Source organism: Pseudomonas siliginis (assembly GCF_019145195.1).
Taxonomy (GTDB): domain Bacteria; phylum Pseudomonadota; class Gammaproteobacteria; order Pseudomonadales; family Pseudomonadaceae; genus Aquipseudomonas; species Aquipseudomonas siliginis.
Genome location: NZ_JAHSTW010000003.1, coordinates 57,518 through 112,683, shown reverse-complemented (window position 1 = coordinate 112,683; position 55,166 = coordinate 57,518). Strand labels below are relative to the sequence as shown.

General features: G+C 60.4%; 56 protein-coding genes (1 of these 56 cut by a window edge). 29 read left to right on the top strand and 27 right to left on the bottom strand.

Going from position 1 to position 55,166, the window contains the following annotated elements; genetic code table 11:
• Window positions 1–713: the 3' portion of an MFS transporter gene (locus tag KVG87_RS07905; protein ID WP_217850065.1), read on the top strand. 511 nt of this gene lie to the left of the window's left edge; the window shows 713 of its 1,224 coding nt (coding positions 512–1,224); its start codon lies beyond the left edge, outside the window; it ends in the stop codon at window positions 711–713.
• 112 nt (window positions 714–825) lie between these two features.
• On the opposite strand, the gene KVG87_RS07900 is transcribed toward KVG87_RS07905, so the two are convergent.
• The 5 genes from KVG87_RS07900 to KVG87_RS07880 all read right to left on the bottom strand — a co-directional run bounded on the left by KVG87_RS07900 (window position 826) and on the right by KVG87_RS07880 (window position 2,881).
• Window positions 826–972 (bottom strand): hypothetical protein, encoded by a 147-nt coding sequence (locus KVG87_RS07900; protein WP_016774259.1) that lies wholly within the window; start codon window positions 970–972, stop codon window positions 826–828.
• A 108-nt stretch (window positions 973–1,080) separates the two neighbouring features.
• A complete protein-coding gene (locus tag KVG87_RS07895) occupies window positions 1,081–1,308 on the bottom strand; it encodes a PLD nuclease N-terminal domain-containing protein (protein ID WP_024012535.1) in 228 nt (75 codons plus the stop codon).
• Between the two features lie 86 nt (window positions 1,309–1,394).
• Window positions 1,395–1,850, bottom strand: a complete 456-nt coding sequence (locus tag KVG87_RS07890) for a DUF421 domain-containing protein (protein ID WP_024012534.1) — start codon at window positions 1,848–1,850, stop codon at window positions 1,395–1,397.
• Window positions 1,851–1,949: 99 nt separating this feature from the next.
• The gene (locus KVG87_RS07885) at window positions 1,950–2,375 is read right to left on the bottom strand and encodes a hypothetical protein (protein ID WP_225930804.1); all 426 of its coding nucleotides are present in this window, start codon (window positions 2,373–2,375) and stop codon (window positions 1,950–1,952) included.
• On the bottom strand, window positions 2,372–2,881 hold the full coding sequence (locus KVG87_RS07880; protein WP_217850063.1) for a CinA family protein: 510 nt from the start codon (window positions 2,879–2,881) through the stop codon (window positions 2,372–2,374). Before KVG87_RS07880 ends, KVG87_RS07885 begins: the two co-directional genes overlap by 4 nt.
• Before the next feature lie 165 nt (window positions 2,882–3,046).
• Here KVG87_RS07880 and KVG87_RS07875 point away from each other — a divergent pair, with 165 nt between their 5' ends.
• A complete protein-coding gene (locus tag KVG87_RS07875) occupies window positions 3,047–5,428 on the top strand; it encodes a DUF3772 domain-containing protein (RefSeq protein WP_217850061.1) in 2,382 nt (793 codons plus the stop codon).
• 5 nt (window positions 5,429–5,433) lie between these two features.
• On the opposite strand, the gene KVG87_RS07870 is transcribed toward KVG87_RS07875, so the two are convergent.
• Complete coding sequence (locus KVG87_RS07870) at window positions 5,434–6,447, bottom strand: LacI family DNA-binding transcriptional regulator (protein WP_217850059.1); 1,014 nt, start codon at window positions 6,445–6,447, stop codon at window positions 5,434–5,436.
• Between the two features lie 203 nt (window positions 6,448–6,650).
• On the opposite strand from KVG87_RS07870, the gene KVG87_RS07865 reads away from it, so the two are divergent.
• From KVG87_RS07865 to KVG87_RS07855, 3 genes are read left to right on the top strand one after another with little or no spacing between them, the layout of a single operon-like run.
• Complete coding sequence (locus KVG87_RS07865) at window positions 6,651–7,814, top strand: Gfo/Idh/MocA family protein (RefSeq protein ID WP_217850058.1); 1,164 nt, start codon at window positions 6,651–6,653, stop codon at window positions 7,812–7,814.
• Entirely contained in the window at window positions 7,804–8,886 is a 1,083-nt protein-coding gene (locus KVG87_RS07860) for a sugar phosphate isomerase/epimerase family protein (RefSeq protein WP_217850057.1), read from the top strand. The genes KVG87_RS07865 and KVG87_RS07860 overlap by 11 nt, the downstream gene beginning before the upstream one ends.
• Window positions 8,887–8,928: 42 nt before the next feature.
• Window positions 8,929–10,167 (top strand): nucleoside permease, encoded by a 1,239-nt coding sequence (locus tag KVG87_RS07855; protein ID WP_217850056.1) that lies wholly within the window; start codon window positions 8,929–8,931, stop codon window positions 10,165–10,167.
• Between the two features lie 79 nt (window positions 10,168–10,246).
• Here KVG87_RS07855 and KVG87_RS07850 read toward each other — a convergent pair whose 3' ends face one another.
• Window positions 10,247–10,546, bottom strand: a complete 300-nt coding sequence (locus tag KVG87_RS07850) for a hypothetical protein (protein WP_217850055.1) — start codon at window positions 10,544–10,546, stop codon at window positions 10,247–10,249.
• A gap of 1,031 nt (window positions 10,547–11,577) precedes the next feature.
• Between KVG87_RS07850 and KVG87_RS07845 the strand changes: the two genes are divergently transcribed.
• Both KVG87_RS07845 and KVG87_RS07840 read left to right on the top strand, forming a co-directional pair.
• Window positions 11,578–12,414: an AraC family transcriptional regulator gene (locus KVG87_RS07845; RefSeq protein ID WP_016774246.1), complete on the top strand. Its 837-nt coding sequence runs from the start codon at window positions 11,578–11,580 to the stop codon at window positions 12,412–12,414.
• 54 nt (window positions 12,415–12,468) lie between these two features.
• Window positions 12,469–13,062, top strand: coding sequence for a LysE family translocator (locus KVG87_RS07840; RefSeq protein WP_217850054.1), 594 nt, complete (start codon window positions 12,469–12,471; stop codon window positions 13,060–13,062).
• Here KVG87_RS07840 and KVG87_RS07835 read toward each other — a convergent pair.
• Window positions 13,059–13,829, bottom strand: a complete 771-nt coding sequence (locus KVG87_RS07835) for an AraC family transcriptional regulator (protein ID WP_217850052.1) — start codon at window positions 13,827–13,829, stop codon at window positions 13,059–13,061. The genes KVG87_RS07840 and KVG87_RS07835 overlap by 4 nt on opposite strands.
• Window positions 13,830–14,049: 220 nt before the next feature.
• On the opposite strand from KVG87_RS07835, the gene KVG87_RS07830 reads away from it, so the two are divergent.
• The 5 genes from KVG87_RS07830 to KVG87_RS07810 are packed head-to-tail and all read left to right on the top strand — an operon-like array spanning window position 14,050 to window position 20,522.
• The gene (locus tag KVG87_RS07830; RefSeq protein WP_217850050.1) at window positions 14,050–15,675 is read left to right on the top strand and encodes an APC family permease; all 1,626 of its coding nucleotides are present in this window, start codon (window positions 14,050–14,052) and stop codon (window positions 15,673–15,675) included.
• A 22-nt stretch (window positions 15,676–15,697) separates the two neighbouring features.
• Entirely contained in the window at window positions 15,698–16,624 is a 927-nt protein-coding gene (locus tag KVG87_RS07825) for a 4-hydroxyproline epimerase (protein WP_217850048.1), read from the top strand.
• 54 nt (window positions 16,625–16,678) lie between these two features.
• A complete protein-coding gene (locus KVG87_RS07820; RefSeq protein WP_217850046.1) occupies window positions 16,679–17,626 on the top strand; it encodes a dihydrodipicolinate synthase family protein in 948 nt (315 codons plus the stop codon).
• Between the two features lie 60 nt (window positions 17,627–17,686).
• Window positions 17,687–19,279: an aldehyde dehydrogenase (NADP(+)) gene (locus KVG87_RS07815; RefSeq protein WP_217850044.1), complete on the top strand. Its 1,593-nt coding sequence runs from the start codon at window positions 17,687–17,689 to the stop codon at window positions 19,277–19,279.
• Window positions 19,269–20,522 carry an NAD(P)/FAD-dependent oxidoreductase gene (locus KVG87_RS07810; protein WP_217850041.1) on the top strand — a complete coding sequence of 418 codons (1,254 nt, stop codon included), beginning with the start codon at window positions 19,269–19,271 and terminating at the stop codon, window positions 20,520–20,522. The genes KVG87_RS07815 and KVG87_RS07810 overlap by 11 nt, the downstream gene beginning before the upstream one ends.
• Here the strand turns inward: KVG87_RS07810 and KVG87_RS07805 are convergent.
• Window positions 20,519–20,728, bottom strand: a complete 210-nt coding sequence (locus tag KVG87_RS07805) for a hypervirulence associated TUDOR domain-containing protein (protein ID WP_076563378.1) — start codon at window positions 20,726–20,728, stop codon at window positions 20,519–20,521. The genes KVG87_RS07810 and KVG87_RS07805 overlap by 4 nt on opposite strands.
• Window positions 20,729–20,892: 164 nt before the next feature.
• Between KVG87_RS07805 and KVG87_RS07800 the strand changes: the two genes are divergently transcribed.
• The 3 genes from KVG87_RS07800 to KVG87_RS07790 all read left to right on the top strand — a co-directional run bounded on the left by KVG87_RS07800 (window position 20,893) and on the right by KVG87_RS07790 (window position 23,138).
• Complete coding sequence (locus KVG87_RS07800; protein WP_076563379.1) at window positions 20,893–21,120, top strand: hypothetical protein; 228 nt, start codon at window positions 20,893–20,895, stop codon at window positions 21,118–21,120.
• A 142-nt stretch (window positions 21,121–21,262) separates the two neighbouring features.
• The gene (locus KVG87_RS07795; protein ID WP_122708254.1) at window positions 21,263–22,312 is read left to right on the top strand and encodes an NAD(P)-dependent alcohol dehydrogenase; all 1,050 of its coding nucleotides are present in this window, start codon (window positions 21,263–21,265) and stop codon (window positions 22,310–22,312) included.
• A 127-nt stretch (window positions 22,313–22,439) separates the two neighbouring features.
• A complete protein-coding gene (locus KVG87_RS07790; RefSeq protein ID WP_257221805.1) occupies window positions 22,440–23,138 on the top strand; it encodes a tRNA (adenine(22)-N(1))-methyltransferase in 699 nt (232 codons plus the stop codon).
• 193 nt (window positions 23,139–23,331) lie between these two features.
• Here the strand turns inward: KVG87_RS07790 and ycaC (KVG87_RS07785) are convergent, their stop codons facing one another.
• Window positions 23,332–23,961: an isochorismate family cysteine hydrolase YcaC gene (gene ycaC, locus KVG87_RS07785; protein WP_016774235.1), complete on the bottom strand. Its 630-nt coding sequence runs from the start codon at window positions 23,959–23,961 to the stop codon at window positions 23,332–23,334.
• A 265-nt stretch (window positions 23,962–24,226) separates the two neighbouring features.
• On the opposite strand from ycaC (KVG87_RS07785), the gene KVG87_RS07780 reads away from it, so the two are divergent.
• Both KVG87_RS07780 and KVG87_RS07775 read left to right on the top strand, forming a co-directional pair.
• Window positions 24,227–24,937, top strand: coding sequence for an SDR family NAD(P)-dependent oxidoreductase (locus tag KVG87_RS07780; RefSeq protein ID WP_016774234.1), 711 nt, complete (start codon window positions 24,227–24,229; stop codon window positions 24,935–24,937).
• Between the two features lie 94 nt (window positions 24,938–25,031).
• Window positions 25,032–25,961, top strand: a complete 930-nt coding sequence (locus KVG87_RS07775) for a LysR family transcriptional regulator (RefSeq protein ID WP_217850039.1) — start codon at window positions 25,032–25,034, stop codon at window positions 25,959–25,961.
• Here KVG87_RS07775 and KVG87_RS07770 read toward each other — a convergent pair whose 3' ends face one another.
• Window positions 25,962–26,879 carry an AraC family transcriptional regulator gene (locus KVG87_RS07770; protein WP_217850036.1) on the bottom strand — a complete coding sequence of 306 codons (918 nt, stop codon included), beginning with the start codon at window positions 26,877–26,879 and terminating at the stop codon, window positions 25,962–25,964. It abuts the gene before it with no gap.
• 174 nt (window positions 26,880–27,053) lie between these two features.
• On the bottom strand, window positions 27,054–27,818 hold the full coding sequence (locus tag KVG87_RS07765) for an SDR family NAD(P)-dependent oxidoreductase (protein WP_217850034.1): 765 nt from the start codon (window positions 27,816–27,818) through the stop codon (window positions 27,054–27,056).
• Between the two features lie 257 nt (window positions 27,819–28,075).
• Here KVG87_RS07765 and KVG87_RS07760 point away from each other — a divergent pair, with 257 nt between their 5' ends.
• Window positions 28,076–28,957 carry a helix-turn-helix domain-containing protein gene (locus KVG87_RS07760; RefSeq protein WP_217850454.1) on the top strand — a complete coding sequence of 294 codons (882 nt, stop codon included), beginning with the start codon at window positions 28,076–28,078 and terminating at the stop codon, window positions 28,955–28,957.
• 127 nt (window positions 28,958–29,084) lie between these two features.
• Window positions 29,085–29,822 (top strand): SDR family oxidoreductase, encoded by a 738-nt coding sequence (locus KVG87_RS07755; protein ID WP_217850032.1) that lies wholly within the window; start codon window positions 29,085–29,087, stop codon window positions 29,820–29,822.
• Window positions 29,823–30,502: 680 nt separating this feature from the next.
• Here KVG87_RS07755 and KVG87_RS07750 read toward each other — a convergent pair.
• A complete protein-coding gene (locus KVG87_RS07750) occupies window positions 30,503–31,198 on the bottom strand; it encodes a B3/B4 domain-containing protein (RefSeq protein WP_217850029.1) in 696 nt (231 codons plus the stop codon).
• Window positions 31,199–31,244: 46 nt separating this feature from the next.
• On the opposite strand from KVG87_RS07750, the gene KVG87_RS07745 reads away from it, so the two are divergent.
• Window positions 31,245–31,871 (top strand): helix-turn-helix domain-containing protein, encoded by a 627-nt coding sequence (locus KVG87_RS07745; protein ID WP_217850027.1) that lies wholly within the window; start codon window positions 31,245–31,247, stop codon window positions 31,869–31,871.
• 34 nt (window positions 31,872–31,905) lie between these two features.
• Here KVG87_RS07745 and KVG87_RS07740 read toward each other — a convergent pair whose 3' ends face one another.
• Both KVG87_RS07740 and ycaC (KVG87_RS07735) read right to left on the bottom strand, forming a co-directional pair.
• Window positions 31,906–32,106: a hypothetical protein gene (locus KVG87_RS07740; RefSeq protein ID WP_016774226.1), complete on the bottom strand. Its 201-nt coding sequence runs from the start codon at window positions 32,104–32,106 to the stop codon at window positions 31,906–31,908.
• A gap of 143 nt (window positions 32,107–32,249) precedes the next feature.
• Window positions 32,250–32,879 carry an isochorismate family cysteine hydrolase YcaC gene (ycaC, locus tag KVG87_RS07735; protein ID WP_016774235.1) on the bottom strand — a complete coding sequence of 210 codons (630 nt, stop codon included), beginning with the start codon at window positions 32,877–32,879 and terminating at the stop codon, window positions 32,250–32,252.
• 205 nt (window positions 32,880–33,084) lie between these two features.
• Here ycaC (KVG87_RS07735) and KVG87_RS07730 point away from each other — a divergent pair, with 205 nt between their 5' ends.
• Entirely contained in the window at window positions 33,085–33,348 is a 264-nt protein-coding gene (locus KVG87_RS07730) for a hypothetical protein (protein ID WP_217850025.1), read from the top strand.
• Complete coding sequence (locus KVG87_RS07725; RefSeq protein WP_217850023.1) at window positions 33,345–34,082, top strand: Fic/DOC family protein; 738 nt, start codon at window positions 33,345–33,347, stop codon at window positions 34,080–34,082. Before KVG87_RS07730 ends, KVG87_RS07725 begins: the two co-directional genes overlap by 4 nt.
• 124 nt (window positions 34,083–34,206) lie before the next feature.
• Here KVG87_RS07725 and KVG87_RS07720 read toward each other — a convergent pair whose 3' ends face one another.
• Window positions 34,207–35,133 carry a Gfo/Idh/MocA family protein gene (locus KVG87_RS07720; protein WP_217850022.1) on the bottom strand — a complete coding sequence of 309 codons (927 nt, stop codon included), beginning with the start codon at window positions 35,131–35,133 and terminating at the stop codon, window positions 34,207–34,209.
• Window positions 35,134–35,406: 273 nt separating this feature from the next.
• On the opposite strand from KVG87_RS07720, the gene KVG87_RS07715 reads away from it, so the two are divergent.
• Window positions 35,407–36,012 carry an SCO family protein gene (locus KVG87_RS07715; RefSeq protein WP_016774221.1) on the top strand — a complete coding sequence of 202 codons (606 nt, stop codon included), beginning with the start codon at window positions 35,407–35,409 and terminating at the stop codon, window positions 36,010–36,012.
• On the top strand, window positions 36,012–36,491 hold the full coding sequence (locus KVG87_RS07710; RefSeq protein ID WP_217850021.1) for a copper chaperone PCu(A)C: 480 nt from the start codon (window positions 36,012–36,014) through the stop codon (window positions 36,489–36,491). Before KVG87_RS07715 ends, KVG87_RS07710 begins: the two co-directional genes overlap by 1 nt.
• A 218-nt stretch (window positions 36,492–36,709) precedes the next feature.
• Here KVG87_RS07710 and KVG87_RS07705 read toward each other — a convergent pair whose 3' ends face one another.
• Complete coding sequence (locus tag KVG87_RS07705) at window positions 36,710–37,726, bottom strand: ABC transporter substrate-binding protein (protein WP_217850020.1); 1,017 nt, start codon at window positions 37,724–37,726, stop codon at window positions 36,710–36,712.
• 328 nt (window positions 37,727–38,054) lie between these two features.
• On the opposite strand from KVG87_RS07705, the gene KVG87_RS07700 reads away from it, so the two are divergent.
• Window positions 38,055–40,265, top strand: coding sequence for an LTA synthase family protein (locus tag KVG87_RS07700; RefSeq protein ID WP_217850019.1), 2,211 nt, complete (start codon window positions 38,055–38,057; stop codon window positions 40,263–40,265).
• Between the two features lie 9 nt (window positions 40,266–40,274).
• Here KVG87_RS07700 and KVG87_RS07695 read toward each other — a convergent pair whose 3' ends face one another.
• Window positions 40,275–40,703 carry a hypothetical protein gene (locus KVG87_RS07695; RefSeq protein WP_076567570.1) on the bottom strand — a complete coding sequence of 143 codons (429 nt, stop codon included), beginning with the start codon at window positions 40,701–40,703 and terminating at the stop codon, window positions 40,275–40,277.
• A 260-nt stretch (window positions 40,704–40,963) separates the two neighbouring features.
• Here KVG87_RS07695 and katG point away from each other — a divergent pair, with 260 nt between their 5' ends.
• Entirely contained in the window at window positions 40,964–43,240 is a 2,277-nt protein-coding gene (katG, locus tag KVG87_RS07690) for a catalase/peroxidase HPI (RefSeq protein ID WP_217850017.1), read from the top strand.
• 109 nt (window positions 43,241–43,349) lie between these two features.
• Here the strand turns inward: katG and pepN are convergent, their stop codons facing one another.
• From pepN to KVG87_RS07660, 6 genes are read right to left on the bottom strand one after another with little or no spacing between them, the layout of a single operon-like run.
• Entirely contained in the window at window positions 43,350–46,007 is a 2,658-nt protein-coding gene (gene pepN, locus KVG87_RS07685; RefSeq protein WP_095179582.1) for an aminopeptidase N, read from the bottom strand.
• Between the two features lie 10 nt (window positions 46,008–46,017).
• Complete coding sequence (locus KVG87_RS07680; RefSeq protein WP_186569239.1) at window positions 46,018–46,848, bottom strand: DUF2797 domain-containing protein; 831 nt, start codon at window positions 46,846–46,848, stop codon at window positions 46,018–46,020.
• On the bottom strand, window positions 46,845–47,105 hold the full coding sequence (locus KVG87_RS07675) for a YeaC family protein (protein WP_042609561.1): 261 nt from the start codon (window positions 47,103–47,105) through the stop codon (window positions 46,845–46,847). The genes KVG87_RS07680 and KVG87_RS07675 overlap by 4 nt, the downstream gene beginning before the upstream one ends.
• Window positions 47,106–47,140: 35 nt before the next feature.
• Window positions 47,141–48,010 carry a rhomboid family intramembrane serine protease gene (locus tag KVG87_RS07670; protein ID WP_217850015.1) on the bottom strand — a complete coding sequence of 290 codons (870 nt, stop codon included), beginning with the start codon at window positions 48,008–48,010 and terminating at the stop codon, window positions 47,141–47,143.
• Window positions 48,007–48,978, bottom strand: a complete 972-nt coding sequence (locus tag KVG87_RS07665; protein WP_217850014.1) for a metallophosphoesterase — start codon at window positions 48,976–48,978, stop codon at window positions 48,007–48,009. The genes KVG87_RS07670 and KVG87_RS07665 overlap by 4 nt, the downstream gene beginning before the upstream one ends.
• Entirely contained in the window at window positions 48,978–49,868 is an 891-nt protein-coding gene (locus KVG87_RS07660) for an NAD(+) kinase (RefSeq protein ID WP_041480619.1), read from the bottom strand. The genes KVG87_RS07665 and KVG87_RS07660 overlap by 1 nt, the downstream gene beginning before the upstream one ends.
• Before the next feature lie 114 nt (window positions 49,869–49,982).
• Between KVG87_RS07660 and KVG87_RS07655 the strand changes: the two genes are divergently transcribed.
• Window positions 49,983–50,933 carry a DUF1853 family protein gene (locus tag KVG87_RS07655; RefSeq protein WP_217850013.1) on the top strand — a complete coding sequence of 317 codons (951 nt, stop codon included), beginning with the start codon at window positions 49,983–49,985 and terminating at the stop codon, window positions 50,931–50,933.
• Between the two features lie 55 nt (window positions 50,934–50,988).
• Here the strand turns inward: KVG87_RS07655 and KVG87_RS07650 are convergent, their stop codons facing one another.
• Together KVG87_RS07650 and KVG87_RS07645 are read right to left on the bottom strand one after the other, a co-directional pair.
• Window positions 50,989–52,272: an arsenic transporter gene (locus tag KVG87_RS07650; RefSeq protein WP_217850012.1), complete on the bottom strand. Its 1,284-nt coding sequence runs from the start codon at window positions 52,270–52,272 to the stop codon at window positions 50,989–50,991.
• Between the two features lie 149 nt (window positions 52,273–52,421).
• Complete coding sequence (locus KVG87_RS07645) at window positions 52,422–52,979, bottom strand: NADPH-dependent FMN reductase (protein WP_039763234.1); 558 nt, start codon at window positions 52,977–52,979, stop codon at window positions 52,422–52,424.
• A gap of 183 nt (window positions 52,980–53,162) precedes the next feature.
• Between KVG87_RS07645 and KVG87_RS07640 the strand changes: the two genes are divergently transcribed.
• Entirely contained in the window at window positions 53,163–53,393 is a 231-nt protein-coding gene (locus tag KVG87_RS07640; protein WP_076567548.1) for a hypothetical protein, read from the top strand.
• An 85-nt stretch (window positions 53,394–53,478) separates the two neighbouring features.
• Complete coding sequence (locus KVG87_RS07635; RefSeq protein ID WP_217850011.1) at window positions 53,479–54,372, top strand: LysR family transcriptional regulator; 894 nt, start codon at window positions 53,479–53,481, stop codon at window positions 54,370–54,372.
• On the opposite strand, the gene KVG87_RS07630 is transcribed toward KVG87_RS07635, so the two are convergent.
• Window positions 54,338–54,952 carry a GNAT family N-acetyltransferase gene (locus KVG87_RS07630; protein WP_016774208.1) on the bottom strand — a complete coding sequence of 205 codons (615 nt, stop codon included), beginning with the start codon at window positions 54,950–54,952 and terminating at the stop codon, window positions 54,338–54,340. The two genes, KVG87_RS07635 and KVG87_RS07630, sit on opposite strands and share 35 nt — an antisense overlap.
• Window positions 54,953–55,166 lie beyond the last annotated feature (214 nt).

Sequence of the window (55,166 nt, the reverse complement as noted above, 5' to 3'; positions counted from 1 at the left end):
TGGCTGATCTGGCCGGTTGGCGCGGCGTGTATTTTGTCTCCGCCGTACTGATGGTCGGCTTGGCCCTGCTGTTATGGCGCACCCTGCCCGCCTCGGCGAAACCGCCTGCACAGGGCAGTTACTGGCGACTGCTGCGCTCGGTATTGGAATTGTTTTTGACTGAGCGGGTACTGCGCGTCCGCGGCATCTTCGCCCTGCTGATTTTCGCCGCCTTCAGTGTGTTGTGGACGTCGATGGTACTGCCGCTCAGCGCGCCGCCATTGTCGCTGTCGCATACGCAGATCGGCCTGTTTGGTCTGGCCGGAGTGGCGGGCGCGCTCGCCGCCGCTCGGGCTGGGCGCCTGGCCGACTTAGGGTTGGGCAATCGCACCACCGGCATCGCCCTGGCGCTGCTGACGCTGTCCTGGCTGCCCATCGCATTTGTCGACAGTTCGCTGCTGGCGATGGCCGTCGGGGTGATCCTGCTCGACTTCGCCGTGCAAGCAGTGCACGTGACCAATCAAAGCCTGATCTTCGCCGCACGACCCGATGCGCAGAGCCGACTGGTCGGCGCGTATATGTGTTTTTACTCGGTGGGCAGTGGTCTGGGCGCCATCGCGGCGACGTATACCTATGCGCACTCTGGCTGGGTGGCGGTGTGTTTTCTCGGAGGCGGGATCAGTGCTGTGGCTTTACTGTATTGGGCATGGCTGGAATACCGCTACTCGAACTGAACCAGTGCGGGAGTGAGCCTGCTCGCCAAGACGGAGCATCAGTCAGCACAGAGTTGTCTGACCTGACGCCTTCGCGAGCAGGCTCGCTCCCACAGGTTGTTGCCAAGTGGAGTTACTTGCCCTCCTCAGGCTTCTCGGTCTGCATCTGCACCGACGGTTTGCTTTTGTCACCGTCCTTGTTGGGTGCATCGTTGGAATCGAAGCAGCCGCTCAACAGAAACATTGAGCAGAACCCCAGACATACGCAGATTTTTTTCATGACGATCTCCTGTCAGCAGTGGTATCGCTACCCGGTTCAAGCTTGACCTAGCATCGTTTACCTTCTTCCGGGATGTGCGCAAATTCATTGCAGGACTGCATCGGGCTCTCAGCCCTTACTGTGCTCCGGCGACGAAGGCCCTTCCTTGACGCCGCGCGGGCCGGCGATGCCCCACACGATCAGGCCAAGCACCGGGAACACGATCAAGCCGATCGCCCAGGCGGCTTTGACGCCGACGCTCTTGTTGCTGCGAAACACGCTGACAATCGCCCACAGGTCGACCAGCAGAATGATCACCGCCACGGCGATGGAGAAGTAACTCGCTGCCTCGTTCATTTCGCAATCCTCCGATGACTTGTAAGCATTGGGCTGCGCGGCTTTTTCAGCGTTCAAAAAAATTGCGCGTGCGCGGCGCCAAAGCCTCAGCCACCTTCCGGATCCTGGCGGATCACGGAAATCTTGCCGTTGCGTTCGATGATCGCGAATTTGATCTGGTCGATGGTTTCTATGCCCTGACTGGAACGTGCCGCCTCCATGACATCCGCCTCGACCAGCCGCGCATGGCGCAGGCGTCGGTGCAACAGCTTGCCATTCTCGACAATGATCGTCGGCTCGCCATCGATCAGCCGCGACACCCAACTGGAACGCTGTTTGAGCAGGGAAAAACCGACATCCACAGCGATCAGCGTAATGATCACCAGAAACGCATTGGTCAGGGAAAAATCATCACCAAGCAGCGCTTGCTGGGTGGCTTCACCGATGATCATCAGCAAGACGAAATCAAACGTCGTCAGCTCGGCCAGCGAACGCCGACCGGCAATTTTGAACAGCACCATCAGTGCCAGATACATCGCGAGTGCGCGCAACACCGAGTCCATGGGTCACCTATGGATAAATGAATTGAGTGAGCTTCACTTCGCTCGAGCCCGGCACCCGGATATGGCTGCGAAACAGGCCCAATCCGTCACCGCGCAGCGTCACATAGAGCGTCGCCTGGCCCTGGGCATCAGCCTGCAACCACAAGCGCATACCCTGTTTTGAGCTGCGCATACGCACCGGGGCCGGCTGCATGGTTTCGACCTGAAGCCATCGAGCATCTCGCCGCCGATATCGAGTTCGACAGTGGCTTCAGGCGCCGTGTGCACGCTGAGTTTCAGCGGGTTGGTCGAGCCGTTGCGATGGAACATCTCGTATTCGACCTGGACTTTACCGTCATCGCTGCGAGCCTCCTGCGAACTGAGCACGCCCCGGGAAAACAGCCCCAACAGACCCAGCAGCATGCACAGCACCAGTAGATACCAACCGATGCGCTCGAAGCGCCAGACCTTCAACTGATAGGCCATGTCCTCCTGCACCGGGAACTGCCGACTGCGCAGATCGGGATGGTCAGCGTCGTGCTTCATCGGCGCCACCCTCCTTCGCCGCGCAAGGCGCGACGGTGATAATCGGGCAACTGCTGCAGGGCGAATTCAGAAGCGAGGGTCTGCACTTCACTGCGCGATCCGGCAAACCATTGCTGGGTGCTGAACAGAAAATGTTTGTCATCGAACTGGAACGCCCAGGCGAAACACACCGTACCGGCCTTGATGCCATCCATATCGTCGGGTCCGAGAATGCCGGTGGTGGCGACGGCGACGTTGGCCGTGCTGTCGCGCAACGCGCCGATGGCCATTTCACTGGCAACTTCCACGCTGGTCAGATTGAAGGTGTCCATGGTCGCCGGGCTGACGTGCAGCAGGCGCTGCTTGGCTTGCGGCGAATAGACCACATAGCCGCACTCGATCAACTCGCCGCTGCCGGGCACCTCCGACAGCAACATGACGATCTCCCCGGCCGTGCAGGATTCGGCGGTGGTGATGATCAGTGAATGTCGGCGCAGGTATTCAATCGTTTCCTTGGCGATGGACATGGCACGCTCTCGAAGCTGTTATTGCCGGTTGACCGCTCGCTGCGCGGATCATTCCGCCGGATTGGATGAGCGTGTAAGCGCCTCTCGCAGAGAAAGTTTTCCGCCCCGTTCGGCGCGATCACCTACCCTCATAGACTGTGTAATCCACTCGAGCCCGCCGCCCCCATGCGCTGTTCATTCAAGTCGTTGCTTTTGATTCTGTTGCTGCTACTGATGCCGGGCAGCGCTGCGCTGTGGGCGGCGGATGTTGCCGCGCCGGCAAACTCCGGCGCAGCGCCAATGCCGGTGATTTCGCAGAGCGATCTGCAAGCCCTGCAACAACGCCTCGACGGGCTCAAGCAGCAGATCTCGGCGGCAAACAATTACAACCAGCTCGAAGGCCCGCAGGATCGGGTGCAGGCGTTCATTCTCGATGTCGATCGGTTGTCGGCAGCGCTGTTGCCGCAACAGGCGCAACTGACGGTGCAACTGGGCGTGCTCGGCACGGCGCCCGACGCCGAGGTGGCCGCCGAGCAAGCCGATATCGTCGCGCAGCGGGCTGCGCTGGCGGAGCAGAAAAGCAAGGTCGATGGCACGCTGAAAAGCCTCGCCGCACTGAAACAGAACGCCGCCGACCTGATCACGCAAATCGCCGGCATCCGCCGCACCCTGCTGGAAAGCGAACTGACCCTGAGCACCCGCAGCGTATTGAGCCCGTATTTCTGGACACCGCTGGTCAATCCAAGCGAAGACGACCGCCAGCGCCTGCGACTGTTCGTCGAGCAGGTGGCTGACGTATGGGCGACGGTCTGGGCGCCGGGCGAGCGGTTTTACACCTGCGTACTGGTGCTGTTGGCGCTGCTGATCTGGACCTTCGGCCGACGTCTGGCTGAGCGCGGGCTGACCTGGTTCTGCATTCATCGCGTGGCGGAGGGCCGACTGCGCCGCAGTGCCTTGGCCTTCGCCTCAGCCATAGCGACCTTCGTCACTACCGCCATCGCCCTGAAGCTGCTGTTCTACGCCTGCACCCGCCACGACGCGCTGCCGCCGGTGCTGGAAACCTTCTCCGAAGAGTTCGAGAAAGTCGTCTATGCCTGCGTGCTGATCACCGGCCTCAGCCGCGCATTGCTCTCCACCGCGCACCCGTCCTGGCGCCTGCCGTCAATCGCCGATCCAGTGGCGCTGGCCCTCAAGCCTTATCCGCGAATCCTCGCCTGCGCGTTGCTGGTGTTGGTGACGCTGGTGCAGGTCGCCAATGCCACAGGCATGAGCAGCCACATCGTGATGGCCGGGCGCGGCGTGATTTCAATGGTGGTGCTGGCGATCATCGGCACGATGCTGCTGCGCGTCGGCAAAGTGCGCAAGGCCTTGGTCGCAGCCAACGACCCATCGGCGACCAACAGCGTGTTCGCCGGGCTGATCTACAGCGTCGCCAGTCTCTCGATGTTGGTGACGGCTATTGCGCTGCTGGCCGGCTATGTTTCGCTGGCACGGTTCATCAGCTATGAGCTGGTGTGGGGCTATGTCGTGCTGTCGGGCTTCTACTTGCTGATTCAGCTGGTCAAGGACGCCTGTGAGCACCTGTTTTCGCCGAAACACGCGAGCGGCCAGGCGCTCAAGCAATTGCTCGGCGTCAGCGATCGGCGCCTTGAGCAGACGTCGATCCTGTTGTCCGGGGTCAGCCGCGCCGGCCTGATGCTGATGGCGCTGATTTCGTTGTTTGTCGGCGGCATCGGCACCACGCTTGGCCAACTGGTCACCAACATCATGTCGATCCTTGGCGGCGCCGGTTTGCGCAAGCTGAATATTGTCCCGGCGCATCTGCTCAACGCACTGCTGGCACTGCTGATTGGCATCTGGCTGATCCGTGCATTAAGCCGCTGGCTCGACAACGAATTCCTGCCCAAGACCGACATGGACCCGGGCATGTGCGCGTCGCTGAGCACGCTGTTCTCCAATATCGGCTACGCCTTCGTGATTTTGCTGACGCTGTCGTCGCTGGGCGTACAGTGGACCAATCTGGCGTGGATCGTCAGTGCGCTATCCGTGGGTATCGGCTTCGGCTTGCAGGAGATCGTCAAGAACTTCGTCTCCGGCCTGATCCTGCTCACCGAGCGCCCGGTAAAAGTCGGCGACCTGATCAGCATCAGCGGCGTCGAGGGCGACATCCGCCGGATCAACGTGCGTGCCACGGAAATCCAGCTCAGCGACCGCTCGATCGTGATCGTGCCCAACTCGCAACTGATCTCCCAGAACCTGCGCAACGTTACCCTCGGCGGCAGTGCTCAAGGCGTGGCATCGCTGGAGCTGGTGTTTCCGCTGGATATCGATCCTGAGCAGGTCAAACAACTGCTGCTGGATGCGTATCACGAGAACGAAACCATCCTCGATAAACCGGCGCCATTCGTGCGTTTCAGCAAATTGTCCCCGGACGGAATAACCCTCACGGTCACCGGCTATGTGGGCAGCCCGAGGATTGTCGGGCTGACCAAGAGCGATTTGTTGTTCGAAGTGTTGAAGCGGTTGGGCGCAGCGGGGATTGCGCTGGCGAAACCGCCAGCGGCGTGATTCGGTTAGCGCTTGCCCGTGTTGTCGATGCGGGCCGTGCTGCTGCGTGGCGTCAGCTCGAACGGCAAGACGACATGCCGCTCTGTCAGCGGCTGTTTTTCGATCAGCGCAATCAGCATTTCGACCGCCTTGGCCCCGAAGGCCTCGGCTGGTTGCGAGATGGTGGTCAGCGGCGGATCGCAGAACGCAGCCATCGGAATGTCGTCGAAACCCACCAGGGAAATATCCTCGGGCACACGCAGCCCGGCCTGCCGGATGCGCTTGAGCGCACCAATGGCCATTTCATCGTTTTCGCAGAACAGCGCGCTCGGCCGCTCGGCCAATGCGAGCATGTTTTGCGCGCCGGCAAAACCGGCCTCGAGGCTGAAATTGCCATGGCAGATCAGTGCTTCATCGAAGGCAATCCCGGCCTCGCGTAGCGCCGCTTCGTAGCCTGCCAATCGATCCAAAGTCAGCGGACTGTTTTTTGAGCCTTTGATCAGGCCGATGCGTCGGTGTCCCAAGGCGATCAGGTGGTCGGTCATGGCTTTGGCGGCGGCGACGTTGTCCAGGCTGATGGTTGGATATCGTCCGGCCTTGAGCACTTCGCAGGCGTTAACGATGGGCGGCACATCGGCGTCGGCCGGGGCGTTTTCGAAAGGATCGTAAGCGCGCAACTGGATCACCCCGTCGGCCTGATAGGCGTAAACCAGCTCGGCGAATTGTCGCTCCAGTTCTTCCCGGCCCTGAGTGTCGCACAGCAGCAGGCGATAACCGGCCGCCTGCGCCGCTTGCTGCGCGCCGCTGATGACCCGGGCAAAGAAAGTATTGGCGATGGTCGGCACCAGAATCACCAGATTGCCGGTCCGCCGCGAACGAAACTGCACGGCCATCAGGTTCGGCCGATAGCCGGCCTGCTCCACCGCAGCCATGACGCGCTCACGGGTTGGCGCGAGCACGCGCTCGGGCGATTTCAAAGTCCTCGAAACCGTCGCCACGGAAACCCCGGCCAGCCGAGCCACTTCGCGAATATTGGACAAAAACACCTCGTTGATTCATGCCGATCAGGCGCGGAGCTTACCGCAGGCGACGAGCGATCGAAACGCTGTCGATAATCCGCTGGCATTTGACACTCGGCTAATTCAAGCCTAGATTTCGCCCACGATGTAACCGGTTACATCGCTCATCAACATTGCATCCAGCTACCGAGACGACTGCCATGTACGCTGCCGCAAAAATAAGAATGGGTTTTGTTGGAGGCGGTGAAGGTTCATTCATTGCCCGTGCCCACCGGCAAGCCGCCGGCCTCGACGGACGCTTCGAACTGGTCTGCGGCGCATTCAGCCGCGACCCGGAGAATAATCAGCGCACCGCTGCGGCCTTAGGTGTCGCGGCCGAGCGTTGTTACGACGACTGGCAAACCCTGCTCGCCCGCGAGGCCGCCCTGCCCGCCGAGCAGCGCATGCAACTGCTGGTCATCGTCACTCCCAATCATCTGCACGCACCAATTGCCCGTGAGGCATTGAGCGCCGGTTTTCATGTGTTCAGCGAGAAACCCGCGGCGCTGAACCTCGCCGAGGTGCAGGCGCTGCACTCGGTGGTGATCAACAGCCAGCGAATTTACGGACTGGCGCACACCTACCTCGGTTACGCGATGGTCTGGCAGGCCCGCGAAATGGTCGCCAGCGGTGTGCTCGGGCGCGTGCGCAAAGTCCTCGTCGAGTACCCGCAAGGCTGGCTCAGCACCGATGTCGCCGGGCAAGGCAACAAGCAGGCCGGCTGGCGCGACGACCCGGCGCAATCCGGGATCGGCGGCTGCATCGGCGACATCGGCACCCATGCGTTTTCCCTCGCCGAGTTCGTTGCCGGCCAGTCGATCCAGTTCATCAGCGCAATGCTCGGCTCGCATGTCGAGAGTCGGCAACTGGATGACGATGTGGCGATGCTGTTCAAAATGCGCGACGGCGCCAGTGGTGTATTGCTCGCCAGCCAGGTCTGCGCTGGTGAGGAAAACCCGCTGAAGATCCGCGTCTACGGTGACAAGGGTGGGCTGGAATGGCGTCAGGAAGAGCCGGCCAGTCTGATTCATCGACCGTTGAATGAACCGATGCGCATTCTGCGATCCGGAGTCGGTCAGCCGTGGTTGTGTGCCGCCGCAACCCAACGCATGCGCCTGCCTGCGGGGCATCCCGAGGGTTATCTGGAAGCGATGGCCAACCTGTACGGCGATCTCGCCGAAGCGATTGTGCATGGCGCCGAGGGCCATCAGGCACCGGGCGTACCGGGCATCGAGACCGGCCTGCGCGGCATGGCCTTCATTGAAACCGCCATCGCCAACCACCTTGGCAATGAAAAGTGGAGCGAGATCCCCGGCCAACTGACAGGAGCCCAGCACAATGAACAGTGATCAGCAAAATTCGACTGGCCTGAAAGGTCCGGGGATTTTCCTCGCGCAATTCATCGCCGACCAAGCGCCTTTCGACTCCCTCGCCAACATCGCCGAATGGGCAGCCTCGCAAGGCTACAAAGCCATTCAGTTACCGACCCTCGGCATACGGTTCATCGATTTGCAGCGCGCTGCTGAAAGTCAGGATTACTGCGACGAACTTATCGGCGTCTGCGCCCGCGCGGGTGTAGTGATCAGCGAGTTGTCGACGCACCTGCAAGGGCAATTGGTCGCTGTGCATCCGGCGTTCGACAGTCTGTTCGACGACTTCGCCCCGCCCGCGCTGCGCGGCAAACCTCAGGAGCGCACCGAGTGGGCCATTGAGCAGTTGAAACTGGCCGCCCGTGCCAGCCAACGCCTGGGACTTACCGCCCATGCGACCTTCTCCGGCGCCCTGCTCTGGCCTTACGTCTATCCGTGGCCACAGCGTCCGGCCGGTTTGGTCGAGCAAGGTTTCGCCGAACTGGGCAGGCGCTGGCTGCCGATCCTCGATTGCTTCGAAGAGGCCGGCGTTGATCTGTGCTACGAAATCCATCCCGGCGAAGACTTGCATGACGGCGCGTCGTTCGAACAGTTTCTCGAAGCGGTGAATCATCACCCCCGCGCCGCAATTCTGTATGACCCGAGCCACCTGCTGCTGCAGCAAATGGACTACCTCGGCTTCATCGACCGTTACCACCAACGCATCCGCATGTTCCACGTCAAGGATGCCGAGTTCCGCCCCGATGCGCGCTCCGGCGTCTACGGCGGCTATCAGGGCTGGGTCGAGCGTCCCGGGCGCTTTCGCTCGCTGGGCGACGGCCAGATCGATTTCAAATCGATCTTCAGCAAATTGTGCCAATACGACTTCAACGGCTGGGCCGTGCTCGAGTGGGAGTGCTGCCTGAAAGACTCCGCACAGGGCGCGGCGGAAGGCGCGGCGTTCATCGAGCGACACATGATCCGCAAGACCGCCAAGGCCTTCGACGATTTCGCCGGGGTCAGCGCCGATGCCGCTTCCAACCGGCGCTTGCTCGGCCTGACCGACGACTGATTCATCCGCGTTACCGACATAAAAACAATACGGTGATCTGAAATGAACGTAATGAATGCGCGACTAAGCGTGATGATGTTTTTGCAGTTCTTTATCTGGGGTGGCTGGTTCGTCACCCTCGGCACTTTTCTGGCCACCACGCTCGCTGCCAGCGGCGGCCAGGTCGGTATGGCCTTCGCCACGCAATCATGGGGTGCGATTCTGGCGCCGTTTGTCATTGGCTTGATTGCCGACCGGTTTTTCAATGCCGAACGCATTCTGGCAGTGCTGCATCTGCTTGGCGCAGTGTTGCTCTATCAGCTCTATCGCGCGGCAGACTTCAGCGCGTTTTATCCCTATGTGCTCGCCTACATGATGGTCTACATGCCGACATTGGCACTGGTGAACGCCGTGGCGTTCCGCCAGATCAAAGACCCGGCGCTGGAGTTCTCGCGCATTCGCGTGTGGGGCACGGTGGGCTGGATTGTCGCTGGCGTGGTGATCAGCTTCGTGTTCGCCTGGGACTCGCAGCAAAGCATCGCGGCGGGAGGCTTGCGCAATACGTTCCTGATGTCCGCCGTCGCGTCGCTGTTGCTGGGGCTTTACAGCTTCAGCCTGCCGAACACCGCGCCGCTGAAAAGCGCAGCCGGCTCATCAAGCCTCAAGCAGATGCTCGGCGTCGATGCGTGGGGTTTGCTCAAGGATCGCAGCTATCTGGTGTTCTTTCTCGCCTCGATCCTGATCTGCATTCCGCTGGCCTTCTATTACCAGAATGCCAATCCGTTTCTGGCCGAGATAGGCGTGACCAACCCGACAGCGAAGATGGCCATCGGTCAGGTGTCGGAAGTGCTGTTCATGTTGCTGTTGCCGCTGTTCATCCATCGCTTCGGCATCAAGATCGCCCTGCTGGTCGGCATGGCTGCCTGGGCGTTGCGCTACGTGCTGTTTGCGTTCGGCAATAACGACGATCAGGCATTCATGCTGCTGATCGGCATTGCCCTGCACGGCGTGTGCTATGACTTCTTCTTCGTGTCCGGGCAGATCTACACCGATGCCAAGGCACCGGAACGCTTCCGCAGCTCGGCGCAAGGTTTGATCACCTTGGCTACGTACGGGTTGGGCATGTTGATTGGTTTCTGGATCGCGGGACGGATTACCGACCACTTCACATCAAGCGCGGGGCATGACTGGAAAAGTATCTGGCTGTTCCCCGCCGGTTTTTCCGTGGCGGTGTTGCTGTGTTTCTGGGCGACATTCAAGAGCCGCGATCGCGACAAGGCTGTGCTGCCGAGTGCGGTTTAGAGCAGAGTTGTAATGCATGAATAGAACGAATGCCGCCTGTGGTTGAGGCGGCATTCGTTATCGATGCTCATCGTTGCGCTCAAGCGGTGCGACGTTCGAGCAGACGGTCAGCGCCACCTTCGGCGACCCGATTGCCTTGCAGGTGATCGGAGCCATCAGAGGCTACTGCATCGCTGAACAGTGGATCGGTTTCGGTTGCGGCTACTGCATCGCTGAACAGCGGGTCAGTTTCGGTTGCGGCTACTGGATCGCTGAACAAGCGGTCTGTTTGAGTGGCGGCCGCGACCGCATCACTGAACAGCGGGTCGGTTTCGGTGGCGGCGAAGGCATTCAGTGCAAAAACCGAGAAAGCGATACCGAGGATAGTCTGGCGTTTCATGATGATGTGCTCCGAGTTGCAGCGGTTGGGTATGGAGCCGATCTTACGCCGCACCGTGGATATGAGAACTTCATTGACTTAATGGTTGTTATTGACGCAATCAATGGCTGATCGAGCATGAGCCGCTATTGGATCGATCTTCATGCTGTTGCTTACGTCGTTAAGCGAAACGCCCTACAAAGTCGAAAGCATAAAACCGACAATCTCGTTTCTGACAGTTTTTGCGCACAAAAAAAGACCCGTATCAGTCGCAACCGAAACGGGTCTTTCCCCACTTAGACGACCTTATTTCAGGTCGTCAAAGTGATCTCGCAGGAACTCGTAAAAGCGCAAGGCTTTCAACAATCTCCATACAAGGCTCAGCGTACGCAGCAAAAGCTTCATACGTTTTGGCCTCCAGTGCTGGCGGCCAAACCTCCAGCAAACTTACCGGACCATGCGTGCCTTCAGCCGACTGGCTAGGGTGGCTGGTGAGGCGGCCGGTTGAAATCCCTTCGAGACATCATTCCGGCACGGGTGCGAATCCGCGTCGAAGGGCGTAAAACCTTTTGCGCCCCCGGCCAAACCTCTCCGCCGCTCTATCAGTTGAGCGCGGGCATATTAACCTGAAAACTCCAGGACAAAAGCGCCGCTCACACCGTTATTCATCAAACGCCGCCACGCCTTTGTTAAATGTTATTTCTGCCAGACAAATTTCAACAAACATAAACATATAAATTCTTCGCAGGGCCGAAGACGCACTTGTTTCGAACGCCTGTTCAACCGTTGCAAGGAACGGTAAAACTCCATACCATGGCAATCCTGGTTAGGGTGGCTGGTGAAGCACCTGGCTTCGATCGCAAATCGAGGCCTACTAAAAAACCGCCCCGCGAAGGCGGTTTTTTTTCGTGTGCGTTTTCTGGTCCCCTCCCATCCAAGGCACATTGCCTGACTCGATCCCCCTGCGCCCCTGCACAAATCTTCTAAACACTCTCCTCCCCCACGCGGTATTTTAAAAACGCCCCTGCTCAACCGCCCTATGGAATCCTCCCATGGACAAACGCAACTGGATCTCTCTCTCCCAGGATGTCGATACCGGGATCGAGTCGATTCGTGCGCATTTCCGTGGGCATGCCTACGATCCGCACTGGCATGACAGTTTTCTCGTCGGCGTTACCGAGCAAGGCGTCCAGCAATTCAACTGCCGCCGCGTGCGTCATCGCAGTACGCCGGGGCATGTGTTTCTGCTTGAGCCGGGTGAAATCCACGATGGCCATGCGCCGACCGAGGATGGCTTCACCTATTCGATGCTGTATCTGGATCCGCACTGGCTGGAGCGTGAACTGCACGCGCTGTTCGAAGAGGCACCGGCCGACAGTCAGCCAGGCTTTGCCGACACCCTGAGCCACGATCCGCGCCTGTCGACGGCGATCGTGCAAGCCTTCCACGCGTTACATGACGGCGATCTGCGCATCGTCCGGCAGACTGCGCTGGATGGCCTGCTGGCGTCCCTCACCCGCCACCTCGACTGGCGCAAGCGACAGGACTTCGATCCGCGCCTGCCACTTGTTGCGCAGGTAGCGCGCGACTATCTGCATGCCCACACCTATGAAGACATCGGCCTCGACGACCTAGCGCAAGCCTGTGGTGTCGATCGTTTTCGCCTGACCCGCGCGTTCAAGGCCGCTTTCGGTCTGGCACCCCACGCCTACCTGATCCAACTGCGCCTGGCCAAGGCACGGCAATTGCTCGCGCGCGGCGAGACGCCAGCGCAGGTGGCCAGCGTGCTTGGTTTTGCCGATCAGAGTCATCTGGGGCGCTGGTTCCGCCGCGCCTATCAATTGACCCCGGCGGACTACCGCAGACGCTGCTCAAATCTTCCAGACTGAGGCCCGCCCGCTGACGATCATGGTGTCCTGTTTCGACTTTCAGGAATTTGCACCATGGCTTCTTTACTGCCCTTTCTGCTGTTTGCTTTCGTCGCCTCGATCACGCCGGGGCCGACCAATATTCTTGTGTTGAGCCACAGTTCGCGGCGCGGGTTGATCGCCACGCTGCCGATCATTTTCGGCGCCTGCGCGGCGGCGGCGCTGATCGTGCTGGTGGTCGGGCTCGGTGTTGGCGAAACCCTGTTGCGCTTTCCGCGGGTGCAGCAAGCCATGGCTTGGGCTGGCGTGCTCTGGTTGAGCTGGCTGGCGTGGCAGATCTTTCGCAGCCCGCCGCCATCCCTGGACCCGAAATCGCAGGAACAAGGCTTGAGCGTCTTCGGCGCGGCGCTGCTGCAACTGGTCAATCCGAAGGTGTGGATGATGGCTGTGGCGGTGGTCAGCGTATTCGTTGGCGGCGGCGACAAGACGCTGCGCCTGTTGGTGTTGTCGCTGGCGTTTCTGCTGGTGTCGTTGCCGTGCATGACGCTCTGGGCATTGCTCGGCGTTGGCAGCGCACGGTTGCTCAGCTCACCGCAAGCGTTCAAGCGAATGAACGCGGCACTGGCCCTTCTTCTGCTGCTCTCGGCATGGCTGTCCGTGTTGATCTAATGCCCGGTGGCTTGCCGGTATTCGCGTGGTGTAAACCCGGTCGAGGCTTTGAACTGACGGGTGAAAGCGCTGTGATCGGTGTAGCCGCATTGCAGCGCCACCTCGGTGATCGGCAAGTCGCTGTGCAACAATCGATGCGCGTGTTCCAGGCGGACTTTCTGAATCATCTGCCGTGGTGTCAGGTGGAAAACGCGTTTGCAATAGCGCTCCAGTTGCGCCACGGAAATCCCGGCGATCCGCGTCAGTTCACTCAGCGTCACCCGCCGGTTGAAATTGCCGCGAATGTATTCATCGACAGCCGCCAGGCGCTCGAAAGCCGGATGGGTTTCACTGGCTGACTGCAGGTCCACCGAGATCCCCACCAGACCGATGATCGTCCCGTCACGGTTGCAGATCGGCCTCTTGTGGGTCAGGCACCAGCCCGGTTCGCGACTGCCATACAGGTGCAGTTCGAGCTGATCCTCCAACACGAAACCTTCCTCCAGCACTTTGCGATCCTGCTCGGTGTAACCCGGCCCCAACTGCGCCGGGAACACTTGCGCGCTGGTCTTGCCCAGCAATGGGCGCAGGTCTTTTAAGCCACAACGCTGGACCAGCGTGCGGTTGGCCAGCACATAGCGCGCGTGCAGATCCTTGATGAAGATCGCCGCATTCGGGATCACATCGAGTATCGGCAACAGCTGCGCGGCACCGGCGACCATCTCTTCGAGGGTCTGCGCACGCAAACCGTCAGTGCCTTGGCACAGGATCGAAAACCCAGGCTGCATGAAAAATCTCCTTTGCGATGAAGCGCCAGAAACACCGTCCGCGAGCAGAGTGCAGCAACGTCGCGGCCCTGTCGAGGCCGCGCATTCATCGGCGCCATTGTGCTGAATTCGTCATCGATCCCGGCATAAAACATCAATCGCCGCCACTGTCGAGCGGTGCAAAGTCTGCTCGTCCCCGTGACACAACTGCCTATCCAATAACTCACAAGAAGGCGATGCCATGTCAGGCCAAGGCAAGTTCAAAAAACAGCTTTCATTGATCGACCTCACCTTTATCGGACTCGGCGCGATCTTCGGCTCCGGCTGGTTGTTCGCCGCCAGCCATGTCTCGGCGATTGCCGGTCCGGCGGGGATTTTTTCCTGGTTGCTGGGCGGTTTCGCCGTGTTGCTGCTGGGTATCGTCTACTGCGAACTGGGCGCCGCATTGCCCCGTGCTGGCGGCGTGGTGCGCTACCCGGTTTATTCCCACGGTCCGCTGCTCGGCTACCTGATGGGCTTCATCACATTGATTGCGTTTTCCAGTCTGGTGGCGATCGAAGTGGTCGCCTCGCGCCAATACGCGGCGGCGTGGTTTCCCGGCCTGACCAAAGCTGGCAGTGGCGATCCGACGATCCTCGGCTGGCTGGTGCAGTTCGGCCTGCTCTGCGTATTTTTCCTGCTCAACTACCGCAGCGTGAAGACCTTCGCCAAGGCCAACAATCTGGTCAGCGTGTTCAAATTCATCGTGCCGTTGCTGGTCATCGGCGTGCTGTTCACCTTTTTCAAACCGGAGAACTTTCAGGTTCAGGGATTCGCCCCGTTCGGCTTGTCGGGCGTCGAGATGGCGGTCTCCGCCGGCGGGATCATCTTTGCCTACCTGGGCCTGACGCCAATCATTTCCGTGGCCAGCGAAGTGAAAAATCCACAACGCACCATTCCCATCGCGCTGATTCTCTCGGTGCTGCTGTCGACCCTGATCTACGTGCTGCTGCAAATGGCCTTTCTCGGCAGCATCCCGACGGAAATGCTCGCCAACGGCTGGGCCGGTATCAGCAAGGAATTCGCCCTGCCCTATCGCGACATCGCCCTGGCGCTCGGTGTGGGCTGGCTGGCGTATCTGGTGGTCGCCGATGCGGTGATCTCGCCGAGCGGCTGCGGCAACATCTACATGAACGCCACGCCGCGAGTGATCTACGGCTGGGCCCAGACCGGCACCTTCTTCAAGGTCTTCACCCACATCGATGAAAAGTCCGGCATCCCGCGTCCGGCGCTGTGGCTGACTTTCGCCCTGTCGGTGTTCTGGACCCTGCCATTCCCGTCGTGGGAAGCGCTGATCAACGTGGTCTCCGCCGCGCTGGTGTTGAGCTATGCGGTGGCGCCCGTATCGGTTGCGGCGCTGCGGCGCAATGCGCCGGACATGCCGCGCCCGTTCCGGGTCAAGAGCATGGGCCTGCTCGGGCCGGTGTCGTTCATCATTGCCGCGCTGATCGTCTACTGGTCGGGCTGGAACACCGTGTCGTGGCTGCTTGGCCTGCAGATTCTGATGTTTGTCATCTACCTGTTCTGCGGTCGCTTTGTGCCCACTGCACACCTGAGTCTGGCGCGTCAGGTGCGCTCATCGGCGTGGCTGATCGCCTTCTACGCGGTAACCATCGTGCTGTCGAAACTTGGCACCTTCGGTGGCCTGGGCATCCTCGCCCATCCGTTCGACACCCTTGTCGTCGCCGCTTGCGCCACCGGCATTTACTACTGGGGCGCGGCGACCGGCGTGCCTGCCCATCTGCTGCGCCTGGACGACGAAGACGAAGAAAGCGAAAGCCCTGCGCCCTCGCCCACCGTCAACGCCCGCCCTGCCGGCGCCTACTGAAATCATCCAACGGGATCTCTCCATGAAACGAGTACACGTCATTGATTCCCACACCGGCGGCGAGCCGACACGACTGGTGATGAGCGGCTTCCCCGAGCTGTCCGGCAACAGCATGGCCGAGAAACGCGATGCCCTGCGCAGCCAGCACGACCAGTGGCGCCGCGCCTGTCTGCTCGAGCCACGCGGCAACGATGTGCTGGTCGGCGCCCTGTATTGCCCACCGGTATCGGCGGACGCCACTTGCGGGGTGATCTTCTTCAACAACGCCGGATACCTGGGTATGTGCGGCCACGGCACCATTGGCCTGATCAATTCGTTGCAGCATCTGGGGACAATCCAGCCGGGCGTGCACAAGATCGACACACCGGTGGGGCAAGTCAGCGCGACGCTGCACGACGATGGCTCGGTCACTCTGGGCAACGTGCCCGCCTACCGCTATCGCAAACAGGTACCAGTGGACGTGCCCGGTTTTGGTCGCGTAGTCGGTGATATCGCCTACGGCGGCAACTGGTTTTTCCTGGTTTCCGAGCATGGCCAGACCCTGACCATGGACAACGTCGAACACCTGACGGCGTACACCTGGGCGATGCTCAAGGCGCTGGAAGACCAAGGCGTTTTTGGCGAAGACGGCGCGGTCATCGACCACATCGAACTGTTCGCCGATGACGATCAGGCCGACAGCCGCAACTTCGTCATGTGCCCCGGCAAAGCCTATGACCGTTCACCGTGCGGCACCGGCACCAGCGCCAAACTTGCCTGCCTGGCAGCCGACGACAAGCTGCAAGCGGGCGCACCGTGGATCCAGGCGAGCATCACCGGCAGCCAGTTCGAAGGCCGCTTTGAATGGGAAGGTGAACGCATTCGCCCGTTCATCACCGGCCGCGCCTACATGACCGCCGACAGCACCTTGCTGATCGACGAAACCGACCCGTTCGCGTGGGGCATCTGAGCCGCCACGCCGTTTTTTCACTACGAATCAAACGAAATGCCAAGGAGTTGAATCATGAGCGACAACATCTTCACCGGTTGCATGCCGGCCCTGATGACCCCGTGCACCGCCCAGCGCAAACCGGATTTCGATGCGCTGGTGGCCAAGGGACGCGAGCTGATTGATATCGGCATGAGCGCCGTGGTCTATTGCGGCTCGATGGGCGACTGGCCGCTGCTGACTGAAGCCGAGCGTCAGGAAGGCGTGGCGCGCCTGGTCGCCGCCGGGGTGCCGACCATCGTCGGCACTGGTGCGGTGAATACCCGTGAAGCGGTTTCCCACGCAGCGCATGCGGCGAAAGTCGGCGCGCAAGGCTTGATGGTCATTCCGCGCGTGCTGTCCCGTGGTGCTTCCGTAACAGCGCAAAAAGCGCACTTCGCCGCGATCCTGCAAGCCGCACCGAACTTGCCGGCGGTGATCTACAACAGCCCTTACTACGGCTTCGCCACCCGCGCCGATCTGTTTTTCGAACTGCGCCGTGAATACCCGAACCTGATCGGCTTCAAGGAATTCGGCGGCGGCGCGGACCTGCGCTACGCGGCCGAGAACATCACCTCCAAGGATGACGACGTGACGCTGATGGTCGGCGTCGACACGCAAGTGGTGCACGGTTTCGTCAACTGCAACGCTACCGGCGCCATCACCGGTATCGGCAACGCCCTGCCCCGCGAAGTGCTGCAACTGGTCGCGCTGAGCAAGCAGGCCGCGCAAGGCGATGCCAAGGCCCGGCGTCAGGCGCGGGAGCTGGAATCGGCATTGGCAGTGCTGTCATCGTTCGACGAAGGCTGTGATCTGGTGCTGTATTACAAGCACTTGATGGTGCTCAACGGCGACAAGGAATACACCCTGCACTTCAACGAAAGCGATGCGCTGAGCGACTCGCAACGGCGCTATGCCGAGAAGCAGTATTCGCTGTTCCGTCACTGGTACGAGAACTGGTCTGCCGAACAGAACTTCGCCTGACCACCTGCCGCGAGTCATCACGATTCGCGGCAGGCCTTGCTCATCTCAAAGGAAGACACCATGACTCTGACGGGCAACATGCTGATCGGCCAACAATCCGTGACGGGCCATCGTCCAGCCTTTCGCGCGATCGATCCGGCGACCAACCAGGCACTTGAACCGCAGTACGCCGGCGCGTCGATTGAACAAGTGGAACAGGCCTGCGCCCTGGCCTGGGCGGCGCAAGATGCGTACCGCGAAACCAGCCTGAGCAGCCGTGCGGCATTTCTCGAAAGCATTGCCGAGCACATCGAAAACCTTGGCGATGAACTGATCGAACGCGCCCACGCCGAAACCGGTCTGCCGCGTGCACGCCTCCAGGGCGAACGTGGCCGCACTTGCCAGCAATTACGCCTGTTCGCCCGTACGGTGCGCGCGGGTGAATGGCTGGATGTGCGCGTCGACAGTGCGCAACCGCAACGCCAGCCACTGCCGCGCTCCGACCTGCGCCAGCGGCAGATTGCCTTGGGGCCGGTCGCGGTGTTCGGCGCGAGCAACTTTCCGCTGGCATTTTCCGTGGCCGGTGGCGACACCGCCGCAGCACTGGCGGCCGGTTGCCCGGTAATCGTCAAGGCGCACAGCGCCCATCCGGGCACCAGCGAACTGGTCGGCCGCGCAGTCGCGCAAGCGGTCAAAGCCTGCGCTCTGCCCGAGGGCTTGTTTTCCTTGTTGTTCGATTCTGGCTACGAAGTCGGCATCGCATTGGTCAGCGACTGGCGCATCAAAGCCGCTGGTTTCACCGGCTCGCGCACTGGCGGTCTGGCCTTGATGAAAGCTGCGCAAGCGCGGCCCGAGCCGATCCCGGTGTATGCGGAAATGAGCTCGATCAACCCGGTTTTGCTGTTTCCCGCCGCGCTGGAAAATCGCGCGCAGGCGCTGGCCGAAGGGTTTGTCGCGTCGCTGACATTGGGCGCCGGGCAGTTCTGCACCAACCCGGGATTGCTGATTGCCCGCAAAGGCCCGGCGCTCGACGGGTTCCTCAGCGCGGTGGCTGAACTGATCCCGCGCAGCGCGGCGCAAACCATGCTCACGCCCGGCATCTTCGGCGCCTATCAAGCAGGCGTGACCGCTCTGCAAGACAACCCCCGTGCACGCGCGATAGCGGTTGGCCAAGTCGGCAGCGGCCCGAATCAGTGTCAGACGCATGTATTCAGCACCGATGCAGCGGATTTTCTCGCCGATCAAAGCTTGCAAGCCGAGGTTTTTGGCGCGACAGCGCTGATCGTGCAATGCAGCAGTGACGAAGAAATCCGTCAGGTCTGCGAACATCTGGAAGGCCAACTGACCGCGACCCTGCACATGGATGACGCCGACCTTGCACTGGCGCGCACGTTGTTGCCAACCGTCGAGCGCAAGGCCGGGCGCTTGCTGGTCAATGGCTGGCCGACCGGCGTGGAAGTCTGCGATGCAATGGTGCATGGCGGGCCTTACCCGGCAACCTCGGATGCGCGCAGCACCTCGGTGGGCACTGCGGCGATCCTGCGTTTCCTGCGGCCGGTGTGCTATCAGGATTTCCCCGACAGCTTGCTGCCGACGGCGCTGCAACAGACCAATCCGCTCAGCCTTCGGCGCTTGCTCGATGGCCAACGGGAAGCGACACGCCATGGCGAATAATCCTTCGCACGACATCGCCGTGGTCGGCGCCGGAATCATTGGCGTAGCTTGCGCACTGCGCCTGGCGCGTCAGGGCCTGCGGGTGGTGGTCATCGATCAGCAGGAACCGGGGCATGGCGCTTCGTTCGGCAACGCCGGACATCTGGCCACCGAGCAGGTGTTTCCGATCGCTGATGTTTCGATCCTCAAGCGCTTGCCAGCCATGCTGATGGACCCGATGGGGCCGCTGCGTCTGGACTGGAAATACCTGCCGCGCGCCCTGCCGTGGTTCACCCGGTTATTGCTGAATCTGCGGCCTGAGCCTTTTCAGAAAACCGTCGCCGGCCTGCGCGCGCTTAATGAAAGCAGTCTCGACGCGTGGCAGCGCTTGCTCAGCGATATCCAGCGCACGGATCTGCTCAAGGTTGACGGCTCGTTACTAGTCTTCGAAAAACCTGAATCCCGTCAGGCCATCGAAGCCTTGCAGGCACGACTGCATCAGCAGCAGGTGCCGGTGGACTATTGGCAAGCGGGGGCGATCCGCGAAACGGCGCCGCAGCTCAGCGAGCAAATTCAGGGCGGGCTGTTTTTCCCGCGCACCGGGCATTTCCTTGATCCCTATCGGGTGGTCTGCGCACTGGTCGAAGCGGCTCGCAGCAGCGGCGTGAGTTTTCTCAAGCAGCAGGTTCAGGGCGGCTACGTGCAGGAAAACGGTGTGCTGTTAGTCACCGGCAATGGCGGCGTAACAGCCGCTCGAGCGTTACTGGCCTGCGGTGCGCATTCGGCAAAACTCACCGCCGCTCTGACCGGCAAGCAGGTACCGTTGGACACCGAACGTGGCTATCACCTGATGCTGCCGCACGAGCATGATCGCCTGCCCTTCCCCGTCACCTCGCTGGAACGCAAATTCATCATGACGCCGATGCGCGAAGGCCTGCGCCTGGCCGGCACAGTCGAATTCGCCGGGCTGGAGCGGCCAGCGAACATGGCACGCGCCTGGCAGTTGCAGCGCCTGAGCCAAGGCCTGTTTCGCCATGACCTGAACGCTGATGGCGCGACGCCGTGGATGGGCTTTCGCCCGTCGCTGCCGGATTCGCTGCCGGTGATCGATCAGGTTTGCGACGGCAAGGTCTTGCTTGCCTTCGGTCATCAGCATCTGGGACTGACGCAGGCGGCGGTGACGGCGGAGATGATCGGGCAGATGGTCTCAGGCGCGGCCGGCGAGTTGCCGAATGCCGACGCCTACCGGCTGGCGCGTTTCTAAACGTGCTTCAGCGCGTCGCCGTGATGCATGGCCAGGTGGCCGGTCTTGTCGCTCTTGACCTCGTACTGCGGCGCATCTTTCGAGGCCGGGCGGTGGCGGCCCATGAATTCGGTATCGCGGGTGTGCACCTTGACCACTTTGCCGTGAATCTCGCCGGCCTCGGAATTCCAGCGCACCGCATCGCCGACTTTGAATGAGCTGCTCATCATTGCGTCCTCGCCTCTGGCTGTTGGTTTATGGAGCCGCGCGCGTCGGAGAAATTCCGCTTTTTTGCGAGGCGACCGAAGGCAGGCAAAAAAATCGAACGGCGAAAATCACCCGCACCTCCAACCTGCACAAGCCGTAGAAAACGGCCATGACGAGGTGTGAGATGAATAACGATCAAGGCAAGCAAGGTGACGATCCGCTCCCAACCACGCCCGACCCGCTGAGTCCGGGGCGTACCGAGGTCGATCCGATGAAGGAACGCGGCATCGACGAACTGCCCGACAATGAAGGCGAAATCCCGCTGGACGATGACAGTACCGGCCTGGATCCGGAGCGGGTACGTCAGGAAACCGATAACGCCGAGATGGACGACCGGCCCAATCCGCGTTGAGCCTGAAACGGCAGCCATACGGCTGCCTTTCGGTTGCGCAATCAACAGCAGAATCAGGCAAGCATTTCACAGAAATGCACTACCTCGCGCTCCGACCCGGGCGCAACAATGGGCGTCCGACAACCCCATGGAGGATGCTCACATGCTCGTACAAGCCTATGGCGCCCACGCTGGCGACAAACCCCTTGAGCCCATGCAGATCAACCGCCGTGCCCCGGCGGCGCACGACGTGCAGATCGATATCGCCTTCTGCGGCATCTGCCATTCCGACTTGCATCAGGTGCGCGCCGAATGGGCTGGCACGCAATTCCCCTGCGTGCCCGGCCATGAAATCGTCGGCCGCGTCTCGGCGGTCGGCGATCACGTCAAAGCCTACAAAGTCGGCGATCTGGTCGGTGTCGGTTGCATCGTCGACAGCTGCCAGCACTGCGATGACTGCGACTCCGGCCTGGAAAATTACTGCGACGGCATGATCGGCACCTACAATTTCCCGACCCCGGATGCTCCGGGCTGGACCCTCGGTGGTTACTCACAAAACATCGTCGTGCACGAGCGCTATGTGTTGCGCATCCGTCATCCCGAGGCGCAATTGGCCGCCGTCGCGCCGCTGCTCTGCGCCGGCATTACCACCTACTCGCCGCTGCGCCACTGGAACGCTGGCCCCGGCAAGAAAGTCGGCGTGGTCGGCATTGGTGGCCTCGGCCACATGGGCATCAAACTGGCCCACGCCATGGGCGCCCACGTGGTCGCGTTCACCACCTCCGAATCCAAGCGTGAAGCGGCCAAGGCACTGGGCGCGGACGAAGTGGTGGTGTCGCGCAATGCCGAAGAAATGGCGGCACACACCAAGAGTTTCGACTTCATCCTCAATACCGTCGCAGCGCCGCACGATCTCGACGCCTTCCTCGTCCTGCTCAAGCGCGACGGCGCGTTGACCCTGGTCGGTGCGCCCGCATCGCCGCATCCGTCGCCGAACGTGTTCAACCTGATCACCAAGCGGCGCACCATTGCCGGTTCAATGATCGGCGGCATTCCCGAAACTCAGGAAATGCTGGATTTCTGCGCCGAGCACGGCATCGTTTCCGACATCGAGTTGATCCGCGCCGACCAGATCAACGAGTCCTATGAGCGCATGCTCAAGGGCGATGTGAAATACCGCTTCGTCATCGACAACGCAACGCTCGCCGGCTAAGCGCAAGCGCCCATCGGCAGCGCAATGCTGCCGATGGTTCGGGGATTTCACCTGCACAATTGACAGCGTCAGCGTTGCTCGCCAGAGTCGCACCCCTTTTTCCACCGCTGGGTGAACGGGGTCGCCATTGAACCAACAGACATTGTCCATGCGCCTGGAGCGCGTCGCTGCCCACGTGCCGGTCGGCGCGCGGCTGGCGGATATCGGCTCGGATCACGCCTATTTGCCGGTTGCCCTGATGCGCCGAGGCCTGATTACAGCGGCGGTGGCTGGCGAGGTCGCGCGCACGCCGTTCCACGCGGCGCAACGCACCGTCAATGACAACGATCTGCAGGGGCAGATCAGCGTGCGTCTGGCCGATGGTCTGGCGGCGATCAGGCCTGACGACGGCATCAGCGCCATCACCCTGTGCGGCATGGGCGGCGAAACTATTCGCGATATTTTCCAGAACGGCAAAGCTCACCTCAATGGCCACGAACGGCTGATCCTGCAACCCAACGGCGGCGAGCAAGCGCTGCGCCAGTGGTTGATGGATAACGGCTACCGCATCGTTTGCGAAGAAGTGCTGCACGAAAATCGCTTCGACTATGAAATCATCGTTGCCGAGCGCGGCTCTGATCCGGTGACTTACGATGCCAGGGAACTGTTTTTCGGACCGCTGCATCTGCAGGCGCGCTGCCCGGCATTTCTGCACAAATGGCAACGCAGGCTGAGTCAGCGGCAGAAGACGTTGGGGCAGTTTACGCGAGCGCAACAGGCGTTGCCGGAGGACAAAATTCTTGCGCTGAAGCAAGAGATGCAGTGGATCAGCGAATTGCTCGGGTGACTGTGCCGCCGTCTTCGCGAGCAGGCTCGCTCCCACAGGAAATTGCGTTTCTCCTGAGCGAACACAGTCAACTGTGGGAGCGAGCCTGCTCGCGAAAGCGGTGGGTCAAGCTACAGAGCAACCAAGTTGGCCGCAGCCGTCGGAAAAACAAAAAGCCTGCTGTTAAAAGCAGGCTTTTTCGTGGGTCGTGAACTTACTTCTGCTGCGTCAGCGCCGAGTAGCTGTTCATCAGGTTGCGGTAGTTGGGAATGCGCTGCGACAACAGATTGCCCAGGCCTTCAATGTCGTTGCGCCAGTCGCGGTGCAGCTCACAGGCTACAGAGAACCAGTTCATCATCTGCGCGCCAGCCTGAGTCATGCGGCTCCACGCGGCTTGCTGCACGGTGGTGTTGAAGGTGCCGGACGCGTCAGTCACCACGAACACATCAAAACCTTCCGCCAGTGCCGACAGGGTCGGGAAAGCTACACAGACATCCGTTACCACACCGGCAATGATGATCTGCTTGCGCCCGGTGGCCTTGATCGCCTTGACGAAGTCCTCGTTGTCCCAGGCATTGATCTGGCCTGGACGAGCGATGTATGGCGCGTCCGGGAACATTTCTTTCAGCTCTGGTACCAGCGGGCCGTTCGGGCCTTGTTCGAAGCTGGTGGTGAGGATGGTTGGCAGGTCGAAGAACTTGGCCAGATCCGCCAGCGCCAGCACGTTGTTCTTGAACTCGTTCGGCGAGAAGTCCTGCACCAGCGAGATCAGACCGGTCTGGTGGTCAACCAGCAGCACGATAGCGTCGTCTTTGTTCAGGCGGTTGTAGGTTGGAGTGGTCATGGTGTGCGTCCCTTTTCAAGTTTGAAGTTTTGTTGTTGCGTTCAAGTTGGGTACAGATTACTGACGCACAGCAAAGGGATAAATCGGCTGAAAAGCGTTTCACCGTCCACCCAAACCGGACAATCATTCGAGGCCCGCTCTGATTAGATACACCGAAGTACAAATGATGTACCTCAGCCCCCATTTATCAACTCCACGCAACTTCCTAAAGTCTCCTCCAACAGCCACCCGCCATCCTGACGGGCCAGCGACAGAGGAAATCATCATGAGCACATCGAAAAAAGTAGTTGTCATCACCGGCGCCTCGCAAGGCATTGGTGCAGGTCTGGTCGAAGGCTTTCGCGCCCTTGGCCATCAAGTGGTCGCTACCTCGCGCTCGATCAAAGAGTCGAGTGACCCGGATGTGCTGACCGTTGCTGGCGACATTGCCGATCCGCAAACCGCCGAGCGCGTGATTCGCGCCGCTGTTGCCCGCTTCGGTCGCGTCGATACGCTGGTCAACAATGCCGGGATCTTTCTGGCCAAGCCGTTCACCGCTTACAGCCAGGCGGACTATGCCCAGGTCGTGGCGACCAACATGAGCGGCTTCTTCTACATCTCGCAACTGGCCATCGCCGAGATGGAAAAACACGGCAGCGGCCACGTCGTCAGCGTCACCACCAGCCTGGTCGATCATGCAATCGACGGCGTGCCTTCGGTATTGGCGTCGCTGACCAAGGGCGGCATCAACGCCGCGACCAAATCCCTGGCCATCGAGTACGCCAAGCGCGGGATTCGGGTCAACGCCGTGTCGCCGGGCATCATCAAAACGCCGATGCACGCTGAGGAAACCCATCAGGCGCTGGGCAGCCTGCACCCGGTCGGCCACATGGGCGAAATCGACGACATCGTGCAAGCGATCCTCTACCTCGACGGGGCAAATTTCGTCACTGGCGAGATCCTGCATGTCGACGGTGGCCAGAGCGCCGGCCATTGATCGAACCCCTGCAATGCCGCCGGTGGATACCGGCGGCATCGTTGGTTGTGGTACACAGAGGATGAACGTCCGTCGATCCTCGGTGCGAGCCACAATGAAACGCCATTTTGAAGATTTGCAGTTAGGCAGTATCGAACTGTTCTGCCTGGCCGCCGAAGCCGGCAGCTTCACCGCCGCTGCGCAACTGGCCGGGGTCACGCCCGCTGCGGTGAGCCGGTCGATTCTGCGTCTGGAGCAACGCCTGGGTTCGCGACTGTTCGCCCGCACCACGCGCAGCATCCGCCTCACCGACGCCGGCCGCAGCTTCTTCGAACAATGCAGCCAGGCGTTGACGCAACTGGTCGAAGCGCAGCAGGAAGTCATGGGCGCGCAGACATCGCCGTCGGGGCGACTGCGCATCAGTCTGCCAACCACGTACGGGCATCACCGCATCCTGCCGCTGCTGCCGAAATTTCGCGCGTTGTACCCCGAGGTCACGGTCGACGTGCACTTGGGAAATCGCAATATCGACTTCGTTGAAGAGGGCTACGACCTGGCGATACGCGTGCGCGCGCAACCGGACTCGACCCTGATCGCGCGCCTGCTGGAAGACGCCCCCCTGGTGATGGTCGCCGCCCCCGAATATCTACATAGAGCCGGTACGCCGCAGACGCTGGACGATCTCATTGCGCATGAGTGCATCCAGTTCGAATTGCCCAGCAGCGGGCGGCGGATTTCCTGGCTGTTTCAGGAAAACGGCCGAGACCTGGAAGTGATTTCCGACGGTGGCTATTCCTGTTCCGACGATGTGCTCGGCGGTGTGACGCTGGCCAAGCATGGCGCCGGGCTCTTTCAGACTTACCGTTTCATCGTCGAGCAGGAACTCGCCGATGGCCGCCTGATTGAAGTGCTGCAGCCGTACGCCGGACGCTCGCGCCCCTACACCCTGCTCTACCCGCACGGCCGCTATGTGCCGCAACGGGTGCGGGCGTTTGTGGATTTTCTGTTGGGGTTTCGTGATGAATGGGCGGGACACCCGAGGTAATCAACCGGTCTGACGCAGGCGGCTGAGTTCCTTGGACGGCGGGCAGCCGAACTGGCGGTTGTATTCGCGGCTGAACTGCGAAGCGCTTTCGTAGCCGACGCGGTAACAGGCGCTCGAGACGTCCAACCCTTCATTGATGATCAGCCGCCGCGCCTCTTGCAGGCGCAGCTGTTTTTGATATTGCAGCGGGCTCATGGCGGTGACGGCTTTGAAGCGGTGATGCAGCGCCGAATTGCTCAGATTGGCCACCTGCGCCAGCGCGTCGATGCGCAGTGGCTCGGTGAAATTCTTGTTCAGCCAGTCGATAGCGCGCGTGACCCGGTGGGTCTGCGAATCGTTGACGGCGATTTCATACAGCAGATGCCCGTGCTGGCCGCGCAGCAGGCGGTAATACAGCTCGCGCAACGCCATCGGCGCGAGCATGCCGATGTCGCGCGGATTATCCAGCAGGCGCACCAGACGCAGCATGGTGTCGAGCAATGTCACGTCGATCTTATCGAGAAACATCCCGCGTCCGGTTTCCTGCGGCATGCCGGTCAGCGGCGACTCGGCAATCAGTTGCGTCAGTTGTGCCGGATCGAAATCCAGCCGTACGCAAAAATACGGCGCCTCGGGCGAGGCTTCGATCACCCGTCCCGACACCGGCAACGTCACTGACACCACCAGATAATTCAGCGGGTCGTAGAGGAAGCGTTCGTCACCCAGCCCGACTTCCTTGCGCCCCTGCACGATCAGGCACAGCGCCGGGCGGTGCACGACATGGATCAGCTCGGACGGCCCATCGAGACGGATCACGTGCAGCGGCGCAATCGCGGTTTCGTAGGTGCCCGGCGCATCGAAGCGCTGGGTCAGCAAGCGCACCAGTTCGGCGCGATACACCGCCGTGTCGTGGAGGATGGAAGCGTCGTGGTTATCCATGCAAAGGGCCTCGAAAGCAGACGAAGGTGGGTCAACTGCGGAGGAAGATTAGCCAGTTTTATCCAGCGGCGACTAGATCAAAGATGCTGCAGATTTGCCTGATTCTGCGTGCTCGTGATCGTGGCAAAGCCATGGGCGCGTTATCACACGCGCCCATGGCTTGCCGCACCGCTATCAGCCTGCCGTTACCGTCATGCCGCCATCGGCCATGACCACCGAGCCGACCATGAAACTGGCGCGGTCGGAGGCCAGAAAGTTCACGATCTCGGCGATCTCTTCCGGCTGCGCCGCCCGACCAATTGGCGCTGCTTCGCCGTGCTGTGCGAGGAAGCCCGGGCCGTCTTCGACCACGTCATTGAGGATATTGGTCACCACATCGCCGACGCCGATGGCATTGACGCGAATGCCGTGCTCGATGACTTCGAGGGCCAGCGTACGAGTCAATTGTGCCAGCGCACCTTTCGAGGCGGTGTAAGCGGAAATGGTCGGAAACGCAAAGTACGACGCATAGGAAGCGATATTGACGATCGCCCCGGACTTGTTCGGGATCATCGCCTTGACCGCTTCGCGACAGTGCAGGAAGGCTGCCGTGGCATTGACTGCCTGGATCTTTTCCCAGTCGTCGCGGCTCATGTCGATCACGGCTTTGTTGATAATGATCCCGGCGTTGTTGACCAGAATATCCAGGCGCCCGAACTGCTCGACGGCAAGGCCTACTGCACGTTCGGCGGCGCCGTCCTCAGTGATGTCCGCCACCAGCGGCACCAGATCGGGACGAGCCAGTTCTTCGACAGCCGGGTTGAGGTCTTCGGCAATCACCTTGGCGCCGCGAGCGTGCAGCATCAGCGCAATCGCCTTGCCGATGCCACTGGCCGCGCCAGTGACCAGTGCAACTTTACCGGCGACTTCTTGTGGCAGGGTGTGGTTGAAATCAGTCATGGTTTAACTCCTCGATAGCGAATCGGTGTTGCGCCTGATGGCGCGGTCGTAAACACGGCTTCACTGTCGCGCACTGTCCGCCGCCGGGCTTTCGGGCGATTGCCGGGACTGTCGGAGTTTTGCGCTGGAGTTTCTCGTTCGCCCGCCCTAACCTTCAAAATCATTCGCAGCCGAAGCCTTTGATGGAGCGTCCTGTGCCCTCTGCCAACCCTGCTACACCGACAATCAGCCAGCCCGCGCGCATCGCCGCCGAAGCCATGCCGGAGCATCTGCCCGGTATTGCGGAAACGACCACGCCGCGGCCGCAGATCAAGGATGCAGTGGTGCAGTTGTTCCGCCATCAAACCCTGCTTGAGCCGATCCGCGTGCCGTGCGTGGCCGAACCGCTGCTGGTGCTGGTATTGGCCGGCACTGCCCGGGTCGAAGAACGTTCGTTGGGCGGAGAATGGCAGGCGAGCCAGGTCACGGCGGGCGACTTCTTCCTGACCAACACCCGCGAACCCTATGAAATGCGCTGGCAAACCGAAGGCTGTGAGGTATTCGAAGTCATGCACCTTTATCTTGGCCTGGGCTTGATCGAACACGCGGCGCGCGAAGCCTTCGGCGAACAGTCCGGTGCAGTGACGTTTGTCGATGTGTCCGGTGCACGTGACGAGCAGGTCAGCTTCATCCTTGAGCAACTGCGCGTCGAACTGACCGAACAGCGCCAGCCCAGTGCACTGCTGGTTCACAGCCTGGCCCAGGCGTTGGCGATCCATTTGCTGCGTCATTATCTCGACCCCGACAGCAACCCGCGCCGCGATAACGCCCTGCCCGCCTACAAACTGCGCCGGGTGATCGAAGCCATGAATGCGCATCTCGCGGAAGATTTCAGCCTCAGTCATCTGGCCGCCATCGCCGGGCTGAGCGACTATCACTTCAGCCGCACCTTCAAGCGCGCTACCGGTTTATCGCCCTCGCAATACTTCATCCGCCTGCGCATGAGCCGCGCGCGTCATCTGTTGCTGGAGACCGCAGGCAGCGTGATCGACATCGGCCTGGAGGTTGGCTATTCCAGCCCCAGCCACTTTTCCCAGGTGTTCCGCCGTGAAGTCGGGGTCACTCCGAGTGCCTACCGGGACGCGCCACGCGGGGCCTGAAAACCTGTCGAAAAGCGATGCAGCAGAATTGGGCAAATCCCGTGGAGGAATCGATTAATAGCCCATGAGCCGCCGCACTTAATCTTCTTCCAAGCCCACTCACGGGCACACAGAAGAGGACGACATCATGCTGAACATTCAAGACAAAGTGATCGTGATTACCGGCGCCAGCAGCGGCATCGGCGAAGCCACCGCACGCCTGCTCGCCGAACGTGGCGCCAAAGTGGTGTTGGGCGCACGGCGCACCGAGCGTCTGGCCGTGATTGCCGAAGAGATCAACGGCGCCGGTGGCCACGCGCAGTTCCGCGCACTGGACGTCACCGATCAGCAGGATGTGCAGCGCTTCGTTGATTTCGCCGTCGAGCATTACGGCCGCGTCGATGTGCTGGTCAACAACGCCGGGGTCATGCCGTTGTCACGGCTGGATGCGCTGAAGGTCGATGAGTGGAACCGCATGATCGACGTCAACATCCGTGGCGTACTCCACGGCATCGCCGCCAGTCTGCCGTTGATGCAGCGCCAGCGCGCCGGGCAGATCATCAACATCGCCTCGATCGGCGCTTACACGGTCAGCCCCACCGCAGCGGTGTACTGCGCAACCAAATACGCAGTGCGGGCCATTTCCGAAGGCTTGCGCCAGGAAGTCGGCGGCGATATCCGCGTCACCGTCATTGCACCGGGCGTGACCGAATCGGAACTGGCCGAGAGCATTTCCGACGAAGGCGGCCGCGAAGAGATGAAGTCTTTCCGCAAGATCGCCATCCCCGCCGAAGCCATCGCCCGCGCGATTGCCTACGCCGTTGAACAACCGGCAGATGTCGACGTCAGCGAACTGATCGTGCGCCCGACGGCGAGCCCTTACTGAGGCCAGGAGTGAATCTGTGGGAGCGAGCCTGCTCGCGAAAGCGCTGGGTCAGTCGAGGATGATGTTGAATGTACCGCCGTCTTCGCGAGCAGGCTCGCTCCCACAGGGGGTCGTGGCACCACCAAATCATTGGTCAACACGGAACATTGTGGGAGCGAGCCTGCTCGCGAAAGCGCGGGTCAGTCGGCAAAGATGCTGGATGTACCGCCGTCTTCGCGAGCAGGCTCGCTCCCACCGGGGATTTGTGGCACCACCAAATCATTGGTCAACACGGAACATTGTGGGAGTGAGCCTGCTCGCGAAAGCGCTGGGTCAGTCGGCAAAGATGCTGGAGTGCCGCCGCCTTCGCGGGCAAGCCCGCTCCCGCAGGGTTTTGTGGCGCAACCAAATCAATGGTCAACACGGAACATTGTGGGAGCGAGCCTGCTCGCGAAAGCGGTGGATCAGCCGGCAAAGAGGTTGAATGTGCCGCCGTCTTCGCGAGCAGGCTCGCTCCCCCCGTGTGGTTGTGGCGCCACCAAATCAATGGTCAACACGGAACATTGTGGGAGCGAGCCTGCTCGCGAAAGCGCTGGGTCAGGCGAACATGATGTTGAATGTACCGCCGCCTTCGCGAGCAGGCTCGCTCTCACAGGCAATCGCGGTGCCGCTGACGAAATGGGCTGGCACTCATATCTAACCTAACGCGCTCCTGGCCCGATCAACATGCTTTCGATCTCGGCGCCGGGCATCATTTGCTGCAGGCCTTCGATGAGCTTGTCGCCGGCCTCGGTCAGCGCTTCCAGCGGCATCGCCGGCAGGCTTTCGAGGATGAACCACATGTGCTGCGCCTGCGCATCAAGGCGGGTTCGCACGCCTTGGCGCCAGTTCCAGCGCCGGCAGGTCACGCCTTGGTCATCGCGCCAGACCACTTCGCCAGCGTCCGGGAATTCGTGCGCGGGCTGGCCTTCTTTCATCGTGTCGAACGGTTCGCTGCCATCGGCGACGACCAGACGCGGTGAGCCTATGTAGGCTTGCGCATTCTCGCCGCCGACCGGAATCGCGTACTCGAGGCTGATGGCGTTGTACAGATCAACCACCGGATCGATGCTCGGCAAGTTGCCGTCGCGCAATACGCGTCTGCGCAGTGCTTCGGCCGAGCAAGGCGTGCGCTGCGGCTTGGCGCCGAACTGGCGGAACACGTCGGCCCAGGCCTGCAAATGCGCAGGCGCCCACTGCGGGCCACCAGCGGCGACGGCCTGGCAGGCTCTGGCCAGCGCAACACCTGACACCTCAGCGTCAAGAATCGGCGCCGCTTGCACAACAATGCTCAGCGCTCTGAAGCCCGGCGCCAGTTGCGCAACAGCCGGATCGATTGACGGCACGACAGACAGCATCCCAGAATCCCCCTCATACCCGCATTTCAAACGATGCTAGCGATCAATGACCAAGAAAGTCAATATATCGACCGAGGCCGGCGCCGACGTTCAGACTGTAAGCGCAGCGGTTTCCCGCACGCTCAAACACGCGCGCAAACAACAGAGCATCACGCTCGACGAACTGTCCCGACGCTCGGGCGTGAGCAAAGGCATGGTGGTCGAGATCGAGAAAGGCTCGGCCAACCCCAGCATCGCGACGCTGTGCAAGATCGCCGCAGCGCTGGGCTTGTCCGTGGCGGACTTCGTCAATGTCGCCGCGACCCCGGCAGCGCACCTGATCGACAGTCAGGACATCCCTACGCTATGGACCGGTGAACTGGGCGGTTCGGCACGATTGCTGGCCGGCACCAGCGGCCCGAACATGCTCGAGTTGTGGCGCTGGGAGTTGTTTCCCGGTGAGTCGTTTGCTTCAGCCGGTCACCCGAACGGCACCACCGAGTTGTTTCACGTCGAGAAAGGCACGTTGCATTTGACGGTTGGCGATGCCGAGCTGATTGTCGGGCCTGGGTGTTCGGCGGTAGCGCGGACGGATGTGGCGCATGGTTATGCCAACCCTGGCCGGGCGATACTGGTTTTCACGATGTCGGTGACTGAACTGCATCAGGGTGCGCGGGAGAGCCTCTCACTCTAATTCCAGAGTGGGAGGCATCGATTAAATCGCTCACTCAGCGTGACGGCGGATGTTCGGTTGACACCGAGTTGGCCGCATCCACATCTGACATGTCTTCCTCGACAGGCGCCTCATCGTCCGGCGGCAAAGGCACCTCGGGGTTTTCGCGCTTGGGATCGTGCCCGGTCTCGTTGTCGGTGGTGCGCGTCACGGCTTGTTGCGACTGGTTGCCCGGTGCGTTTTCATCAATGTCCATGTCGTTCTCCGAGGTATTCAGCGATAGGTACCTGAACGTGTGAAATGCCCTTGCGTGACAAGTGCCCGACAATGGACGAACGGCGTTCTGTAGAAAACGCAAAAGCCTGCTTTCGAGGCAGGCTTTCGCTTTGGATGGGAGGATTACTTCTGCTGCGTCAGCGCCGAGTAGCTGTTCATCAGGTTGCGGTAGTTGGGAATGCGCTGCGACAGCAGGTTACCCAGGCCTTCAATGTCGTTGCGCCAGTCGCGGTGCAGCTCACATGCTACAGAGAACCAATTCATCATCTGTGCGCCGGCCTGAGTCATGCGGCTCCACGCGGCTTGCTGCACGGTGGTGTTGAAGGTGCCGGACGCATCGGTGACCACGAACACATCAAAACCTTCCGCCAGCGCCGACAGGGTCGGGAACGCTACACACACATCCGTCACGACGCCGGCAATGATGATCTGCTTGCGCCCGGTGGCCTTGATTGCCTTGACGAAGTCTTCGTTGTCCCAGGCGTTGATCTGGCCTGGACGAGCGATGTACGGCGCGTCCGGGAACATTTCTTTCAGCTCCGGCACCAGCGGGCCGTTCGGGCCTTGCTCGAAGCTGGTGGTGAGGATCGTCGGCAGGTCGAAAAACTTGGCCAGATCCGCCAGCGCCAGCACGTTGTTCTTGAACTCGTTCGGCGAGAAGTCCTGCACCAGCGAGATCAGACCGGTCTGGTGGTCAACCAGCAGCACGATAGCGTCGTCTTTGTTCAGGCGGTTGTAGGTTGGAGTGGTCATGGTGTGCGTCCCTTTTCAAGTTTGAAGTTTTGTTGTTGCGTTCAAGTTGGGTACAGATTACTGACGCACAGCAAAGGGATAAATCGGCTGAAAAGCGTTTCACCGTCCACTCAAACCGGACAATGGCAAACGTTGAAATGCTCGACGGTTAATCCGCCAGAACGACGCCATGCTATGCTCCGACAGAGAAAACGAGGGGTTAACAATGAGCGAATCAGCCACTGACAGCGTCGCGAGCGAAGTTCGCAAGCTCGCGGAAAAACACAGGGTAGGCGCCGAGCGTGACGGCCTGAGTCGCATGGCGGTGACGATAACGCGGCTGGCCGGTGATGCCGTTGAACTGGACAGTGTTGAGCAACTGCTGGTCAACCTGAAGCGAAAGGGTGTCTTGAACAAGTCTGAAATCATGGCCTTACAAGGACGTTACCTTCAGGAAAAAAGGCATTCGAAGAAGCAGCTCAGCGCATGACGTTCGACCCCTTCGGCGATTTCGAAACTGAAGGCTACCTTCGCAACTCGCTCAAGCTGAAAGACCCGGCTGAAGTAAAGGAATCGGAACATCTCTCTTTCGAAGCCAGTATCGAAGACGCCCTTGCTCATCTGGCAAAAAAAAGATCCATCGACTATCAAGCGGTACTCAGAACTCATGAAATCCTGTTTGCCGGTTTCTACCCATGGTCAGGCAAAGACAGGAATGAGCTGGTTCCCCACCTCGCTGTTTTCAAAGGATCAAAAGACGATCCGCATCACACACCTTTCGAGCGACCTGAGCTGATCAAAAGATCCGTCGAATATGCGCTGGAGCTGGCTGCAAACAAAAAACGCTTCCACGAGCGCCCTGGCGAGGTGATGGGCCAATTGGCTTTCGCTCATCCGTTTCTGGATGGTAATGGGCGGACCATCCTGCTTGTTCACATGGAACTGTGCTACCGGGCCAAGTTTGCCATCGATTGGTCGAAGACCAACAAAGATGCGTATTTACGGGCGCTCAGCGACGAGATCCGCGATCCTTCCAGAGGCCACCTGGACGATTATCTGAAGCCTCACATCGTAGACATCTCAAGCCGTGAGGAATGGCCCGGAGTGATTGGCGATATCAAAGGGTTGGACGGTTTGGACAAGGAAGGAATCATCTACGCGAATCTCAACAATCCCGACATTCAGCAGCTGTATAAAAGCTACAGAACGCAGCCAATAAAGTGACTAAAGAGGCCTGCTGTTAAAGCAGGCTTTATTTGTCTGGCAGCCAGCGCCAGCGTCTCTTGACCTTGCGGTCTGCGCGACGCAGACCTGCTTACGCGCCCTGACGACTCAAACTGAAATTCACTCAATCGTAAAACGGCTCAACCAACGCCCGACTACCGACAAAGAAACTGTCCGCCACCAGGCGCAACGGCTGCAGATCCAGGTCGCTGGCCTTGTCGCTGATCAATTGCTGGAAGTGGCGGTAGACCGCTGCGTACTCGCCCTCCTCCGACACACTTTGGCGCACGCCGTCGATACTCAGCACGGCGCCGCCGTTGTCCAGGCGCAGAACGCCCTCGGCGCAGCGGATTTCGATGCTCCACAGTTCGTCGTGGCCATGGTCGAAGTCGAACTCGGCGCGCACGTCGAGCCGACGCGCATCGGACATTTTGATCGAGGCGGCAATCGGCGACTGGCAGTTGCTCGGCACGCGCAGTTCGGCGGCTTCGACAAACAGCGGCAGCGTCAGCAGGTGGGTGATGATCGACAAAGCGTTGATGCCCGGATCGAAGACGCCGAGGCCGCCCGGTTGCCAGATCCACGCTTGACCCGGATGCCACTTGCGTACGTCTTCCTTCCAGTCGATCCGAACGCTTTGCAGGGTGCGGCTGGCCAACCAGTCACGGGCGGCGGCGATGCCCGGCGCATAGCGCGAGTGCCAGGCGAACAGAGCGCTGACGCCTTGCCCGGCGACTTGATCGACCAAGGCCATGGCCTCGCCCAATGTCGCACACGGCGGCTTTTCCACCAGCACGTGCTTGCCGGCCGCCAACGCCTGTTGCACCAGTGCGAAGCGCCCCTGCGGCGGCGTGCAGAACGCAATCGCATCGACGGTCGGACCGTTCTCGAGCAGTTCGCCCAGCGACTGGAAGTTTTCCACCCCGGCGCAAGATTTGCCCTGGGTGGCGACCGCCACCAACTGGAATGCCGGGTTGGCGAGGATGGCGGGGACGTGTTGATCCTGGGCGATCTTGCCGTAGCCCACCAGGCCGAGACGAATCGGTTGCATTACAGACTCCTGTTGTTGTTTTGGTCTTTGCAGCGCAGCGGCAAGAGTACGTGTTTCTGTGCTCGCCTCCAATCGTCATACTATTTAAATCAAGTTTGGTCGCGGCGAACGCATGGCTTATTCGTCATTTCTTCTTACACCTTTTGTCGTCCGATCCGGCACCGCGCGGCGATCGGCAGCCGGCGATCAGCCTCAGTTTGCTATCATGCGGCGCTTTTACGGTTAACCCCTCGCCAGTCCTGCCGACTGGCGGGCTGCAAAAGGCGGTATTAGATGACGGCTTTGTTGACTCGCCGCAAGGTACTTGCGGGAATGGGCGTGCTCGGGCTCGGCCTGCTCGCCGGTTGCGATACCCGTGGCCAACTGTCGTACAAGTACGGCAAGGATCTGAGCGACAAGATCCTCGGACGCACCTTCAAGCTGAAGAACCCCGAAGGCGAAACCATGTCGCTGTCGAGCTTTCGCGGGATGATGCCGATGATCTTCTTCGGCTTCACCCAGTGCCCGGCCGTTTGTCCCACTACCTTGGCCCGCGCCGCACAGATCAAAAAACTGATGGGCCGCGACGGCGACCGTTTGCAAGTGGTGTTCATCACCCTCGACCCGGAACGCGACACGCCGCAGATCCTCGACGCCTACGTCAAAGCCTTCGACCCGAGCTTCGTCGCGCTGTACGGCACGCTTGAGGAAACCAAGGCCACCGCCAAGGAATTCGACGTGTTCTACGAGAAAGTCCCGGCCGGCGACACCTACACCATCTCCCATACGTCCACCAGCTACGTCTACGACTCGCGTGGTGAGTTGCGCCTGGGCCTGTCCACTTCGCTGACAGCCCAAGAGTGCACGGAAGATTTGCTTACTGTTATGGAGGTCTGCTGATGCATCCCGTTCTGAATCACCTCAAACGCACCGTATGTGCACTGTCCCTGCTCGGCCTGGCCTTCCAGGTGTCGGCGCAGACCAAAGTCGACGACGCCTGGGTCCGTGCCACCGTGCCGACCCAGTCCGCCAGCGGCGCGTTCATGACCGTCACTGCCGACACCGACAGCAAGCTGCTCAGCGTTGCCTCGCCAATGGCCAAGGACGTGCAGATTCATGAAATGAGCATGAAGAACGACGTCATGACCATGGGCCCGGTGAAATCAGTTGAGCTGCCGGCCGGCAAAGCCGTCAGCTTCAATCCGAACGGCTACCACGTCATGCTGATGGGCCTGAGCGGTCAGTTGAAGGAAGGCGACAGCGTGCCGCTGACCCTGACAGTGGAAAACGCTAAGGGCGAGAAAGAAATCATTGAGGTCAAAGCACCGGTTCGCGCGCTGACCAACATGGGCGGCCACGATCACAGCAAGATGCATTGATCGCTGAGAGAAAGACTGTTCGCCCGACACATAAACGGGGCGGCCTGATCGATGATCGGGCCGCCCCGTTTTTTTGCCCGGAAGAGGGTTTACGCCGCTAAACCTGTGGTAGCGAGCTTGCTCGCGAAGGCGTCAGGTCAGTCAACTCATCTGTGGCTGAAACTCCGCTTTCGCGAGCAAGCTCACTCCTACAGTAGTTCCGGCTGATGCCCATTCCCTCAACTCCCCGCACCACCATGCGCTTCTTCAAAGAAGTAATCCTTCCAGCTCGCCGCCTTGTTTTTCAACACACCCAGTTCCTGCAATTTCTCGGCATAGATGAACGTGCGTTGCGGTACGACGGTGAAGTCGATCTCCGGGTCTTTGACGATTTGCTCGACCAGTGCCAGCGGCAGTTTCGATTGCTCTGCGCGGATGTAGGCCTGGGCGGCTGCGGGCTTGTCGGCTTTGATGATCTGCTCGGCTTCGGCCAGTGCGTCGTAGAACGCCTTGTAGGTTTTCGGGTTTTCGTCGTGGAATTTTTCCGTGGTGTAGAGCACGTTGAACGTCGCCGGGCCGCCGAGGATGTCGTAGGAACTCAGCACTTTGTGCACGTTGGGGTTTTGCAGAGCCTGATACTGGAACGGTGGGCTGGAGAAATGCGAGTTGATTTCCGAGCCGCCGGCAATCAGCGCGGCGGTGGCGTCCGGGTGCGGCAGGCTGACTGAGATGTTGTCGAATTTCTTGAACTGGTCGTCACCGAATTCCCTGGCGGTTTCGATCTGCAGGGTGCGCGACTGGAAGCCTACGCCTGCGGCTGGCACGGCGATGCGATCCTTGTCGCTGAAGTCCTTGAGGGTTTTGATATTCGGGTTGTTGGTCAGCAGGTAATTGGGCATCGAGCCCAGCGCGGCGATGGCTTTGACGTTCTGTTTGCCCTTGGTGCGATCCCACACGGTGAGCATCGGCGGCACACCGGCCGAGACAACGTCCAGCGCACCGGTGAGCAGCGCCTCGTTCATGGCCGTGGCGCCGGAAATGCTGTTCCAGTCGACCTTGATCTCCAGGCCTTGAGCCTTACCGTGTTTCTCGATCAACTTTTGATCTCGCACGACGTCGAGAATCAGGTAACCGATGCCGAATTGCTGGGCGATGCTGATTTTGCCCTCGGCCTGGGCGCCACTGCTGAACAGCGCACCCGCTGCCAGAGTAGCGGCCAACAGAGTCAGCGCAGAACGTTTGAACGGTGTGGCCATGACAACCTCGCAGCATGGGGATGGGCTGAAAGGCCTGACTTTATAGCTATAAAAAATTGAAATTAAATATCTTTATCGCATATCGATAGCACTGAGCGATTTGACGTCTGCTGCTGGAATTCAGGAGCAGTGGATGGACCTACAACAGTCTGAAACAAAAAACTGCCCCTCGGGAAAATGGCACTGCGTCCCACAACCCACGCCCGCTATGGGCACGCGCCGTTTCGGGGATCGCCGGCCGCAGGTTTTAAAAAGCCGATCAGCCTTCCTGCCCTTGATATCATCACCCACACTTTTTTGACCCTTTGATGACAAGCAGGCCTTTTTTGTGAGCGCTCTTTTCAACTGGCTGCGGCGGCCGAATGCCCGTCTTCTTTCTCTAATCGTTTTGGTAATGATCGTGCCGGTGTGCCTGCGTGCAGCGTTGGGCTGGTCGACACCGCTGGGCTTTTTGTCGGATCTGGCCGTGGGTAGTCTGCTGGTGGTAGCGCTGCATCGCCGTACGTGGTGGCTGGCCTTGCCGGTGCTGGTGTTCTGGGCGCTGCTGGCGATCGCCACGGCAGAATTGGTCAGCGCCGTCGGCCGCCTGCCGAGGCCTTCGGATATTCACTATCTGATCGACCCGCAGTTCGTCGAGAATTCCACTGGCGGCGGACTTGCGCACCCTGCCCTGGCCATTGCTTTGCTGGGTACTTTGGTTTTCTGGCTGCTGGCCCAATTTATGGGGCGCAGCCTGGCTCGTCCGGCATTGCCGCGCGCTGCCTGGGCCGCGCCGATCGTGTTGCTCGCCGCCCACTGGGGCGCGCAAAACCTGTGGCCGAATGACGGCGACGCCTGGCGCCTGTACAACCTGCCGCATCAATTGCTCGCCAGTGAAGTCGCCGACCTGCAGATCCAGGCCGAGGAATGGCTGGACGGCGACGTCGAAGAACCGACACCGGCGATGGCCGGGCTCACCGACGTCGATCTCAATGGCCAGAAGCTGCTGGCCGCGCCGGGGCAGGCGCGCAACGTATTGATCATCGCTTTGGAAGGCATTCCCGGCGCCTACATCCGCGCCAACCGCGAGGCGATCGGCAGACACTATCAGGAAGACCTGATGCCCAACCTCAGCCGCTGGGCCGAGCGCGGCATGAACACACCGGATTACGTGCTGCACACCCATCAGACCATTCGCGGCCTCTACGCCATGCTGTGCGGTGACTACGACAAGCTCAACAACGGCACGCCCAAAGGCGTGGAAATGCTCACGCTCAACGAGCGCAATCAGGCCTGCCTGCCGGCGCAGCTGCGCGAACACGGTTTCAGCACTCATTACTTGCAGGGCGCCGGCCTGCGCTTCATGGCCAAAGACAAGATCATGCCGCACATCGGTTTCGATGCGACCCATGGCCTGGAATGGTTCAGCAACAGCAACTATCTGGAGTTCCCCTGGGGCAAGGATGACAAAGCGTTTTTCGAAGGTGCGCTGGATTATGTCGGCCAGTTGAAAAAGCAAAAGCAGCCGTGGATGTTGACGCTGCTGACGGTCGGCACCCACCAGCCCTACTCCGCACCGGAGGATTATCTGCAGCGTTATGAAACGCCGAAGCAGGCTGCTGTGGGTTATCTCGACGATGCGCTGGATCAGTTTCTTTCAGGGCTGGAGCGCCAAGGCATTCTCAAGGACACGTTGGTGGTGATCACCTCGGATGAATCCCACGGTATCGACGGCGTGCGGCTGGCCTCCTCGTGGGGTTTCAACCTGACGCTGGCACCGGAGCAAGCGCAACTGCCGCGCCTGAATGCCGGGGTCTACGGCCACGTCGATCTGAGCACCTCGATCCTCGACTATTTCGACCTGCCGGTGCCGTCTGCGCTGAGCGGGCGGTCGCTGTTTCGCGACTACGATTCCGGGCGCGAGATCATGTCGTTCACCAACGGCAAACTGCGTTACCACAACGGTCAGGGCATCTTCTCCGAATGCGACCTGCCGCGCCGCTGCCGCTATTACCAAAGCACCGGCTTCATCGCCGAAAGCGCCACTTACAAAGGCACCTACAGCGGCCATCCGGCCCGGCAGATCGCCGCGCGCGCCGATGCGCTGGACCTGTCCTTGCTGCGCACACCGCTCAATCATCGCTACCAGTTCGGCAGCAACAACATCATCCCTCTGCAAGCGCAGATCAAGGATGACTGGGCCGACAACCTGATCGGCGCGCAATACCTGGAAATGCCCAAAGGCTCGCACACCCGCGTGCGCCTGACCGTGCGCTCGGTCGATCCGCAGCAGGCGGCGTACATTCAGCTCAAGGCCAAGGAATTTGAACAGGACGTGCAACTGGGCCTGCCAGCAGAAATGGTCGCCACGGCGGATCAGCCGCTGGAGATGGATTTCAGCTTTGAAAACCCGCAGCCGCGCAAAGCCTTCTCGTTTCATTTGCTGGGCTATGGCAATGGCGCGGTCGAGGTCTCGGACTTCAGCGTGATCACTGAACTGCCTGGGCAGGATGACATTCTTGATGACGTGCCCGAGGACGACACCGCGCAATCGAGTTGACGTCTTTATTTATAAAGGCTGCGCTCGCCTGTCACTTTGCCTTGGGGTATCGAGTGTAAGATCGAAATTGCCTGTCACTTTCCCGGCTTTTCCCAGATCCAGAGCAAAAGTGCCTGTTACGGTTTTGCGAAAATTGGCAAAGGTGACGATGAGTTCACCCTCAATAATGGGTTGGTCAAAATGATTGATCACAACCTTCCAATACCGTCCCATGGTTGGAAAAGTCACTGTGTGAGGCCCATCTCCCTCCAACGAATTCGGCACAGACAAATCGACCGTGTTTATAAAATCTTCAGTTCCGATGATGATAAATTCCTTCTCGGTCTCTGCATAAACACATAACTTGCTCTCCAGAAATTTATCGTCATCGAGAAACGCGACAAAGCTACCGGTAGCATTTCGTTTGTTCATAAGGTCACTTGTTCTGTCCTGAGACATGTCGATATTCCCTTGAGGTAAAGGTGACGTTGCGTTGACTCCAACGTATTGGGATTGCGTGGTATCAACCACTGTCAAAGCTGACAGTTTTTAAGATCGCTTCGAAATAACGCCGCTTTTGCATCACGATATCGCGCTAGCAAAAGAGCCTGCCTATCGCCCGCCAAGACTGCGGCTATTAGCCGACTTGCCAACTCGGGTCTAGCCTTACCAGTCCGAAGTCGGCACGAGCCGGCCGCAGACCTGATAGGGATACGAACATGGCAAACGAATCGAAATGCCCGTTCAACCACGCCGCCGGCGGCGGTACGACGAACCGTGACTGGTGGCCGAATCAACTCAACCTCAAAATCCTCAGCCAGCATTCCCCCAAGTCCGATCCGCTGGGCCAGGACTTCGACTACGCCAAAGCCTTCAAAAGCCTCGATTTTCAGGCGCTGAAACAGGACATCAGAGCGCTGATGACTGACTCCCAGGATTGGTGGCCGGCCGATTTCGGCCATTACGGCCCGTTGTTCGTGCGCATGGCCTGGCACAGCGCCGGGACCTATCGCACCGCCGATGGCCGTGGCGGCGCCGGCTCCGGTCAGCAACGCTTCGCCCCGCTCAACAGCTGGCCGGACAACGTCAGCCTCGACAAGGCCCGCCGCCTGCTGTGGCCGATCAAGCAGAAATACGGGCGCAACATTTCCTGGGCCGACCTGATCGTGCTCACCGGCAACGTCGCGCTGGAGTCCATGGGCTTCAAGACCTTCGGTTTTTCCGGGGGCCGCGCCGATGTCTGGGAACCGGATGAAGACGTGTACTGGGGTTCGGAAACCGAGTGGCTGGGCGGCGACAACCGTTACGGCAAGAGCAATGGCCCGGTGCAAAAGCCCGGTGACGGCACGCTGGTGGCTGAGCCCGATTTGCATGGCCGTGAAGAAAGCCGCACCGATCAGGGCGAACGCAATCTGGAAAATCCCCTCGCCGCCGTGCAAATGGGCCTGATCTACGTCAACCCTGAAGGCCCTGAAGGCAATCCGGACCCGGTGGCCTCGGCCAAGGATATTCGCGAAACCTTCGGCCGCATGGCCATGAACGACGAAGAAACCGTGGCGCTGATCGCCGGCGGCCACGCGTTCGGCAAGACCCACGGCGCCGGCCCGGCCGACAATGTCGGCCCAGAGCCGGAAGCGGCTGGCCTTGAGCAACAGGGTCTGGGCTGGAAAAACGCCTTCGGCACCGGTAAAGGCGCCGACACCATTACCAGTGGTCTGGAAGTGACCTGGACCACCACGCCAACGCAGTGGAGCAACAACTATCTGGAAAACCTGTTCGGCTTCGAGTGGGAGCTGACCAAAAGCCCGGCGGGCGCCCATCAGTGGCAACCAAAAAACGGCGCCGGTGCAGGCACCGTTCCCCACGCTCACGATCCGAACAAGAAGCTCTCGCCGACCATGCTCACCTCCGACCTGGCGTTGCGCTTCGATCCTGCATACGAGCAGATTTCCCGGCGTTTCCTGGCCAATCCCGATCAGCTCGCCGACGCATTCGCCCGCGCCTGGTACAAGCTGATCCATCGCGACATGGGTCCGCTCTCTCGCTACCTCGGCCCGGAAATGCCGCAAGAGGAGTTGCTCTGGCAAGACCCGCTGCCCGACGTGACGCACCCGCTGATCGATGACAGCGACGCCACGGCGCTGAAAAACAAGGTGCTGGCTTCAGGGTTGTCAGTGTCGCAACTGGTTTCGACCGCGTGGGCTGCAGCATCGACCTTCCGCGGTTCGGACAAGCGCGGTGGCGCCAACGGCGGACGCTTGCGTCTGGCCCCGCAGAAGTTCTGGCAGGCCAACCAGCCCGAACAACTGGACAAAGTGCTGAGCACGCTGGAAAGCATTCAGAACGAATTCAACGGTTCTGCTGCCAATGGCAAGAAGATCTCGTTGGCGGACCTGATCGTCCTGGCCGGTAATGCCGGGGTGGAAAAAGCCGCGCAGAACGCCGGGCATTCAGTGTCGGTGCCGTTTTCACCGGGCCGCGTCGATGCTTCGCAGGAGCAGACCGATGTCGAATCGTTCGGCTTCCTCGAACCGATCGCCGATGGTTTCCGCAATTACAGCAAAGGCAAATACACGGTTGCGGCAGAAACCTTGCTGATCGACAAGGCGCAATTGCTGACTCTCACGGCACCGGAAATGACCGTGCTGCTGGGTGGTTTGCGGGTATTGAACACCAATGTTGGCCAGACGCGGCATGGCGTGTTCACCGATAAAACCGAAACGCTGAGCAACGACTTCTTCACCCACCTGCTGGACATGGGAGTTGAGTGGACCCCAACGTCACGGGATGCCGATGAGTTTGAAGGCCGTGACCGCAAGACCGGGGCGCCAAAGTGGACGGCGACTCGGGTGGATCTGGTGTTCGGCTCGAATGCGCAATTGCGCGCCTTGGCCGAGGTGTATGCCAGTTCCGACGCGAAGGCGCAGTTCGTTAGCGATTTCGTCAAGGCATGGACGAAGGTGATGAATCTGGATCGGTTTGACCTGCGTAAATAGCTGTTTGTTGTGCCAATGAAAATGCCGCTCGTTGAGCGGCATTTTTTTGTTGATCGTTCCCACGCAGAGCATGGGAACGATCAATTAAACGCCCCAACATTTATCAGCGTTACGCCAGGCTTTTGCTCACCACTTCATACACATCGCTGGACAGCGCCCCGGACGCCAGAATCCGCTCCAGCTCGGCCTTCATCAGTGCCTGACGCGCGCTGTCGTATTTGCGCCAGCGGGTCAGCGGTGCCAATTGACGTGAGGCGATCTGTGGGTTGAAACCGTTCAGTTCGATCACCAGATCGGCAAGGAAGCGATAACCGGAACCGTCCGCGGCGTGGAAGTTGATCAGGTTCTGCCCGGCGAACGCGCCGATCAGTGCCCGCACCTTGTTCGGGTTCTTGATGTTGAATGCCGGGTGCTGCATCAACGCCTTAACGCGCGCCAAACCGCCCGGCAAGGTGCTACCGGCCTGCACGCTGAACCACTGATCCATGACCAGCGGATTGTCCTTGAAGTGCTCGGCGAAGCTGGCCAAAGCCAGGGCCTTCTGCTCTTCGAAAGGCGAGTTGACCAGCACCGCCAGCGCGGTCAGGCGCTCGGTCATGTTGTCGGCAGCCTCGAATTGCTCCAGCGCCGCTGCCAACACTTCCGGCTTGCCGCTGAGCATCAGGTACGACAGGGCGATGTTCTGCAAGGCGCGACGGGCGAAGTGCTCGGCCTCGGCCACGTACGGAGTTTTCTTCGACAGATCGCGGTTGGCCTGATAACGCAGCCACAGCGCTTCGAACAAACCTTCGGCGAGTTGCTTGCGGGCGAATTCGCGAGCGACATGAATCGCCTCGACGTCGGCCACTTCGCTGATCTCGGTGAGATAAGCCTCACCCGGCAACGAAAGCATTTCGGCAACCATCGCCTGATCCAGCGACTCGTCGGACAGCACCGTACGCAGCGCCGACACCAGACGCGGATCGAGCTTCAGGCTCTCGCCTTTCTGATGTTGGCCGATCAACTCTTGAAGCACTTGCACCGACAATTGCTGACCGGCATCCCAGCGATTGAAACCGTCGCTGTCGTGCTGCATCAGGAACATCAGTTGATCGCGGTTGTACGGGAAGCTCAGTTTCACCGGTGCCGAGAAGCCGCGCAGCAGCGATGGCAGCGGCTGTTCGTTGATGTCGACGAAGGTGAAGGTCTGTTCGGCTTCGGTCACCGAAATCACCCGAGTGGTGCCTTGTGCCGAAGCTTCGCCGGCCAGACGCAGGGCGATTTCGTTGCCCTGGCTATCAAGCAGCCCGAGCTCGACCGGAATCACGAACGGCAGTTTTTCTACCTTGTCCGGGGTCGGCGGGCAGCTCTGGCGGAAGGTCAGACTGTAGGTTTTCGCCGCAGCGTCGTAGGACTCGCTGACGGCCAGACGCGGTGTACCGGCCTGGCTGTACCAGCGTTTGAACTGGCTGAGATCAACGCCATTGGCATCTTCCATGGCCTTGACGAAGTCGTCGCAGGTCACGGCCTGACCGTCGTGGCGTTCGAAATACAGATCGCTGCCCTTACGGAAGCCTTCGGCGCCCAGCAGGGTGTGGATCATGCCGACCACTTCCGAGCCTTTTTCGTACACGGTCAGAGTGTAGAAGTTGGAAATCTCGATGAAGCTGTCCGGGCGCACGGCGTGGGCCATCGGCCCGGCATCTTCGGCGAACTGGTGGGTACGCAGGTACGCCACGTCCTGAATGCGCTTTACCGTCGCCGAGTTCATGTCCGAGGAGAAACCGGCATCGCGGAACACCGTGAAACCTTCCTTGAGCGACAGCTGGAACCAGTCGCGGCAGGTCACGCGGTTGCCCGACCAGTTGTGGAAGTATTCATGGGCGACGATCGCCTCGACCCGCTGGTGCGCGGCGTCGGTCGCGGTTTCAGCGCGGGCCAGCACGGCGCTGGAGTTGAAAATGTTGAGGCCCTTGTTCTCCATCGCGCCCATGTTGAAATCGTTGACCGCGACGATCATGAAGATGTCCAGATCGTACTCGCGACCGTAGACCTCTTCGTCCCAGCGCATGGATTTCTTCAGGCTGTTCATCGCGTGCTGGCACTTGTCGATGTTTTCCGGCTCGACATAAATGCGCAGCGCGACGTTGCGCTGGCTCATGGTGGTGAAGGTGTCTTCGACGCACCACAGATCACCGGCGACCAGCGCAAACAGGTACGCCGGTTTCTTGAACGGATCTTCCCAGGTCGCCCAGTGCCGGCCGTCTTCACCGGGGCCGGAAGCGATCGGGTTACCGTTGGAGAGCAGCACCGGGTAGCTGTGCTGTTCGGCCACGACGGTGGTGGTGAACTTGCTCATCACGTCCGGGCGGTCGAGGTAATAGGTGATCTTGCGAAAGCCTTCGGCCTCGCACTGGGTGCAGAACATCGTGCCGGACTTGTACAGGCCTTCCAGCGCGGTATTGGTTTCCGGGTGGATGCGCACGCTGGTGTCGAGGGTGAAGGTTTCACTGGTTGGCTGCAGAGTCAGGTGGCTGTCCGAGACTTGATAGTCAGCGGCGCTCAGCTCCTGGTCCGCCAGCGTCACCGACAGCAGCTCGAGTTGCTGGCCGTCGAGCACCAGCGGCGGCAGGCCGGCGCCGCGTTCCGGGTTGCGGCGCATCACCAGTTGCGCGTGAACCAGGCTGTGGTCCTCGAACAACTCGAAGGTCAGGTGCGTTTCGTCGATCAGGTACTCGGGCGCCTGATAGTCCTTGAGGTAAATCATCTTCGGTTGTTCGGTGCGCATGCTGGAATCCTTATTGATGCACGGCGAGCTGGTAAGCCGTGTATTTACGAATGTTGATCACGCCGGTGTCGAAGATCAGGTACTGGCCCTTGATCCCCAGCAGCGTGCCTTCGGCAATCGGGTTCTTGTCCAGGTTGAAGCTGACGATTTTCGCCGGGTATTGCTCGACGGGATAGCGGATTTCCAGCGGTTCGACATCGGCAATCGTCTGAATCGCCTGTAGGCCGAATCGCTCCTGCAACCCTTGCAGGCCTTCGGCGCAGCTTTCGAACAACTGATCGCGCACCTGCGCCAGATCCACCGCCGCCGCATCGCCCTTGAGCAGCGCGCGCCAGTTGGTCTTGTCCGCCACCTGGCTGCGGAACAGGTCTTCGACAAACCCCGATTGCTGGCGTGTCGATACACGCATGATTGGCAAGGCTTGACTCGCACCCTGGTCGAGCCAGCGGGTCGGCAACTGCGTAGCACGGGTGATGCCAACCTTGATCCCCGACGAGTTGGCCAGGTAAACCACATGGTCGGTCATGCAGAATTTCTCGCCCCACTCCGGATCGCGGCAGGTGCCGGCGTCGAAGTGGCAGCGCTCCGGGCTCATGATGCACAGGTCGCACTGCGCCAGTTTGGTCATGCACGGGTAGCAATAGCCCTGACTGAAACTGGTTTTGGTCTTGCGCCCGCAATGGGTGCAGTGGATCGCCCCTAAAAATTCCAGACGCAGCGTGCTGCCGATCAACGGATTGACCGGCACCTCGACGTCATCCAGACGAAACGCGTACTGCACGTTCGACCCGTCCAGACGCGCCGACATTTTGCTGATTGCACCGCGGCCAATCTCGATCAATGGATGGCATCCGACTTGAACAGGATGTTCGGCACTTCGATCGACTTCGACGCACATTCTTGCGGGCCCATGTAACCGGTGCGCTGATCTTCAGGCAGGTTCTGGATTTCCCAGGCAATCATCGCCTGCAACGACAGCTCGCGCTGTTCGGCAGTGAGTTTGTTGCCGTCAGACCATTTGCCGATTTCCACGGCCAGTTTCAGGCTTTCGTAGATGTCCGGGGTGATGTTGCTGATCATGTCGTTGAAAGAGGACATCAGGGTCTCCGCGCTCTTTGCTGAAACAAAAAATGTTAGACGGCCAGTTTACGGCGGTTATACAAACCGCCCAACAAACCGGTGAAGCATCCGATGAGTAACCCGCTCAGGTGCGCGGCGTTGGCGATCTGGCCGAAACCGATCAGCGAAATCACCCCGGACATGCACACCACCAGCCACACCAGCATCATCACCAGCACGCCGCGCGGCAAACGATAGGCCGGGTTCGGCGCCAGCATCTGGAAAATCCAGCAATGCCCGAGCAAGCCGTAAAGCACGCCGGACAGCCCACCAAACAGGCTCGGGCCGCTCCAGACGAACTGGGCGTAGTTGGACACCAGACTGAACAGCAGCGTCAGGCCGATCAGGTTGATGCTGCCCTGGCGCGACTCGATGCGCCGCCCCAGCTCCCAATACCACATGCCGTTCATGGCCAGATGGAGGATGCCGAAGTGGATCAGCATCGGCGTGACCAGCCGCCACCACTGCCCTGCCGCCAGACTGTCGGCCAGCGGCGTGAAGTGGATGTACTCGCCGATCACGCGAAAATCGAGGAAGGTCAGCCAGCGCAGCGTTTCCAGGTTTTCGCCGAGAAAGGTCAGGCCACCGACGATCAGGCTCAACAGCAGAATCAACCCGGTGGCTTTGGCGTGTTTCAGCTGTTCGGCGAAACTCGGGCGCTTGAAGGTCTGGCCCACGGGAATGTCCAGTTGCTGATCCGGGTCGCCGGCCGGGAAGCGCTCGTACAAGGAACGCACGTCCTCGCTGATTTCCTCCGGCGCCCACAGCACCTGCTCGCCCGCCTCTTCGCTGACCCGATGGGGCACTTGCATGCGTTGCAGCAGTTTGACGAAACCGCTCAAATCCACCGCCAACGGCAGGCGCAATACCGCTATCGCACTCATTGCAGCACCTCCGGCCGCTCGACATCGACCCAGACGAATTTTTGCGGATCCAGGCGCGTTTCCTGGTCCAGACGATAGGCCACCAGTTTGCCGTAGAGCACCGCACTGTAATCCAGGCATGCGAGGTTCGGGCGGATCGGCGCCGGTTTGCCGCTGCGCCAGTAGTGGCCGACGAACAGCAACGGCTCGTCGACGCCATAGCGCAGCAAAGAATTCTTTTCGGTGGAAGTCAGCGGCGTCTGCGCGACAGGTTCGGGCAGTGCATCGGGCTGGAAGACGATGTCGCCGTAGGTTTTCGGGTCGTCTTCCCAGAACTTGGTGCGGAAGAACGAACGCACCAGACCGTCGCCGCTGGTCATGGTCAGGCCGCCCGGCAGACGCATGTCGGTACCACGCAGCAAGCGGTCGAACACAGTGCAGGCGAAGCTGCCGGGCACCGCCGAGGCCTGGAGGAAATGCTCATCGACGCAGCCATTGGGGAACAGCGCCCGCAGCGGCTCGATCAGTCCGGCATCCCAGCACGCATGGACGACGCGGAAGCGACCGGCATCGACGAACAGCGGCAGCTCGTAGAACCACTGCTGGAAGTCATGCCAGTCACCGGGATGGTCCTCGAATTGGCTCAGGGTTTCCTGCAACAGCCGCGCATGGCGCTTGGTGTGTTCGCGCACGAACTGCTTGCCGCTGCCCGGTGGCGCCGGGGTGACCCAACCGAGCGCATTGAATTCATGGTTGCCCATGATGCACGCCGCCTGCCCCGCCTCGACCATGTCGTGGACGATGTGCAGCGCCTCGCGAATGCGCGGGCCACGGTCGATGATGTCGCCGACGAACACCGCCATGCGTGACGGATGCCGCCAGACCCCGCCCTGCTTGTGATAACCGAGACGGTCCAGCAAGTGTTCGAGGGTCATGGCGCATCCGTGCACGTCACCGATCAGGTCGTAACTGCGCGCGGGATCGAGCATCAGTCGCCTCCGCCCCCCAGCTTGCTGCCCCAGCCAAGCTTGGTGCGGCACACCTCGTAGTAATTGTGATCGAGCGGATGAATCAGGCGCAGCTTCTGCGCTTTCTTGCTCACGGTAATGGTGTCGCCCGGTGCACAGGTGAAGTGGTTCTGCCCGTCGCAGGACACCTGCGGGTAGATCTGCATATCTTTGGACACGACGATTTTCAGCTCACTGTTGCCATCGACCACGATCGGCCGTCCCGACAAGGTATGGGGGTACATCGGCACAATCACAATAGCGTCGAGCTTGGGATGCATGATCGGCCCGCCGGCAGACAACGCGTAGGCAGTGGAGCCGGTCGGCGTGGCGACGATCAGGCCGTCGGCCTTCTGGCTGCAGACGAACTGGCCGTCGATATACAGCTCGAATTCGATCATCCGCGTCGATTTGCCCGGGTGCAGCACCACATCGTTGAGCGCATCGCCCTGGCCGATGGCCTCGCCATGGCGACGCACTTCGGCTTGCAGCAGGAAACGGTTTTCTACCAGATAGTGGCCGTCGAGCACTTCGGCGACCTTGATTTCCAACTCGTCGGGGCGAATATCGGTGAGGAAGCCAAGGCTGCCACGGTTGATGCCCAGCACCGGAATATTGTGCCTGGCCAGCGCCCGCGCGGCGCCGAGCAGGCTGCCGTCACCGCCGACGACGATAACCATGTCACAAACTTCGCCGAGCATCTTGCGCGACGAGGTTTGCAGGCCATGGCCGGGCAGGACTTCAGCGATGGTGTCTTCGAGGATCACATGCAGGTGACGGTCGAGCAGAAAGCGTTTCAGTCGGCGGACGGTATCCAGCACCTGGGAACTGCCCAGGCGACCGATGATGCCGATATTACGAAATTGCTCCATGGGACCTCTGCGGACAATCGAAAACGCGAAAACCCGATTATGGGCGAAAGCGCCAGATAGACAAAATCCTTTCAGCCTCAAGGGTGCGCTCAGGTTTAAGGCTATGCTCGCAAGATGATCCTGTTTCCCGACTTGTTGCAATTGCCCCATCGATTACGCCATCCCGAAGTGCGGGACCTGGCGTGGGTGATCCTCGCGCCGCCGATGCTCGCCGCCACGCCATGGCCGCAGCGCCATCCGCTCGCCGGCAGCGACTGGGTACAAGACCCGCAGCGTCTCGAACACTGGCTGCGCCAGCTCGACCACGACAGTTACGGCCTGCTGCAATGGCTGTCGCAGGCGCGCACCCGGCGTCTGGGCCTGTATTACGAGCGTCTGTGGCAGTTCGCCGTGGAGCATGCGCCGGGCATCGAACTGATCGCCGCCAATCTGCCGATTCGCCGCGCCGGGCACACCCTTGGCGAGCTGGACATGCTGCTGCGTGACCGCGACGGCGTGCATCATCTGGAACTGGCGATCAAGCTCTACCTCGGTCCGCAGGATGGCGATGGCCACGATCCGGCGCAGTGGCTGGGGCCGGGTTGTCATGATCGGCTGGATCGTAAGCTGGCACATCTGGCCGAGCATCAATTGCCGATCTCGGCGCGCCCGGAAAGCCGCGAGGTGCTCGCGGCGCTGGATATCGAAACCTTCAGCGCGCAGTTGTGGCTGGGCGGTTATCTGCTGTACCCGTGGCCCGGTCAGGCCGAGTCACCGCACGGCGCGCATCCGCAACATCTGCGTGGCAGTTGGCTGCATCAGAAGGACTGGCCGGCGTTTGTCGCCCAACGCCCGCCGGGCCGCTGGCAACCCCTGCCCCGCCACGCCTGGCTGGCGCCGGCGCATTACACGGCGGATCAGGTATGGACAGATGAGCACCTGCGTTTGTGGCTGGCAGACCTGCCAGCACTGGCCCCGGCGCAGTTGATGGTACGCCTGACCGAGAATGCCCAGGGCGAATGGGAAGAGGCGGAGCGGTTGTTTCTGGTGGCGGATCTTTGGCCGAATGTCCCCGGCCAAACCTGAGATTTGTGGTGTCCGACCCAATTCGCGAGCCTGCTCGCGAAAAGAGCAACTCGGTCTATAGGGATAACCGCACCGCCAATGCCGCCAACGTCACCAGCAACACCGGCACCGTCAGCACAATCCCGACACGGAAGTAATAGCCCCAGCCAATATGGATGCCTTTGCGCTCCAGCACGTGCAGCCACAACAACGTTGCCAGGCTGCCGATCGGAGTGATCTTCGGCCCCAGGTCGCTACCGATCACGTTGGCGTAGATCATCGCTTCTTTGATCACGCCGCTGGCCTGACTGGCGTCAATCGACAGCAAGCCGATCAGTACCGTTGGCAGATTGTTCATGATCGACGACAGCAGCGCCGTCAGCACCCCGGTGCCCATCGCCGCGCCCCACACGCCGTGGCCGGCGAATACGTCCAGCCACCCGGCGAGGTAACTGGTGAGTCCGGCATTGCGCAGTCCGTACACCACCAGGTACATGCCCAACGAGAAAATCACGATCTGCCACGGCGCTTCTTTCATCACTTTGCGCGTGGAGATCTTGTGGCCGCGCGCGGCAATACCCAGTAGCAGCGCGGCGCACACAGCGGAAATAGCGCTGATCGGAATGCCCAGCGGTTCCAGGGCGAAGCAGCCGATCAACAGGATTACCAACACCGCCCAACCGGCGTAGAACGTCGCTTTGTCGTGGATCGCGGTGTGCGGGTTTTCCAGCTGTTCAGGATCGTAAGCGGCCGGGATATCGCGGCGAAAAAACCACAGCAACATGCCCAGCGTCGCCGCCACGCTGACGAAGTTCACCGGCACCATGACCGCTGCATAACGGTTGAAGCCGATGTGGAAGAAGTCCGCCGAAACGATGTTGACCAGGTTCGACACCACCAGCGGCAGGCTCGCCGTGTCGGCAATGAACCCGGCGCCCATGACGAATGCCAGCGTCGCCGCCGGTGAAAAGCGCAACGCCAACAGCATCGAAATCACGATCGGCGTGAGAATCAGTGCAGCACCGTCATTGGCGAACAACGCCGAGACCAGCGCACCAAGCAGCACCATGAAGGCAAACAGTTTGCGCCCACTGCCCCGCCCCCAACGCGCCACGTGCAGCGCTGCCCAATTGAAAAAGCCAGCCTCGTCGAGCAACAGACTGATGATGATCAGCGCGACGAAGGTGCCGGTGGCGTTCCAGATGATCTGCCAGACCAGCGGGATATCCGTGAGGTGAACGACGCCAAAAATCAACGCCAGCACGGCGCCCAACGTTGCACTCCAGCCGACGCCGAGACCTTTGGGTTGCCAGATGACGAGAGTGATGGTCAGCAGGAAAATCAGTGACGCAGCGAGCATTCGCAGGAGCCTTCAAATAGCGAAACGGGTGGAAATCGAACAAATGTGCGAGCGAGCCTGCTCGCGAAAGCGGTGAGCCAGACATGAAATTATTATCTGACACACAGCCTTCGCGAGCAGGCTCGCTCCCACAGTGAGTTTCGGTGAGCTTATTTCTTGTGTTGCTCGACGAACTGGCCGTACGCATCGATGAATTTCTGCAGGAACGGTTTCACCGAGTCGCTCAGCTTGCCCGCTTCATCAAACGCGTTGCCCGCACCGCCCAGATACGCTTCCGGCTGTTGCAGGCAGTGAATATCGAGGAAAACAAAGGTCTGGCGCAGGTGCTGGTTGGCGCCGAAGCCACCGATGGCGCCTGGCGATACGCTGATCACCGCGCCGGGTTTGCCACTCCACGCGCTCTGGCCATAAGGGCGCGAGCCGACGTCGATGGCGTTCTTCAACGGTGCCGGGATCGAGCGGTTGTACTCGGGGGTAACAAACAGCACCGCGTCGGATGACGCCACTTTCTGACGGAAAGTGCTGTAGGCTGCCGGCGGAGAATCGCCGTCGATGTCTTCGTTGTACAGCGGCAGTTCACCGATTTCGACAATCTCGAGCTTGAGATTGGCCGGTGCCAGTTCGGCGAGGGCCAGTGCGACTTTGCGATTGATCGATGCTTTGCGCAGGCTACCGACCACTACAGCGACGTTGTAGACATTGCTCATGGATGACTCTCGATGGTCCGTGGGAAGAGTCGCTAGTTATAGATGATCCAGTGACATTTTCACCAGTGGTCATTGGTTTTTCCTGCGCGAGGAATATTTTTTTCCTGTAGGAAAACTTACCGAGCTTGCTGACGGTCTACAAAGCCGCAAATCAAGCGTTTTATCTCCAGAGGTTCTAAGCAGATGGCAGCAGTACTCGTCGGTCAGTTTCATGCAAGAGATGCGGAAGGCCGCGTTTATTCCGTGCATGAATTCCAGGAATCGAACCCGTCTGCAGACGGATCCACTGGCTCGGAGCCCATTTACAAACTCGCCATTGGCGATCGGGTCACCAAGGTCAGTGACAGCGAGTTTCTCCTGGTTCAGTCAGGCATTACCCTGATCCGCGAACCCGAGCCAACCGTTGCTTCATAACCCTGCATTATGAGCAGAAGTCATGCGAGCGGACTTGGGGTAGGATTCAGCGTCTGACCCCACCTGCTGAACATGGACTTCACGCATGCGTTTACGCCACATCGAAGTGATTCAGGCGCTCTTGCAGACCGGTCACCTGGGCACCGCCGCCGAATGGCTGCAATTGCCGGTGACCGAGGTCGAAGAGCGTTTGCGCGAAGCCGAGAGTCAGTTGGGGTTCATGTTGTTCGCCAGCGTTCGCGGGCGGCTGCAATCGACCCCCGAAGCGCGCGCCTTGCAAGTGGAAATCGCGCACATCTATGAGGCGCTGGAGCCGGTGCAGCGTCTGGCCAGCAGCCTCAAGCAATACCTCGCCCCGCCCTTGCGCATAATCGGCACCCCGCCGCTGGCTCACCAATTACTGCCACAAAGCCTTGCGACCCTGCGTCGACGCCTGCCCGACGCACCGTGCAGCCTGCTAAGCGCGCCGACTCGCGACATCGTCCGCAGCCTGTTATTGCGCGAAAGCGATCTGGGCCTGAGCCTGCACGACCCCGAACATCCCGATATCCATTGCCAGCCGTTGGCCCAGGGCAAGCTGCAATTGCTCGCTCCGCACGGCTGGCTGCAGCCGAAACAGAAATACATTTCTCTGGCAGACCTGGCCGGTCAGGCCATGGTCGGTCTCGAAGGTCAGGATCCGCTGAGCCCGGCACTGGAAAACAAACTCCAGGCCCTGCGCCCGGCGCCAAGCATTCAGACCCGCGTGCAGACCCATCAGATGATGCGCAGCATGGTCGAGGCCGGCGAAGGCCTGGCCATCGTCGACCCCTTCACCGCTTTGGGCGCTCGCACCAGTGGGCTGGACGTCTGCCCGCTGTCACCGGCAGTCCCGATCAGCCTCTACGCCCTGACCTTCAAACATGCCGCGCCGTCGGCGGCGATTCAGACCTTGCTGGCGATCATCACGGAACAAGCCGAGGCGATGTTGTCGAGCTGAGTGGTTTTTCCAGCGGATTATCGAACAGGCGATACCAGAACAACGCGACTTCAGCGGTATGTGGATCGATGCCGCGATAGCGCAACTGGTCGATGCCGCCAATCACGTAACCGCAGCGCTCATACAGACGACAGGCGCCGAGATTGTTGTTCTGGGTTTCGAGCATGATGCCCGGCAGCTTCTTCTTGCGACTCCAGAACTGCGCTACATCGAGCAACGCCTTGGCCACACCGTGGCGGCGGGCCGGGGCGTGCACCGCCAGTTCATCGATATGGGCAAAGCCGTTCCAGTTAGTGCTGATCACCAGGTGGCCGACCGGCTCGTCGTCCAGATACGCCATGAAAATCGCACTGTCGGGCGCGTTGTGAAAGGCGCTGAATTCTTCGGGATCAATACCGTAGCACTTGCGGTACGGCACGATCGGCGTCACCGGCCATTGCTCGACCGGTTTGCCGATCACGGCAGCGCCGTAGGCAGCGACCTCGAAACTGAAGTCGCTGCCCCAGATATACGGCGCAAAACCTTCGTCGGCGACCCGCACCGACAACCCTGGGTATTTCGGATTCATGACCGGTTGCATACTGGGAAAAGTCCTCATTCCTTGACGCAGCCGACAGTGTCGACCTTGATGTCGCGATGGATGATTGCCAGCGCAAATTTCAACTCTTTGTACATGAGGCTCAGTGTCCTGAGGCGGCAGATTTGCACCTGACCAGTGCACTCAGGGTAGAGGGTTGCGACGAATGTGGCGAGAGTGGCAACTTGGCTCCATGTCGCCAAACGCAAAAAATCGC

Coding starts and splice junctions, on each gene's coding strand:
- KVG87_RS07900 (WP_016774259.1), bottom strand. CDS start 972: ATGAAAAAAATCTGCGTATGTCTGGGGTTCTGCTCAATGTTTCTGTTG.
- KVG87_RS07895 (WP_024012535.1), bottom strand. CDS start 1,308: ATGAACGAGGCAGCGAGTTACTTCTCCATCGCCGTGGCGGTGATCATT.
- KVG87_RS07890 (WP_024012534.1), bottom strand. CDS start 1,850: ATGGACTCGGTGTTGCGCGCACTCGCGATGTATCTGGCACTGATGGTG.
- KVG87_RS07885 (WP_225930804.1), bottom strand. CDS start 2,375: ATGAAGCACGACGCTGACCATCCCGATCTGCGCAGTCGGCAGTTCCCG.
- KVG87_RS07880 (WP_217850063.1), bottom strand. CDS start 2,881: ATGTCCATCGCCAAGGAAACGATTGAATACCTGCGCCGACATTCACTG.
- KVG87_RS07875 (WP_217850061.1), top strand. CDS start 3,047: ATGCGCTGTTCATTCAAGTCGTTGCTTTTGATTCTGTTGCTGCTACTG.
- KVG87_RS07865 (WP_217850058.1), top strand. CDS start 6,651: ATGGGTTTTGTTGGAGGCGGTGAAGGTTCATTCATTGCCCGTGCCCAC.
- KVG87_RS07860 (WP_217850057.1), top strand. CDS start 7,804: ATGAACAGTGATCAGCAAAATTCGACTGGCCTGAAAGGTCCGGGGATT.
- KVG87_RS07855 (WP_217850056.1), top strand. CDS start 8,929: ATGAACGTAATGAATGCGCGACTAAGCGTGATGATGTTTTTGCAGTTC.
- KVG87_RS07850 (WP_217850055.1), bottom strand. CDS start 10,546: ATGAAACGCCAGACTATCCTCGGTATCGCTTTCTCGGTTTTTGCACTG.
- KVG87_RS07845 (WP_016774246.1), top strand. CDS start 11,578: ATGGACAAACGCAACTGGATCTCTCTCTCCCAGGATGTCGATACCGGG.
- KVG87_RS07840 (WP_217850054.1), top strand. CDS start 12,469: ATGGCTTCTTTACTGCCCTTTCTGCTGTTTGCTTTCGTCGCCTCGATC.
- KVG87_RS07835 (WP_217850052.1), bottom strand. CDS start 13,829: ATGCAGCCTGGGTTTTCGATCCTGTGCCAAGGCACTGACGGTTTGCGT.
- KVG87_RS07830 (WP_217850050.1), top strand. CDS start 14,050: ATGTCAGGCCAAGGCAAGTTCAAAAAACAGCTTTCATTGATCGACCTC.
- KVG87_RS07825 (WP_217850048.1), top strand. CDS start 15,698: ATGAAACGAGTACACGTCATTGATTCCCACACCGGCGGCGAGCCGACA.
- KVG87_RS07820 (WP_217850046.1), top strand. CDS start 16,679: ATGAGCGACAACATCTTCACCGGTTGCATGCCGGCCCTGATGACCCCG.
- KVG87_RS07815 (WP_217850044.1), top strand. CDS start 17,687: ATGACTCTGACGGGCAACATGCTGATCGGCCAACAATCCGTGACGGGC.
- KVG87_RS07810 (WP_217850041.1), top strand. CDS start 19,269: ATGGCGAATAATCCTTCGCACGACATCGCCGTGGTCGGCGCCGGAATC.
- KVG87_RS07805 (WP_076563378.1), bottom strand. CDS start 20,728: ATGAGCAGCTCATTCAAAGTCGGCGATGCGGTGCGCTGGAATTCCGAG.
- KVG87_RS07800 (WP_076563379.1), top strand. CDS start 20,893: ATGAATAACGATCAAGGCAAGCAAGGTGACGATCCGCTCCCAACCACG.
- KVG87_RS07795 (WP_122708254.1), top strand. CDS start 21,263: ATGCTCGTACAAGCCTATGGCGCCCACGCTGGCGACAAACCCCTTGAG.
- ycaC (WP_016774235.1), bottom strand. CDS start 23,961: ATGACCACTCCAACCTACAACCGCCTGAACAAAGACGACGCTATCGTG.
- KVG87_RS07780 (WP_016774234.1), top strand. CDS start 24,227: ATGAGCACATCGAAAAAAGTAGTTGTCATCACCGGCGCCTCGCAAGGC.
- KVG87_RS07775 (WP_217850039.1), top strand. CDS start 25,032: ATGAAACGCCATTTTGAAGATTTGCAGTTAGGCAGTATCGAACTGTTC.
- KVG87_RS07770 (WP_217850036.1), bottom strand. CDS start 26,879: ATGGATAACCACGACGCTTCCATCCTCCACGACACGGCGGTGTATCGC.
- KVG87_RS07765 (WP_217850034.1), bottom strand. CDS start 27,818: ATGACTGATTTCAACCACACCCTGCCACAAGAAGTCGCCGGTAAAGTT.
- KVG87_RS07760 (WP_217850454.1), top strand. CDS start 28,076: ATGCCGGAGCATCTGCCCGGTATTGCGGAAACGACCACGCCGCGGCCG.
- KVG87_RS07755 (WP_217850032.1), top strand. CDS start 29,085: ATGCTGAACATTCAAGACAAAGTGATCGTGATTACCGGCGCCAGCAGC.
- KVG87_RS07750 (WP_217850029.1), bottom strand. CDS start 31,198: ATGCTGTCTGTCGTGCCGTCAATCGATCCGGCTGTTGCGCAACTGGCG.
- KVG87_RS07745 (WP_217850027.1), top strand. CDS start 31,245: ATGACCAAGAAAGTCAATATATCGACCGAGGCCGGCGCCGACGTTCAG.
- KVG87_RS07740 (WP_016774226.1), bottom strand. CDS start 32,106: ATGGACATTGATGAAAACGCACCGGGCAACCAGTCGCAACAAGCCGTG.
- ycaC (WP_016774235.1), bottom strand. CDS start 32,879: ATGACCACTCCAACCTACAACCGCCTGAACAAAGACGACGCTATCGTG.
- KVG87_RS07730 (WP_217850025.1), top strand. CDS start 33,085: ATGAGCGAATCAGCCACTGACAGCGTCGCGAGCGAAGTTCGCAAGCTC.
- KVG87_RS07725 (WP_217850023.1), top strand. CDS start 33,345: ATGACGTTCGACCCCTTCGGCGATTTCGAAACTGAAGGCTACCTTCGC.
- KVG87_RS07720 (WP_217850022.1), bottom strand. CDS start 35,133: ATGCAACCGATTCGTCTCGGCCTGGTGGGCTACGGCAAGATCGCCCAG.
- KVG87_RS07715 (WP_016774221.1), top strand. CDS start 35,407: ATGACGGCTTTGTTGACTCGCCGCAAGGTACTTGCGGGAATGGGCGTG.
- KVG87_RS07710 (WP_217850021.1), top strand. CDS start 36,012: ATGCATCCCGTTCTGAATCACCTCAAACGCACCGTATGTGCACTGTCC.
- KVG87_RS07705 (WP_217850020.1), bottom strand. CDS start 37,726: ATGGCCACACCGTTCAAACGTTCTGCGCTGACTCTGTTGGCCGCTACT.
- KVG87_RS07695 (WP_076567570.1), bottom strand. CDS start 40,703: ATGTCTCAGGACAGAACAAGTGACCTTATGAACAAACGAAATGCTACC.
- katG (WP_217850017.1), top strand. CDS start 40,964: ATGGCAAACGAATCGAAATGCCCGTTCAACCACGCCGCCGGCGGCGGT.
- pepN (WP_095179582.1), bottom strand. CDS start 46,007: ATGCGCACCGAACAACCGAAGATGATTTACCTCAAGGACTATCAGGCG.
- KVG87_RS07675 (WP_042609561.1), bottom strand. CDS start 47,105: ATGTCCTCTTTCAACGACATGATCAGCAACATCACCCCGGACATCTAC.
- KVG87_RS07670 (WP_217850015.1), bottom strand. CDS start 48,010: ATGAGTGCGATAGCGGTATTGCGCCTGCCGTTGGCGGTGGATTTGAGC.
- KVG87_RS07665 (WP_217850014.1), bottom strand. CDS start 48,978: ATGCTCGATCCCGCGCGCAGTTACGACCTGATCGGTGACGTGCACGGA.
- KVG87_RS07660 (WP_041480619.1), bottom strand. CDS start 49,868: ATGGAGCAATTTCGTAATATCGGCATCATCGGTCGCCTGGGCAGTTCC.
- KVG87_RS07655 (WP_217850013.1), top strand. CDS start 49,983: ATGATCCTGTTTCCCGACTTGTTGCAATTGCCCCATCGATTACGCCAT.
- KVG87_RS07650 (WP_217850012.1), bottom strand. CDS start 52,272: ATGCTCGCTGCGTCACTGATTTTCCTGCTGACCATCACTCTCGTCATC.
- KVG87_RS07645 (WP_039763234.1), bottom strand. CDS start 52,979: ATGAGCAATGTCTACAACGTCGCTGTAGTGGTCGGTAGCCTGCGCAAA.
- KVG87_RS07640 (WP_076567548.1), top strand. CDS start 53,163: ATGGCAGCAGTACTCGTCGGTCAGTTTCATGCAAGAGATGCGGAAGGC.
- KVG87_RS07635 (WP_217850011.1), top strand. CDS start 53,479: ATGCGTTTACGCCACATCGAAGTGATTCAGGCGCTCTTGCAGACCGGT.
- KVG87_RS07630 (WP_016774208.1), bottom strand. CDS start 54,952: ATGCAACCGGTCATGAATCCGAAATACCCAGGGTTGTCGGTGCGGGTC.